The organism is Micromonospora sp. NPDC004551, assembly GCF_040609975.1.
Lineage (GTDB): Bacteria > Actinomycetota > Actinomycetes > Mycobacteriales > Micromonosporaceae > Micromonospora.
This window is the reverse complement of sequence record NZ_JBEXLM010000027.1, coordinates 1-57,293: the sequence shown is the minus strand read 5'-3', so window position 1 is coordinate 57,293 and position 57,293 is coordinate 1. Positions and strand designations below refer to the sequence as shown.

Annotated in this window: 49 protein-coding genes (1 of these 49 running past the window's edge); 18 read left to right on the top strand and 31 right to left on the bottom strand. The window is 72.5% G+C overall.

Annotated features, from left to right (window positions below; genetic code table 11):
• The 3 genes from ABZW14_RS26450 to ABZW14_RS26440 form a co-directional block, all read right to left on the bottom strand.
• Positions 1–197: the 5' portion of an NADP-dependent isocitrate dehydrogenase gene (locus ABZW14_RS26450; RefSeq protein WP_355351382.1), read on the bottom strand. The gene continues 1,021 nt to the left of window position 1, outside the view; only the first 197 of its 1,218 coding nucleotides appear in the window; it begins with the start codon at positions 195–197; its stop codon lies off the left edge, out of view.
• A gap of 254 nt (positions 198–451) precedes the next feature.
• Positions 452–1,402 carry a malate dehydrogenase gene (gene mdh, locus ABZW14_RS26445; protein WP_355351380.1) on the bottom strand — a complete coding sequence of 317 codons (951 nt, stop codon included), beginning with the start codon at positions 1,400–1,402 and terminating at the stop codon, positions 452–454.
• Positions 1,403–1,502: 100 nt separating this feature from the next.
• On the bottom strand, positions 1,503–2,366 hold the full coding sequence (locus ABZW14_RS26440; RefSeq protein WP_355351378.1) for a bifunctional methylenetetrahydrofolate dehydrogenase/methenyltetrahydrofolate cyclohydrolase: 864 nt from the start codon (positions 2,364–2,366) through the stop codon (positions 1,503–1,505).
• A gap of 412 nt (positions 2,367–2,778) precedes the next feature.
• On the opposite strand from ABZW14_RS26440, the gene ABZW14_RS26435 reads away from it, so the two are divergent.
• The 5 genes from ABZW14_RS26435 to ABZW14_RS26415 all read left to right on the top strand — a co-directional run bounded on the left by ABZW14_RS26435 (position 2,779) and on the right by ABZW14_RS26415 (position 8,475).
• Positions 2,779–4,383 (top strand): ABC transporter substrate-binding protein, encoded by a 1,605-nt coding sequence (locus tag ABZW14_RS26435; protein ID WP_355351376.1) that lies wholly within the window; start codon positions 2,779–2,781, stop codon positions 4,381–4,383.
• A gap of 147 nt (positions 4,384–4,530) precedes the next feature.
• Positions 4,531–5,469 carry an ABC transporter permease gene (locus ABZW14_RS26430; protein ID WP_148429863.1) on the top strand — a complete coding sequence of 313 codons (939 nt, stop codon included), beginning with the start codon at positions 4,531–4,533 and terminating at the stop codon, positions 5,467–5,469.
• The gene (locus ABZW14_RS26425; protein ID WP_355351374.1) at positions 5,462–6,418 is read left to right on the top strand and encodes an ABC transporter permease; all 957 of its coding nucleotides are present in this window, start codon (positions 5,462–5,464) and stop codon (positions 6,416–6,418) included. Before ABZW14_RS26430 ends, ABZW14_RS26425 begins: the two co-directional genes overlap by 8 nt.
• A 7-nt stretch (positions 6,419–6,425) precedes the next feature.
• On the top strand, positions 6,426–7,463 hold the full coding sequence (locus ABZW14_RS26420; protein WP_355351372.1) for an ABC transporter ATP-binding protein: 1,038 nt from the start codon (positions 6,426–6,428) through the stop codon (positions 7,461–7,463).
• Positions 7,447–8,475 (top strand): dipeptide ABC transporter ATP-binding protein, encoded by a 1,029-nt coding sequence (locus tag ABZW14_RS26415; protein ID WP_355351370.1) that lies wholly within the window; start codon positions 7,447–7,449, stop codon positions 8,473–8,475. Before ABZW14_RS26420 ends, ABZW14_RS26415 begins: the two co-directional genes overlap by 17 nt.
• 69 nt (positions 8,476–8,544) lie before the next feature.
• Here ABZW14_RS26415 and ABZW14_RS26410 read toward each other — a convergent pair whose 3' ends face one another.
• The 4 genes from ABZW14_RS26410 to purN all read right to left on the bottom strand — a co-directional run bounded on the left by ABZW14_RS26410 (position 8,545) and on the right by purN (position 14,184).
• Positions 8,545–11,178 (bottom strand): glycosyl hydrolase, encoded by a 2,634-nt coding sequence (locus ABZW14_RS26410; protein WP_355351368.1) that lies wholly within the window; start codon positions 11,176–11,178, stop codon positions 8,545–8,547.
• 173 nt (positions 11,179–11,351) lie between these two features.
• Entirely contained in the window at positions 11,352–11,738 is a 387-nt protein-coding gene (locus ABZW14_RS26405) for a hypothetical protein (protein ID WP_355351366.1), read from the bottom strand.
• Positions 11,739–11,995: 257 nt separating this feature from the next.
• Positions 11,996–13,567, bottom strand: coding sequence for a bifunctional phosphoribosylaminoimidazolecarboxamide formyltransferase/IMP cyclohydrolase (purH, locus tag ABZW14_RS26400; RefSeq protein WP_355351364.1), 1,572 nt, complete (start codon positions 13,565–13,567; stop codon positions 11,996–11,998).
• Positions 13,564–14,184, bottom strand: a complete 621-nt coding sequence (gene purN / locus ABZW14_RS26395) for a phosphoribosylglycinamide formyltransferase (protein WP_355351362.1) — start codon at positions 14,182–14,184, stop codon at positions 13,564–13,566. Before purN ends, purH begins: the two co-directional genes overlap by 4 nt.
• A 209-nt stretch (positions 14,185–14,393) precedes the next feature.
• Between purN and ABZW14_RS26390 the strand changes: the two genes are divergently transcribed.
• Positions 14,394–14,978: a hypothetical protein gene (locus ABZW14_RS26390; RefSeq protein WP_355351360.1), complete on the top strand. Its 585-nt coding sequence runs from the start codon at positions 14,394–14,396 to the stop codon at positions 14,976–14,978.
• A gap of 60 nt (positions 14,979–15,038) precedes the next feature.
• On the opposite strand, the gene ABZW14_RS26385 is transcribed toward ABZW14_RS26390, so the two are convergent.
• Entirely contained in the window at positions 15,039–16,364 is a 1,326-nt protein-coding gene (locus ABZW14_RS26385) for a DUF6350 family protein (protein WP_355351358.1), read from the bottom strand.
• 158 nt (positions 16,365–16,522) lie between these two features.
• On the opposite strand from ABZW14_RS26385, the gene ABZW14_RS26380 reads away from it, so the two are divergent.
• Positions 16,523–16,792, top strand: coding sequence for a DUF4190 domain-containing protein (locus ABZW14_RS26380; RefSeq protein ID WP_355351356.1), 270 nt, complete (start codon positions 16,523–16,525; stop codon positions 16,790–16,792).
• A gap of 57 nt (positions 16,793–16,849) precedes the next feature.
• Here ABZW14_RS26380 and sucD read toward each other — a convergent pair whose 3' ends face one another.
• From sucD to ABZW14_RS26360, 4 genes are all read right to left on the bottom strand, one after another.
• Positions 16,850–17,737 carry a succinate--CoA ligase subunit alpha gene (gene sucD / locus ABZW14_RS26375; RefSeq protein ID WP_355351354.1) on the bottom strand — a complete coding sequence of 296 codons (888 nt, stop codon included), beginning with the start codon at positions 17,735–17,737 and terminating at the stop codon, positions 16,850–16,852.
• 2 nt (positions 17,738–17,739) lie between these two features.
• Positions 17,740–18,918: an ADP-forming succinate--CoA ligase subunit beta gene (gene sucC / locus ABZW14_RS26370; RefSeq protein WP_355351352.1), complete on the bottom strand. Its 1,179-nt coding sequence runs from the start codon at positions 18,916–18,918 to the stop codon at positions 17,740–17,742.
• Between the two features lie 186 nt (positions 18,919–19,104).
• Positions 19,105–19,884 carry a hypothetical protein gene (locus ABZW14_RS26365; protein ID WP_355351350.1) on the bottom strand — a complete coding sequence of 260 codons (780 nt, stop codon included), beginning with the start codon at positions 19,882–19,884 and terminating at the stop codon, positions 19,105–19,107.
• A gap of 628 nt (positions 19,885–20,512) precedes the next feature.
• Entirely contained in the window at positions 20,513–20,917 is a 405-nt protein-coding gene (locus ABZW14_RS26360; RefSeq protein ID WP_091318208.1) for a cobalamin B12-binding domain-containing protein, read from the bottom strand.
• A 386-nt stretch (positions 20,918–21,303) separates the two neighbouring features.
• On the opposite strand from ABZW14_RS26360, the gene ABZW14_RS26355 reads away from it, so the two are divergent.
• Together ABZW14_RS26355 and ABZW14_RS26350 are read left to right on the top strand one after the other, a co-directional pair.
• Complete coding sequence (locus ABZW14_RS26355; RefSeq protein ID WP_355351348.1) at positions 21,304–22,014, top strand: M23 family metallopeptidase; 711 nt, start codon at positions 21,304–21,306, stop codon at positions 22,012–22,014.
• 250 nt (positions 22,015–22,264) lie between these two features.
• Positions 22,265–23,053 carry a M23 family metallopeptidase gene (locus ABZW14_RS26350; RefSeq protein WP_355351346.1) on the top strand — a complete coding sequence of 263 codons (789 nt, stop codon included), beginning with the start codon at positions 22,265–22,267 and terminating at the stop codon, positions 23,051–23,053.
• A gap of 61 nt (positions 23,054–23,114) precedes the next feature.
• Here ABZW14_RS26350 and pcrA read toward each other — a convergent pair whose 3' ends face one another.
• A complete protein-coding gene (gene pcrA / locus ABZW14_RS26345; protein WP_355351344.1) occupies positions 23,115–25,556 on the bottom strand; it encodes a DNA helicase PcrA in 2,442 nt (813 codons plus the stop codon).
• A gap of 290 nt (positions 25,557–25,846) precedes the next feature.
• On the opposite strand from pcrA, the gene ABZW14_RS26340 reads away from it, so the two are divergent.
• Positions 25,847–26,200, top strand: coding sequence for a chorismate mutase (locus ABZW14_RS26340; protein ID WP_355351342.1), 354 nt, complete (start codon positions 25,847–25,849; stop codon positions 26,198–26,200).
• Positions 26,201–26,289: 89 nt separating this feature from the next.
• Here ABZW14_RS26340 and ABZW14_RS26335 read toward each other — a convergent pair whose 3' ends face one another.
• The 5 genes from ABZW14_RS26335 to ABZW14_RS26315 all read right to left on the bottom strand — a co-directional run bounded on the left by ABZW14_RS26335 (position 26,290) and on the right by ABZW14_RS26315 (position 32,048).
• A complete protein-coding gene (locus ABZW14_RS26335) occupies positions 26,290–27,306 on the bottom strand; it encodes a dipeptide ABC transporter ATP-binding protein (RefSeq protein ID WP_355351340.1) in 1,017 nt (338 codons plus the stop codon).
• Positions 27,299–28,327 (bottom strand): ABC transporter ATP-binding protein, encoded by a 1,029-nt coding sequence (locus tag ABZW14_RS26330; RefSeq protein WP_107076493.1) that lies wholly within the window; start codon positions 28,325–28,327, stop codon positions 27,299–27,301. Before ABZW14_RS26330 ends, ABZW14_RS26335 begins: the two co-directional genes overlap by 8 nt.
• 25 nt (positions 28,328–28,352) lie before the next feature.
• Positions 28,353–29,339, bottom strand: a complete 987-nt coding sequence (locus tag ABZW14_RS26325; RefSeq protein WP_355351338.1) for an ABC transporter permease — start codon at positions 29,337–29,339, stop codon at positions 28,353–28,355.
• A complete protein-coding gene (locus ABZW14_RS26320) occupies positions 29,332–30,258 on the bottom strand; it encodes an ABC transporter permease (protein ID WP_355351336.1) in 927 nt (308 codons plus the stop codon). Before ABZW14_RS26320 ends, ABZW14_RS26325 begins: the two co-directional genes overlap by 8 nt.
• A gap of 146 nt (positions 30,259–30,404) precedes the next feature.
• Positions 30,405–32,048: an ABC transporter substrate-binding protein gene (locus ABZW14_RS26315; RefSeq protein WP_355351334.1), complete on the bottom strand. Its 1,644-nt coding sequence runs from the start codon at positions 32,046–32,048 to the stop codon at positions 30,405–30,407.
• A gap of 431 nt (positions 32,049–32,479) precedes the next feature.
• Between ABZW14_RS26315 and ABZW14_RS26310 the strand changes: the two genes are divergently transcribed.
• Positions 32,480–33,217 (top strand): PIG-L deacetylase family protein, encoded by a 738-nt coding sequence (locus ABZW14_RS26310; RefSeq protein ID WP_355351332.1) that lies wholly within the window; start codon positions 32,480–32,482, stop codon positions 33,215–33,217.
• Positions 33,218–33,238: 21 nt separating this feature from the next.
• On the opposite strand, the gene ABZW14_RS26305 is transcribed toward ABZW14_RS26310, so the two are convergent.
• Positions 33,239–33,919 carry a response regulator transcription factor gene (locus ABZW14_RS26305; protein WP_091263104.1) on the bottom strand — a complete coding sequence of 227 codons (681 nt, stop codon included), beginning with the start codon at positions 33,917–33,919 and terminating at the stop codon, positions 33,239–33,241.
• Positions 33,920–33,921: 2 nt separating this feature from the next.
• Entirely contained in the window at positions 33,922–35,220 is a 1,299-nt protein-coding gene (locus tag ABZW14_RS26300) for a PspC domain-containing protein (protein WP_355351456.1), read from the bottom strand.
• A 132-nt stretch (positions 35,221–35,352) separates the two neighbouring features.
• Here ABZW14_RS26300 and ABZW14_RS26295 point away from each other — a divergent pair, with 132 nt between their 5' ends.
• From ABZW14_RS26295 to ABZW14_RS26285, 3 genes are all read left to right on the top strand, one after another.
• Positions 35,353–37,206 carry a PspC domain-containing protein gene (locus ABZW14_RS26295; RefSeq protein WP_355351330.1) on the top strand — a complete coding sequence of 618 codons (1,854 nt, stop codon included), beginning with the start codon at positions 35,353–35,355 and terminating at the stop codon, positions 37,204–37,206.
• Positions 37,203–37,856 (top strand): hypothetical protein, encoded by a 654-nt coding sequence (locus ABZW14_RS26290; RefSeq protein ID WP_355351460.1) that lies wholly within the window; start codon positions 37,203–37,205, stop codon positions 37,854–37,856. The genes ABZW14_RS26295 and ABZW14_RS26290 overlap by 4 nt, the downstream gene beginning before the upstream one ends.
• A gap of 172 nt (positions 37,857–38,028) precedes the next feature.
• Positions 38,029–39,276 (top strand): phosphatidylserine decarboxylase, encoded by a 1,248-nt coding sequence (locus tag ABZW14_RS26285; protein WP_355351328.1) that lies wholly within the window; start codon positions 38,029–38,031, stop codon positions 39,274–39,276.
• 75 nt (positions 39,277–39,351) lie between these two features.
• Here ABZW14_RS26285 and ABZW14_RS26280 read toward each other — a convergent pair whose 3' ends face one another.
• The 3 genes from ABZW14_RS26280 to ABZW14_RS26270 all read right to left on the bottom strand — a co-directional run bounded on the left by ABZW14_RS26280 (position 39,352) and on the right by ABZW14_RS26270 (position 42,594).
• Positions 39,352–40,263 carry a CDP-alcohol phosphatidyltransferase family protein gene (locus ABZW14_RS26280; protein ID WP_355351326.1) on the bottom strand — a complete coding sequence of 304 codons (912 nt, stop codon included), beginning with the start codon at positions 40,261–40,263 and terminating at the stop codon, positions 39,352–39,354.
• Between the two features lie 345 nt (positions 40,264–40,608).
• A complete protein-coding gene (locus ABZW14_RS26275; RefSeq protein WP_355351324.1) occupies positions 40,609–41,526 on the bottom strand; it encodes an NUDIX domain-containing protein in 918 nt (305 codons plus the stop codon).
• Between the two features lie 120 nt (positions 41,527–41,646).
• On the bottom strand, positions 41,647–42,594 hold the full coding sequence (locus tag ABZW14_RS26270) for an NUDIX domain-containing protein (RefSeq protein ID WP_154228646.1): 948 nt from the start codon (positions 42,592–42,594) through the stop codon (positions 41,647–41,649).
• Between the two features lie 144 nt (positions 42,595–42,738).
• Here ABZW14_RS26270 and ABZW14_RS26265 point away from each other — a divergent pair, with 144 nt between their 5' ends.
• Positions 42,739–43,113, top strand: coding sequence for a PspC domain-containing protein (locus ABZW14_RS26265; RefSeq protein ID WP_355351322.1), 375 nt, complete (start codon positions 42,739–42,741; stop codon positions 43,111–43,113).
• Positions 43,114–43,120: 7 nt separating this feature from the next.
• Here the strand turns inward: ABZW14_RS26265 and guaA are convergent, their stop codons facing one another.
• Together guaA and ABZW14_RS26255 are read right to left on the bottom strand one after the other, a co-directional pair.
• A complete protein-coding gene (gene guaA / locus ABZW14_RS26260; RefSeq protein WP_355351320.1) occupies positions 43,121–44,674 on the bottom strand; it encodes a glutamine-hydrolyzing GMP synthase in 1,554 nt (517 codons plus the stop codon).
• A gap of 68 nt (positions 44,675–44,742) precedes the next feature.
• Positions 44,743–46,428, bottom strand: a complete 1,686-nt coding sequence (locus tag ABZW14_RS26255) for a GMC family oxidoreductase (RefSeq protein ID WP_355351318.1) — start codon at positions 46,426–46,428, stop codon at positions 44,743–44,745.
• 141 nt (positions 46,429–46,569) lie between these two features.
• Here ABZW14_RS26255 and ABZW14_RS26250 point away from each other — a divergent pair, with 141 nt between their 5' ends.
• Positions 46,570–47,682 (top strand): LCP family protein, encoded by a 1,113-nt coding sequence (locus ABZW14_RS26250; protein WP_355351316.1) that lies wholly within the window; start codon positions 46,570–46,572, stop codon positions 47,680–47,682.
• Position 47,683: 1 nt separating this feature from the next.
• Here ABZW14_RS26250 and ABZW14_RS26245 read toward each other — a convergent pair whose 3' ends face one another.
• The 4 genes from ABZW14_RS26245 to guaB form a co-directional block, all read right to left on the bottom strand.
• Complete coding sequence (locus tag ABZW14_RS26245) at positions 47,684–49,141, bottom strand: M1 family metallopeptidase (RefSeq protein WP_355351314.1); 1,458 nt, start codon at positions 49,139–49,141, stop codon at positions 47,684–47,686.
• Positions 49,142–49,229: 88 nt separating this feature from the next.
• Positions 49,230–50,624 carry a M1 family metallopeptidase gene (locus ABZW14_RS26240; RefSeq protein WP_355351312.1) on the bottom strand — a complete coding sequence of 465 codons (1,395 nt, stop codon included), beginning with the start codon at positions 50,622–50,624 and terminating at the stop codon, positions 49,230–49,232.
• 73 nt (positions 50,625–50,697) lie between these two features.
• Entirely contained in the window at positions 50,698–51,816 is a 1,119-nt protein-coding gene (locus ABZW14_RS26235; RefSeq protein ID WP_355351310.1) for a GuaB3 family IMP dehydrogenase-related protein, read from the bottom strand.
• 31 nt (positions 51,817–51,847) lie between these two features.
• Positions 51,848–53,410: an IMP dehydrogenase gene (gene guaB, locus ABZW14_RS26230; RefSeq protein WP_355351308.1), complete on the bottom strand. Its 1,563-nt coding sequence runs from the start codon at positions 53,408–53,410 to the stop codon at positions 51,848–51,850.
• A 196-nt stretch (positions 53,411–53,606) separates the two neighbouring features.
• Between guaB and ABZW14_RS26225 the strand changes: the two genes are divergently transcribed.
• Positions 53,607–54,011 carry a DUF5319 domain-containing protein gene (locus ABZW14_RS26225; protein WP_355351306.1) on the top strand — a complete coding sequence of 135 codons (405 nt, stop codon included), beginning with the start codon at positions 53,607–53,609 and terminating at the stop codon, positions 54,009–54,011.
• Between the two features lie 9 nt (positions 54,012–54,020).
• Here the strand turns inward: ABZW14_RS26225 and ABZW14_RS26220 are convergent, their stop codons facing one another.
• On the bottom strand, positions 54,021–54,836 hold the full coding sequence (locus tag ABZW14_RS26220) for a response regulator transcription factor (RefSeq protein WP_355351304.1): 816 nt from the start codon (positions 54,834–54,836) through the stop codon (positions 54,021–54,023).
• Between the two features lie 257 nt (positions 54,837–55,093).
• Between ABZW14_RS26220 and ABZW14_RS26215 the strand changes: the two genes are divergently transcribed.
• Complete coding sequence (locus tag ABZW14_RS26215) at positions 55,094–55,477, top strand: WhiB family transcriptional regulator (protein ID WP_355351302.1); 384 nt, start codon at positions 55,094–55,096, stop codon at positions 55,475–55,477.
• Positions 55,478–56,044: 567 nt separating this feature from the next.
• Here the strand turns inward: ABZW14_RS26215 and ABZW14_RS26210 are convergent.
• The coding region (locus ABZW14_RS26210; RefSeq protein WP_355351300.1) for a molybdopterin-dependent oxidoreductase at positions 56,045–57,293 on the bottom strand (1,249 nt) is incomplete at its 5' end.

Genomic DNA, 57,293 nt, shown 5'->3' with positions numbered 1-57,293 from the left:
TCCTTGATGGCGTTGGCGGCGTCGACGGTGACCTGGTCGTCGGTCTCGTCGCGGTGCTGAATCGACAGGTCGTAGTAGTGCAGGTCGACGTCGAGGTAGGGCAGGATCAGCTGCTCCCGGATCTGCTTCCAGATGATCCGGGTCATCTCGTCGCCGTCGATTTCCACGACCGGGTTGTTTACCTTGATCTTCGCCATCGGCCGGCGCTCCTCTCGGGGGACACGTGCTCAAGCAGTACGAGCGTACTGGAAACTCACCGGGGCTCCCCAGCCGGCCTCACCCCGCGAAAAACGGGGTCGCCCGGGACGGGCCGCGGGGACATCCTTCCCGGATGCCGCTGACTCACACGGTCGGGTCTATCACGGTGACGGCCGCGCGGTGCCACACCCCCCGGATGCGCGGAGAGGCGGGCCGGCGTCAGCCGGTCCGCCCCTCCGCGGTGGTCCTAGGGTCACATGTTGGCGACGTCGGCCTGCTTCGCCCGGACGGCCTCGGCGGCGTCCTTCAGGGCGGCCAGCTCGTCGGCGTCCAGGTCGGTCTCGACGACCCGCTTGACGCCCTCGGCGCCGATCTCGGCCTCGACGCCCAGGTAGACACCGGAGATGCCGTACTGCCCGTCGACCCAGGCGCAGACCGGCATCACCGCGCCGGAGTCCTCGGCGACGGCCTTCGCCATCCGGGCGGCGGCGGCCGACGGGGCGTAGTACGCCGAACCCGTCTTCAGCAGCGCGACGACCTCGGCGCCACCGTTGCGGGTCTTGACGACCAGCTCCTCGATCTGCTCGGCCGGCATGGCCTCGCGCAGCGGCTTGCCGTCCACGGTGCTCTTCGACGGGACCGGCACCATGGTGTCGCCGTGCGAGCCCAGGGTCAGGGTCTTCACCGACTTCACCGGTACGTTCAGCGCCTCGGCCACGAAGTTGGTGAACCGGGCGGTGTCCAGCATGCCGGCCTGGCCGAGCACCCGGTTCTTCGGGAACTGGGTGGCGAGCTGGGCCAGCGCGGTCATCTCGTCGAGCGGGTTGGAGACGACGATGACGACGGCGTTCGGGGCGTACTTGGCAACGTTCTCGGCGACCTGACGGACGATCTTGGCGTTGGTCTCCAGCAGGTCCATCCGGCTCATGCCCGGCTTGCGGGGCAGGCCGGCGGTGATGACGACGACGTCGGAGCCCTCGATGGCCTCGTAGCCCTCGCCGTTCGGCCCGGTGGTGACGCCGACGACCTTGGTCTCGAAGCCCTCGACGGCGCGCGACTGGTTGAGGTCCAGCGCGAGGCCCGCCGGCTTGCCCTCCACGATGTCGGTGATCACGACGGTGTCGAAGACGTCGTACTCGGCCAGGCGCTGTGCGGTGGTGGAGCCGTAGAAGCCGGCCCCGACGACAGTGACCTTCTTACCCATGGTCGTCCCACTCCCTGATACCAGTCGGTTTTCCGGACCGTATCAGCCATCCTGGCACCGATCGGGCCAGGGGCGGACGGTTATGACGTGCTTGGGCGGCTCAGTCCTGCCGCTCGGCCCGCTCGACGACGTTGGTCAGCAGCATGGCCCGCGTCATCGGACCGACCCCGCCCGGCATCGGCACCAGCTTCCCGGCCACCCCGGCCACCTCCGGGTCGACGTCGCCGGTGTAGCGGCCCTTGCCGTCCGCCCCGATGACGCGGGTGATGCCGACGTCTACCACGGTGGCGCCCGGGTTGACCATGTCGGCGGTGAGCAGCCCCGGTACGCCGGCCGCGACGATGACGATGTCGGCCTCGCGGGTCTGCGCGGCGAGGTCCAGGGTGCCGGTGTGGCAGAGGGTCACCGTGGCGTTCTCGCTGCGCCGGGTGAGCAGCAGGCCGAGCGGCCGGCCCACGGTGTTGCCCCGGCCGACCAGCGCGACCTTCGCGCCGCGCAGCGGCACGTCGTGCCGGCGGAGCAGCTCGACGATGCCGCGGGGGGTGCAGGGCAGCGGCGCGTCGTAGCCGAGCACCAGCCGGCCCAGGTTGACCGGGTGCAGGCCGTCGGCGTCCTTTTCCGGGTCGATCATCTCCAGCGCCCGCTGGGTGTCCAGGTGGGCCGGGAGCGGCAGCTGGACGATGTAGCCGTGGCAGCCCGGGTCGGCGTTCAGCTCGGTCAGCACCGCGTCGAGCTGCTCCTGGGTCGCGTCCGCCGGCAGCTCGCGGCGGATCGAGGCGATGCCCACCTCGGCGCAGTCGCGGTGCTTGCCGTTGACGTACGCCTGGGAGCCGGGGTCCTCGCCGACCAGCACCGTGCCGAGCCCGGGGGTGATGCCGCGCTCCGCCAGCGCCTTGACCCGTGCCCGCAGCTCGTCCTTGATCTCCGCCGCGGTCGCCTTGCCGTCCAGGATCGTCGCCGTCACGAATGGATCGTCTCACGCCCTGGGCCCGGCTGGCCGACGACGGCGAAGGGTGACGAATCGTGACGTGGGCATAGTCACTGAGAGTCACCGAATGTGTATCGCGCCACAGGCCGGAACGGACAGCGGACGCCGGGCGGAGACAGCTGGGACGGCTGGAACGCATCCGCTCGAACGCATCGCAACCCCCTCTCCCGACGCGGTCGGGCGGCAAGAAGTGCCTGCCTGACCCGCTTACGGGCCATCCCGTTAGCAGACCGGTCCGGAAACGACAAGCCCAGTCGGCACGTTCCGTTACCGGTTCGCAACGCTCCCGTTGTCGACGGGCCGGATCGCGACCTACCGTTACCGCTCGTTGCGCAGCGTTACCCAGCGCCGGGCCCGGCTGCGCAGCGTGAGGAGATGAGGAGAGTTCATGCGCGTTCGTAGAATCGCCGCCTGGGCCGCCCTCCCGCTCGTGGTGACGCTGGGCCTGGCGGCCTGCGGCAGCGGCGGGGACGGCGGATCGAGCGGCGGCCAGGACTCGGCGGTCAGTATCCAGATTTCCGAGCCGCAGCACCTGGTCCCGACCAACACCACCGAAACGTCCGGCTCGCAGGTTCTCGCCGGCCTGTTCAGCCCGCTCGTCGACTACGACGCGCAGAACAAGCCGTACGAGGTCGCGGCCGAGTCGGTGACGCCGTCCGACAACAACAAGGTCTGGACGATCAAGCTCAAGGACGGGTTCACCTTCCACAACGGTGAGAAGGTCACGTCCGACGACTACATCAACGCCTGGAACTACGGCGCGTACGCGCCCAACGGCCAGGGCGCCAGCTACTTCTTCGAGAAGATCGCGGGCTACCAGGACCTGCAGGGCGAGAAGCCGAAGGCCAAGACGATGTCCGGCCTGAAGAAGGTCGACGACCTGACCTTCCAGGTGACCCTCGCCGAGCCGTACATCGACTTCAAGTCCATGCTCGGCTACACCGCGTTCTACCCGCTGCCGGAGGCCGCGTTCTCCGCGCCGGGCGTGCTCAACGACTCGTACGAGCAGGCGCCGATCGGCCAGGGCCCGTTCAAGATGAAGGGCACCTGGCAGCACGACAGCAAGCTCGACGTCGAGCGGTACGACGCCTACCCGGGCGAGAAGCCCAAGGTGAAGGACGTCGAGTTCCGGGTGTACCAGCAGCTCACCGCGGCGTACTCGGACCTGCAGTCGGACAACCTCGACGTGCTGCCGACCATCCCGACCGAGAACCTGAGCACCGCGCCGAGCGACCTGGGCGACAACTACCAGACCAGCCCGATGTCGTCCTTCCAGTTCCTGGCCTTCCCCACCTTCGAGAAGGACTACAGCAACCCGGACGTGCGCAAGGCGATCTCGATGGCGATCGACCGTGACGAGATCACCAAGTCGATCTTCAAGGGTTCGCAGCAGTCGGCCCGCTCGTTCGTCTCGCCGGTCCTGCCGGGCTACCGGGACAACACCACCGGCGCCGCGGGCCAGTTCAACCCGGCCGAGGCCAAGAAGCTCTACCAGGCCGCCGGAGGCCCGTCGAAGATCACCATCTCCTACAACGGGGACGGCGGTCACAAGGACTGGGTCGACGCGACCTGCAACCAGCTCAAGGCCAACCTGGGCGTCGACTGCGTCGGCTCGGCCGAGCCGAAGTTCGCCGACCTGCTGACCAAGGTCGAGAAGAAGCAGCCGGTGGGCCTGTTCCGGATGGGCTGGGTCATGGACTACCCGTCCATGGAGGACTACCTCGGCCCGCTGTACAGCACCAACGGCTCGTCGAACTACTACGGCTACAGCAACCCCGAGTTCGACCGCCTGGTCAAGGAGGGCGCGGCCGCGCCCACCCAGGCCGAGGCGATCAAGAAGTACCAGCAGGCCGAGGACATCCTGGCCAAGGACATGCCGGTGATCCCGCTCCGCTTCGGCGAGAACGTGTACGGGCACTCCAACAAGGTCAAGAACGTCCAGATGGACCTGTTCCAGCGGGTCAACCTCGTCAAGATCGAGGCGGCCGCCTGAGCTGACCGAGGCACGGGCCACCCGGGGTAACCCGGGTGGCCCGGACCACGCGACGGTCCAGGCCGGGGGCAACCGGCCACCAATTTCCGGTACGCCAGAGATGTCATCCTGCGCCCCTTTAGCGCTTTTCCGGAGAGACTGGCAAGCATGTTCCGCTTCATCCTGCGGCGCCTCCTGCAGATGGTCCTCGCGTTCTTCGGGACCACGCTGATCGTCTACGCGCTGATGTTCGCCGGGCAGGGCGACCCGATCCAGGCCCTCGCCGGGGAGCGGCCCGTGACGGCGGCCCAGCGGGCATACCTCACGCAGAAGTACCACCTGGACCAGACCGGCGTGGGTGGCTTCTTCTACCGCTACCTCGACTACGTCAAGAACCTGCTCCAGGGCGACCTGGGCCAGTCGCTCACCGGCCGGCAGATCGGCGACATCCTCCAGCAGGCCTGGCCGGTCACCGTGCGGCTGGCGCTCATCGCGCTCGCGGTGGCCATCGTCTTCGGCGTCACCGCCGGCGTGATCGCCGGCATCCGCCGGGCGAGCATCTTCGACAACTCGACGCTGGTGCTCACCCTGCTGGTGCTGGGCATCCCCACCATCGTCCTGGCACCGATCGCGCAGTACTTCCTCGGCGTCAAGTGGCAGCTCTTCCCGCCCACCGCCGGGGCCCAGCCGAGCCTCTACGCGCTGCTGCTGCCCGGCATCGTGCTCGGCTCGCTGTCGCTGGCCACCGCCCTGCGGCTGACCCGCACCTCGGTGGCGGAGAACCTGCGCGCCGACTACGTCCGGACCGCCCGGTCGAAGGGCCTGGTCAAGCGGCGCATCGTCAGCGTCCACGTGCTGCGCAACTCGCTCATCCCGGTGGTCACCTTCCTCGGCGTCGAGCTGGGCAACCTGATGAGCGGCGCGATCATCACCGAGGGCGTGTTCAACATCCCCGGCGTCGGCTTCAACCTGTTCCGCGGCATCCGCACCGAGGACGGCCCGCTCGTGGTGGGCATCGTCAGCGTGCTCGTCGTGGTCTATCTCGTTTCCAACCTGGTGGTGGACGTGCTCTACGCCGTCCTCGACCCGAGGATCCGCTATGAGTGATTTTGAGACGGTCGCGGCGACCGAGGACCAGGCGGCGCGGCGGGGGGTCTCCGGCGAGCCGGCCACCCCGGACCGGATCGGCGCGCCCCAGCGGGCGCGCAGCCTGGCCGGCGACGCCTGGCGGGACCTGCGCCGCAACCCGATCTTCTGGATCAGCCTGGCGCTGGTCGTGATCTTCGCGGCGATGGCCGTGGTCCCGTCGCTGTTCACGGCCAACGACCCGCGCGACTGCCTGCTCTCCCGGCAGCACGCCGGGCCGTCCGGCGGGGCCGTGTTCGGGTACGACTTCCAGGGCTGCGACGTCTACGCCCGGGCGGTCTACGGCACCCGGGCCTCGCTCCTCGTCGGTGCCCTCGCCGCGCTGGCCACCGGCGTGATCGCGCTGGTCGTCGGCATGCTCGCCGGCTACTTCGGCGGCTGGGTGGACGCGGTGCTCTCCCGCGTGATCGACATCGTGCTCGGCATCCCGCTGCTGCTCGCCGCGATCGTGCTGCTCAAGCGGCTGAGCACCAGCAGCGACAGCGTCCGGCTGTTCGCGGTGATCTTCGTGCTCGCGGTGCTCGGCTGGACCACCGCCGCGCGGGTGATCCGCTCCTCGGTGATCACCGCCAAGGAGCAGGACTACGTCTCCGCGGCCCGGATGCTCGGCGCCCGCAACGGCCGGATCATGTGGCGGCACATCCTGCCGAACGCGCTCGCCCCGGCGATCGTCGTGCTCACGATCGCGCTCGGCTCGTTCATCGCGGCCGAGGCGACGCTGAGCTTCCTCGGCATCGGCCTGAAGGCCCCGACCATCTCCTGGGGCCAGGACATCGACACCGGCCGCATCCACATGCGGGAGGCGGCGACCCCGCTGATCGTCCCCTCGGCATTCCTCGCGCTGACCGTGCTCGCCTTCATCATGCTGGGCGACGCGATCCGCGACGCCTTCGACCCGAAGCTGCGGTGAGAACCCCATGACCCAGTCCGCGGTCCGGCCCACGCCGGCCTCCCCCACCCCGCCCGGTGGCCACCTGCTCGAGGTACGGGACCTGCACGTCGAGTTCCGCACCAACGAGGGCGTGGCCAAGGTGATCAACGGGGTGACCTACCACCTCGACGCGGGCGAGACCCTGGCCGTGCTCGGCGAGTCCGGCTCCGGCAAGTCGGTCACCGCCCAGGCGATCATGGGCATCCTCGACACGCCCCCGGCACACGTCCGCTCCGGCCAGATCCTCTACCAGGGCCGGGACCTGCTGACCCAGTCCGAGGAGCAGCGGCGGCAGGTGCGCGGCAAGGAGATCGCGATGATCTTCCAGGACGCGCTCTCCGCGTTGAACCCGGTCTTCCCGGTCGGCTGGCAGATCGGCGAGACGCTGCGCCAGCGGGAGGGGATGTCCCGGGCCGACGCCCGCCGGCGGGCCGTCGAGCTGATGGACCTCGTGAAGATCCCGGCCGCGGCGAAGCGCCTCGGCGACTACCCGCACCAGTTCTCCGGCGGCATGCGGCAGCGCGTCATGATCGCCATGGCGCTCGCCCTGGACCCGAAGGTCCTGATCGCCGACGAGCCGACCACGGCGCTCGACGTCACCGTGCAGGCCCAGATCATGGACCTGCTGGCCGACCTGCGCCGCGACCTGAACATGGCGATGATCCTGATCACCCACGACCTCGGCGTGGTCGCCGGCGTCGCGGACCGGATCGCCGTCATGTACGCCGGCCGGATCGTCGAGCACGCCGACGTGCGCTCGCTGTACCGGGCGCCGGCGCACCCGTACACCAAGGGGTTGCTGGAGTCGATCCCGCGCATGGACGTCCGCGGCCAGGCGCTGTCGACGATCAAGGGGCTGCCGCCGAACCTGATGCGGATCCCCTCCGGCTGCCCGTTCCACCCCCGGTGCCCGTACGTGCAGCAGGTCTGCGTGGACGTGGTGCCGCACGACCTGGTCCTCGGCGACGGCCGGACCAGCGCGTGCCACTTCGCGCAGGAGGTCCGTGATGACAGCGCCCGCTAGCCCGACCAAGGTCCGCGGCGAGACCATCCTCTCCGTCGACAACGTGGTGAAGCACTTCCCGATCAGCCGGGGCGTGCTGTTTAAGAAGCAGATCGGCGCGGTCAAGGCCGTCGACGGGGTCAGCTTCGAGCTGCGCCGCGGCGAGACGCTCGGCGTGGTCGGCGAGTCCGGTTGCGGCAAGTCCACCCTGGCGCGGCTGCTCATGCGCCTGGAGACGCCGACCGCCGGCCGGGCCACACTGGAGGGCCGGGACCTGTTCAAGGCGTCCGGCGCGGAGCTGCGCCGGCTGCGCCGCAACATGCAGATGGTGATGCAGGACCCGTACACCTCGCTGAACCCGCGGATGACGGTCGGCGACATCATCGGCGAGCCGTTCACGATCCACCCGGACGCGGCGCCGAAGGGCAGCCGGCAGCGGCGGGTGCAGGAGCTGCTGGACGTGGTCGGGCTGAACCCCGAGCACATCAACCGCTACCCGCACCAGTTCTCCGGCGGCCAGCGGCAGCGCATCGGGATCGCCCGGGCCCTGGCCCTGCGGCCCGAGGTGATCGTCTGCGACGAGCCCGTCTCCGCCCTGGACGTCTCCATCCAGGCCCAGGTGATCAACCTGCTGGAGCAGCTCCAGGACGAGTTCGGCCTGTCGTACATCTTCATCGCGCACGACCTGTCGGTGGTCCGGCACATCTCCGACCGGGTCGCGGTCATGTACCTCGGCAAGATCGTCGAGATCGGCACCGAGGAGGAGATCTACGAGCGGGCGACCCACCCGTACACCCAGGCGCTGCTCTCCGCGGTGCCGGTGCCCGACCCGGACGCGCGCGAGGAGCGGGCGATCATCCGGCTCACCGGCGACGTGCCCAGCCCGGCCGACCCACCCTCGGGCTGCCGCTTCCGCACCCGCTGCTGGAAGGCGCAGGAGGTCTGCGCCACCCAGGAGCCGCACACTGTGCTCCGCGCGGCCGACCCGCACCCCTCGGCCTGCCACTTCGCCGAGGTGCGGCCCGGCGCCTGACCTCCGAGCACGACGGAGGCCCCGTCCCCCGGAGGAAGGGGGGACGGGGCCTCCGCATGGGGTGCCCGGTCAGAGCTGGGCGAGGTTGAACGCCCAGATGCCGCGGCCGTGGGTCGCGACGTAGACCGAGTTGTCGGCCGCGTTGTACTCGACGTCCATGCCGACGGTCAGCGGCAGGCCGGCGCCGAGCCGCTGCCAGGCGGTGGCACCGGGAGCGCGGTAGAACGTGGCCAGGTCGGTGGCGAGCACCAGCCCGCCATTGGACAGCGCCTTGATCGAGCTGGCCGGCACGTCCGGCAGGTTCGCCGAGACGTCCTTCCAGGTCGCGCCCGCGTCGGCGGTCTCGAAGACGTGGCCGAAGCCGGCGCCGGGGCCCTCGGTGAACCGGCGGGAGAAGCCGTTCACCGCGACGTAGGCGTGCGACGGGTTCGCCGGGTCGATGCCGACGCCCTGCAGGAACCGGTTGGGGAAGTCACCCGGCAGGGTGACCTGGTGCCAGCTCGCCGGGTCGGTGACCTTGCCGACCGCGAGGCCCCGGGCGAAGCCCGCGTTGTTGCACGGGCCGCACCAGCCGACGTACGCCGTACCGCCGGAGACCGCCACCGAGGTGGCGGTGTGGCCGGCGCCCAGGTCGAACACGTTCGTCCAGCCCTTGCCGTTCTGGATCGAGTAGCCCTTGGTGTTGACCCAGACGTGCTGGCCACCGGCGACCCAGACGTTCGCGTCGTGGTCGTCGGGCGCGAACGGCGCGATGAACCGGGCCGGTTCGTCGCCGGGCGCGCTGGTGTACGGCTGGATGTCCCGCGAGGTGGAGTCCGCCTGCGTGCCCGAGCCGGTGTTGGCGTTGCAGTTCTCGGTCACCCGCATGGCCAGGTTGGTGTACTCCTGGACCTGCCGGCAGCCGTTCGCCGGGTCGGCCTGCGAGTCGCCACCGTCACCGCCGAAGTGCGAGCCCATCACGGTGTCGCCGGGGCGCAGGATCGAGGTGCCGTTGTCCTGGAGACCGCCGGAGACGATGGTGCCGGCCTTGGCCGGGTCCCTGCCCAGCGCCACCGAGTAGTACTGGAGCGCGTCGATGGTGCCGTCGTTGAGGCTCTGCCAGTCGGTGGCGTGCCCGTCCTTGTCGGTCTTCCCGTTGATCGGCCGCCGGTAGACGCCGCCGTCGTTGCCGACGTAGACGAAACCGTTGCCCACGGCCACCGAGTGCTGGTCGGAGTGGGTGGTCTTGCTGCAGGTGTTCTGCGCGTCGTGGATGTTCCAGCAGGAGAAGTTGAAGTTCCAGTACGGGCCGACGGTCTTCCAGCTGGCACCGGCGTCGGTCGACTCGTAGACCTCCTCCAGGCCCGCCCAGACGTGGTTCGGGTTGGCCGGGTCCACCGCCAGGAACTGGTTGTACCAGGCCTGGATGCCGGGGCCGTAGCCCTTGCCCATCACGGTCTGCTTGAGCGCCGAACCGGAGTTGCCCAGCTTCGACGAGTCGGCGATCTTGTTCCAGGGGCCGGCCGGGTTGCCGGTGTTGGAGACGTAGATGCCGTCCAGGTAGCTGTTCACGTTGCCGGCCGGCTTGTTGAGCAGCCGCGGCGACTGGTTGATCGCGTACAGCTTGCCGCCGTCGGCGGAGAAGGCGAACGTCACGTAACCGATGTCGTCCGCCGGCATGGCGCCGGTCGGGTTGACCTTCGTCCAGCCGCCCGCGGTGTAGTCGGCGGTCTCGTAGAAGCCGTTGTACGTGTCACCGGAGCGCCAGGCCGAGGCGACCACCACGTGCTTCGGGCTGCGCGGGTCCTGGGCCACGTCGTTGACGATGTTCTTGTACGCGGCGTTCGCGTCGCCGGCGTTCGCCCCGCCCGGCAGGTAGCTCGGGTTCGGCGCGAACTCCAGCTTCCAGGCGCCCGTGGTGCTGCCCATCGCGTGCGAGAACAGGCCCCGGTTGGTGGCGACCCAGACCTTGCCGTCGAAGAAGCGCAGCTTGTTGATGACCGTGCTCTCCAGCTCGGTCCCGCCGACCCGGTCGGTCGGCTTGAAGGCGCCGGACTTCGGGTCGGCCAGCCGGTAGACGCCGGCGCCGACGTACGAGGTGCCGCCGGTGTTCCCCTCGCCGCTGGCGTACCAGAGCGAACCGTCGGTGGCCAGCACGACGTCGCCGCTGGACAGGGTGGGCAGCGCGTCCGTGATCGGCGTCCAGCTCCCGCCGCCGATCGAGGAGCGCCACACGCCGCCGTCCGCGCCGGCCGCGTACACGTGGCCGCTGTTGTCCGACGCGAGGCCGGTGATGCGGCCGGTGACCAGGCCGGCGCCACCGGATGAGTTGGACGCGTAGTCGCGGTAGCGCGGGTCGTCGCCGTCGTACTTGATGTTGGTGACCTCGCGCCAGGTGCCCTTGGTGGCGGGCAGCGCGTTGAGCTGGCTCAGCGCGTTGGCGTACGCCCCGGGCGCGACGATGCCCGGGGCGTAGCGGGCCTGGGCGAACTGCTCGGCGATGGTGCGGGCCTCGAAGGCCTCCTCGCCGGCCTCCTCCGACGACTCGCCGGCGGCCATCTCCATGAACTCTCTGGGGTGCCAGGGCATGTTGGCGCCCGGCTCGTCGGCCAGGCCCAGCTTCTCCTGCACCTCGTGGTTGGTGGCGACGACGCCACCGAGCGCGGCGGTGAGCACCAGCGCGCCCGCGATTGTCGCCGGCTTGCGCCAGCGTGACTGGGACATGTGAATCCTCCCGGATTCGAGGGGGCACCGGGCCTGCGGCCCGGGATGGAAGACGAGGGACGGCGGGCGCGGTGGCACCTACCGGCAGTCGGACGGTCACCGTCCGCGATGGACCCCGGGCCGGCGGAACGCCCGGACGGACCTCGGGTCACGTCCGGCGGAGGCGGGCGGGGTCAGGCGGAAGCCGGAGGGCCGCGGGTGGCCAGGGTGCCGCGTGGCGGCAACGGGAGGGCCGGTCGGGGGCAGGCGGTCGCGACGGCCACCCGCTCGGGCGTCCCGCCGACCCGCAAGAGCGCGGCCGGGAGGACGTCGTCCGGTCCGTCGCCGGCCGTGACGCCGGCGCGGTGATCACCGCAGGGTCCCCCGGACAGCTCCGTCCGCAGCTCCGACGGAGCGTGGCCGGGCGTGCGGGGCGCCTCGGCGGCCCGGGGGTGGCCGGAGTGCGCGGCGGAGACCACCGCGCCGGGCTGGTGGTTCTCCGCGCAGGCGGGCGCGCCCAGGCCGGCCAGGACGAACGCCAACGCGACGACGACGGCGCTCAACCTGTCGACTACGCGCATGGGCAACCTGTCCGAGGGGAGGCCGCTCGAGCGGGCGGCACGAGGCCGCGGGGCGGGAGCGAATCGAGCAGATAACGGGGAGGGTCGATCGCTTGCTGCGGGACAACGCTAGCAACAACTTTCACAACCCGGCAATGGTGGACAGTCGTCCTTTCGGCTGGTCAGCCGTCCACTCATGACATCGCTCGGACGGGGGCGTGCACCACATGACACAGGGGCGCGGCCGGCCGGCCGCGCCCCTGTCGAGGTCGTGCGGATCAGTGGAAGAAGTGCCGGGTGCCGGTGAGGTACATGGTCACCCCGGCCTCCTTGCAGGCGGCGATCGTCTCCTCGTCGCGGATCGAGCCGCCGGGCTGCACGATCGCCCGGACGCCGGCCTCGATGAGGATCTTCGGGCCGTCGGCGAACGGGAAGAACGCGTCCGAGGCGCAGACCGAGCCGCGGGCCCGCTCGGCACCGGCCCGGCTCACCGCGAGCTGCGCCGAGTCGACCCGGTTGACCTGGCCCATTCCGACGCCGACCGTGGCGCCCTGCCGGGCCAGCAGGATCGCGTTGCTCTTCACCGCCCGGACCGCCCGCCAGGCGAACGCCAGGTCGGAGAGGGTGGCCTCGTCGGCCGCCTCGCCGGTGGCCAGCGTCCAGTTCGCCGGGTCGTCGCCCGCGGCGTCGATCCGGTCCCGCATCTGCACCAGCACCCCGCCGGTGACCTGCCGCCACTCGGCCGGCAGCGGGTCGAACGCGGGAGCCCGCAGCAGGCGGATGTTCTTCTTCCCCCGGAGGACCTCCAGGGCACCCTCGTCGAAGCCGGGCGCCACCAGCACCTCGGTGAAGATGTCCGCGACCTGCCGGGCCAGCTCCACCGAGACCGGCCGGTTGACCGCGATCACCCCGCCGTACGCGGACACCGGGTCGCAGGCGTGCGCCCGCCGGTGCGCCTCGGCCACGTCCACCCCGACCGCGATACCGCACGGGTTGGCGTGCTTGATGATCGCCACCGCCGGCTGCTCGGGGAAGTCGTTCGCGGCCCGCCAGGCGGCGTCGGCGTCGACGTAGTTGTTGTAGGACATCTCCTTGCCGTGCAGCTGCTCGGCCTGGGCCAGGCCGGCCGGGCTGGCCGGGTCGGCGTAGAGGGCGGCCGCCTGGTGCGGGTTCTCGCCGTAGCGCAGCACCGCCTGGCGGCGCAGCGCCAGCCCGGCGAACTCCGGCCACCCGTCGGCGGCCGGCGACAGCTCCCGGGCGAACCACTCGGCGACGGCCACGTCGTAGTCGGCGATGTCGGCGAACGCACGGGCCGCCAGCGCGCGGCGCTGAGCCAGGGTGAAGCCGCCCTCGGCGAGCGCGTCCCGCAGCACCGGGTAGGCCGCCGGGTCGGTCACCACGGCCACCGAGGCGTGGTTCTTGGCCGCGGCCCGGACCATCGCCGGACCGCCGATGTCGATCTGCTCGACGCACTCGTCCTGGCTCGCGCCGGAGGCGACGGTGGCCTGGAACGGGTAGAGGTTGGAGACCAGCAGGTCGATGCCGGCGATGCCGTGCTCGTCGAGCTGGGCGGCGTGCGCGTCCTTGCGCAGGTCGGCGAGGAGGCCGCCGTGGATCTTCGGGTGCAGCGTCTTCACGCGGCCGTCGAGGATCTCCGGGAAACCGGTCACCTGCTCGACCGGGGTCACCGGCACGCCCGCGCCGGAGATCGTCGACGCGGTGCTGCCGGTCGAGACGATCTCCACCCCCGCCTGGTGCAGGGCCTGGGCCAGCTCGACCAGCCCGGTCTTGTCGTAGACGCTGACCAGCGCCCGCTTGATCGGACGGCGAACGTCCTCAGTGGCACTCACGGGATGGTGACCTTTCTGCCGGTGATCGTCCAACCTTCACGGACCAGCCGACCGACCTGCTCGACGAGCTGGCGCCGCTCGGCGGACTTGATGCGCTCGGTGAGCGTCTCCTCGTCGTCGTCGTCCCGCACCGGCACGGCGACCTGGGCGACGATCGGGCCGGTGTCCATCCCGGCGTCGACGAAGAACAGGGTGGCCCCGGTGACCTTGACGCCGTACGCCAGCGCGTCCCGCGGGCCGTGGATGCCGGGGAACGCCGGCAGCAGGGTGTTGTGCGTGTTCAGGTAGCGGTCCCCGAACGCGGCCAGGAACTGCGGGCCGACGAGCTTGAGGAAGCCGGCGCTGATGACGAGATCCGGCCGGTGCTCGGCGACCCGGGCGGTGAGCGCCTTGTCCCAGTCCTCGCGGGTCGGGTGGTCCTTCAGCCGCTCGACGAAGGTCGGCACGCCGGCGGCGGCGGCCCGGTCCAGGCCGGCGATCCCGTCGCGGTCGGCGCCCACGGCGACCACCCGCGCCCCGTACGCGGGGTCGGTGGCGGCGTCCAGCAACGCCTGGAGGTTGCTGCCGGAGCCGGAGACGAGGACGACGAGGCGGGCGACGGACGCGGGCTCGGTCACCCGGCAACCCTATCGGGCCGGGCAGGGCGTCCGACGGCTGGGCGGCGGCACCGCGGGTGATCTCCCCCGTGGCGCCGGCACGATACGCTGCCGTCGCCCGGTGCCGTGCACACGCCCGGTCCGGCGTCGGCATCGTGACATTGGTCCCGGGCCCGTGTGCCGCGGCGTCCCATGGACCGTCGACCCCCAGTTTGAGGAGCGCTCCACAGATGCAGCCCGGTTACCCCGGTCAGGACCCCTACGGCCAGCAGCCGAACCAGGACCCGACCTCCCCGCAGTACGACCCGTACGGCCAGCAGCCGCAGGCGCCGCAGTACGGGCAGCAGCCCACGTCGGGCCAGCCGTACGGGCAGGACCCGTACGCCCAGCCGCCGCAGGCCCCGCAGTACGGGCAGCAGCCCACCTCGGGCCAGCCGTACGGGCAGCAGCCCACCTCCGGCCAGCCGTACGGCCAGGACCCGTACGCGCAGCAGCAGCCGTACGGCGCCGCGCCCCAGTACCCGCAGGCCGGCTACCCGACCGGCGGCGGCCAGAACAACACGCTCGGCCTGATCGGCATGATCGCCGGTATCGCCTCGATCGTGCTCGGCCTCTGCTGCCCGATCATCGGCATCCCGGCCGGCATCGCCGGCGTCGTGCTCGGCGTCATGGGCCAGAAGAAGGTCCAGGCCGGCGAGGCGAGCAACGCGGGCCAGGCCAAGGCCGCCCTCATCTGCGGCGGCATCGGCGTGGTCATCGGCATCATCAACGCCATCGCGGGCGCCGCGATCAACCTGAGCAACTTCGGTTCCTGAACCGGCTCCACGAGGGGCGTCCGGCACCGCCGGGCGCCCCTCCGCCGTTCCCGGCGCCGGTCAGTCGGCGCGGCGGGGCGGGGCGGTGGGCCGCGGCGGGGTGGGAGTGCGGGTGAGGGTGCGGCCGGCGGCGGCGCCGAGGAGGGCGCCACCGGCGATCACCAGGGTGGCCACGCCCGCCACCGGCCAGGGCGCGGGGCCGATCTCGGCCAGCCGGCCGCCGCCGAGCGGACCGCCGGAGGCCGCCGCGGCCAGGCCGAGCAGCAGCCCGGCGACCGGGCCGGCGAGCGCCGCCGGGACGAGCAGGGCAGCCCATCCGACCGGCGCGCGGTCGTCGGCCGCGACCCGCAGCAGCCGCCGGGCCAGCAGCCAGCCGGCCGCCATGGCGGCCAGCACCGGCACCGCGAGCAGCGCGCCGCCGAGCCCGTCCACCGGGCCGCGGGGCAGGCCGGCCAGCAACGGTACGGCCGGCAGCGCGCCGACGGACACCTCGCTGGTCCGCACGGCGGTGTCGGTTCCCACGGCGAACCCGGGCCCGAGGAGGTAACTGGCCGACCAGACGGTGGCGTTCGGCGCATAGGCGAGGCTCACCAGGGTGATGCCTGCCTGACCGGCCACCCCGGTCCGGTACGCCCCGATCATGTCGGCCGCGTCGCCGCCGCCGGTGGCCACGGCCAGCCCGGCCGCGCCGGCGCCCGCGCCGAGCAGCAGCAGGACGGCGACCAGACCGGTGCGCACCCCGTCGCGCAACGCCGCCGGGGAACGGCGGGCCAGCAGGACCCAGACGCCGGTGGTCCGCAGCGCGCCGACCAGGGCGGCGAGCCCGCCGAGGACCGCGAAGGTCAGCCCGGCCCGGACCGGGGACACCCGCAGCCCGCCCGCGCCGACCGCGAGCGCGGCGAGGGCGCCGAGCAACGCGTACGCGATGCCGACCGCGACGGCGACGGTGAGCGCCTGCCCGGGCGTGCGGTTGCCCCGCGCGCCGACGGCCCGGCTCACGTGCACCCCGGCGCGGGTGAGCCGCCAGACGGCGAGCGCGGTCAGGGCCAGCGGCGCCAGGCCCAGCGGCCCGGCGGAGGTCTCCAGCGGCACGCCGTGCCCGAGCAGCCAGCCGACCAGCCCGGCGCGGACCGCACCGGGCAGCGAGCCGGCGTCCTCGCTGAGCTGGGCCAGGCCGAGCACCACGGTGACCGGCAGCCACGACGTCACGGCGGCCCAGAGGGCCGCCACCCCGGCGGCGACGGGCAGCGGGGCCCGGCCGCGGGCCGGCTCCCCCGACCGGGGCGCGGGCACCCGCGGCGCCGGCCGGGCACGGCCGGACGGCCGGGTGTCGGCGGCGACCTCGGCGGCGGGGTGGCGGGGCTGGTCAGGGGTGACGCGTGACATCGGCTCTACTCTGGCATGCCGCGCGGGCGACGGCAGTCCGATACCGCCCCGGCGCCGCGGCGAGTTCCCTGATCCACCGGCTCGGCGGCCCCATCCGGTTTAGCCTCGGCCCAGGACGCGACCTTTCCTGTCGTGGCACCGACCACTCGGAGGAAGCCGTGAACGCTCCATATCCGCCGCCACCGCCGCCACCGGCCGCGGGCCGGGACCGGACCACCCTCTGGGGCGTCCTGGGGATCATCACCGGCCTGCTCTGCTGCGGCATCCTGGGCATCGTCTTCGGCTACCTGTCGATCCGGGACGCGAAGCGTTTCGGCAGGTCCCCGCTGCTAGGCTGGCTGGCCATCGCGTTCGGCGTCATCAACCTCATCGCCAGCGCCGTCATCCGGTCCCGGGGTCACTACTACTCCCCCTACTGGTACCGGTAGGAAACGTGAGGGGGCCGACCGGAACCGGTCGACCCCCTCGGCACGTCACGGGACCGCTCAGCGGCCGGACATGATCTCCCGCATCAGCTTGGCGGTCTCGGTCGGGGTCTTGCCGACCTTCACGCCGACCGCCTCCAGCGCCGACTTCTTGGCGTCGGCGGTGCCCGCCGAGCCGGAGATGATGGCGCCGGCGTGGCCCATGGTCTTGCCGGGCGGGGCGGTGAAGCCGGCGATGTAACCGACCACCGGCTTGGTGACGTTGGCCTTGATGAACTCGGCCGCCCGCTCCTCGGCGTCGCCGCCGATCTCACCGATCATGACGATCGCGTCGGTCTCCGGGTCCGCCTCGAAGGCGGCCAGGGCGTCGATGTGGGTGGTGCCGATGATCGGGTCACCACCGATGCCGACGCAGGTGGAGAAGCCGATGTCGCGCAGCTCGTACATCATCTGGTAGGTCAGCGTGCCGCTCTTGCTGACCAGACCGATCCGGCCGGAGCCGGTGATGTCGGCCGGGATGATGCCGGCGTTGGAGGCGCCCGGCGAGGCGATGCCCGGGCAGTTCGGGCCGATGATCCGGGTCCGCTCACCCTGGGCCACGTTGTATGCCCAGAATGCCGCGGTGTCGTGCACCGGCACGCCCTCGGTGATCACCACGGCCAGGTCGATGCCGGCGTCGATCGCCTCGACCACCGCGGCCTTGGTGAACTGCGGCGGCACGAAGATGACCGTGACGTCCGCCCCGGTCTCCTTCATGGCGTCCGCGACGGACGCGAACACCGGCAGCTCGGTGCCGTCGAAGTCGACCTTCTGGCCCGCCTTGCGCGGGTTCACGCCGCCGACGACGTTGGTGCCGGCGGCGAGCATCCGCCGGGTGTGCTTGGAACCCTCGGAACCGGTCATCCCCTGCACGATGACCTTGGAGTCCTTGGTCAGCCAGATAGCCATTGTCAGACCCCCGCAGCTGCCAGCTCGGCGGCCCGCTCGGCCGCGCCGTCCATGGTGTCGACCCGCTGGATCAGCGGATTGTTCGCGTCGTCGAGGATCGCCCGACCGGCCTCGGCGTTGTTGCCGTCGAGGCGGACGACGAGCGGCTTGGTGGCCTTCTCGCCGCGCTGCTCGAGGAGGGCCAGCGCCTGCACGATGCCGTTGGCGACCGCGTCGCACGCGGTGATGCCGCCGAAGACGTTGACGAAGACGCTCTTCACCGACGGGTCGGAGAGGACGATCTCCAGGCCGTTCGCCATCACCTCGGCGCTCGCGCCGCCGCCGATGTCGAGGAAGTTGGCCGGCTTGACGCCGCCGTGCCGCTCACCGGCGTACGCGACCACGTCGAGCGTGGACATGACCAGGCCCGCGCCGTTGCCGATGATGCCGACCTCGCCGTCGAGCTTGACGTAGTTGAGGTCCTTCTCCTTGGCGGCCTGCTCCAGCGGGTCCACCGACGCCTGGTCGACCAGGGCCTCGTGGTCCGGGTGCCGGAACGCGGCGTTCTCGTCGAGGGTGACCTTGGCGTCCAGCAGCAGCAGCTTGCCGTCCTTGGTCGTGGCCAGCGGGTTGACCTCCACCAGCGTGGCGTCCTCGGCGACGAACGCCTGCCACAGCTTGACCGCCACCTCGACCACCTGGTCGGCGACCTCGGCCGGGAAGCCGGCCGCGCTCACGATCTCGCGCGCCTTCGCCTCGTCCACGCCGGTGTTGGCGTCGATGGGGGCCTTGACGACCTTCTCGGGGGTGTCGGCGGCGACCTGCTCGATGTCCATGCCGCCGGCCACGCTGGCGATGCAGAGGAAGGTGCGGTTCGCCCGGTCGAGCAGGTACGAGAAGTAGTACTCCTCGGCCACGTCCGCGGTCACGGTGATCATGACCTTGTGGACCGTGTGACCCTTGATGTCCATGCCGAGGATGTCGGTGGCGCGGGCCACCGTCTCCTCCGCGCCCTCGGCCAGCTTCACGCCGCCGGCCTTGCCGCGGCCGCCGACCTTCACCTGCGCCTTGACGACCACCCGGCCGCCGAGGCGCTCGGCGATCGCGCGGGCCTCCTCCGGGGTAGTGGCGACGCCGCCGGCGAGCACGGGCAACCCGTGCCGCTCGAACAGGTCCCGCCCCTGGTACTCGTACAGGTCCACGATTGCGCGTCCCGTCCCGTCTCCGCGGCGCGCCGTCGCGCCGCCACCAGCGTTGGAAAATCAGTTTGACGCCTGTCATCAGAAGAGACAGGCCATTTGCCGCAGCCTAACGAGATGGGAACCGGCGGCAACCGAGCGGGTGCACGGTGTGCGGTAATGCACAGCCACCTCTGCGTCGCGCCGGGCTCAGCCCACCTGGCAGCGACCGGCCGCGTACCCGGCCACGGCTCGCATGATCTCGTCCTCGCTCCGGTCGGCGTGATTGACGGTGGCGGTGAAGCCGGTGCCGAAGAAGGCCTGCTGCATCCCGGAGTCGAACGCGGTGAACGCGCCCAGCCCGCTGCCGACCCGCGGGTCCCGCGGCTTCACGCAGAGCATCTTCTCCAGCCCCCAGCGCCGCAGGTAGATCCGCTCGACCGCCACCCACGGCAGCCAGATCGCCTGCCCCCGGGTCGGCCGCGTCTTGATCCACAGGCCGGCCGGCCCGAGCGCGAGCACCGGGCCGCCGGAGGAGACCAGCCAGAGCTGGAGGCCGACCGGCACCGCGAAGACGAGCATCACCACGGGGATGATGAAGAGCAGCCCGGCACCGCCGCCCTCCGACGACGCGGCGAGGCCGATCGGGCAGGCCAGCACCAGGCCCACCACGAGGGTCACCAGGCCCAGGGTCAGCGCCCGCTTGCCCAGGCTCGGCCGGACCACGAACGGCTGGTCCTCCGGAATCCGCTTCGCGGTCGGCGCGACCGGCGGCTGCCCCGGCCCGACGGGCTGGTACGCCTGCGGCCCGCCCGGCCCGGGCTGCTGATACGGCGCGTGCTGTGGATAAGGACCCGGCTGCTGATAGGGAGCGGCGGGCTGCTGGTACGGGCCCGGCCAACCGGGGCCGGGCTGTTGGGCGGGCCATCCGGCGGGCGGTGCGGGCCGGCCACCGGCGGAGTCGGGCTGCGGGTACGGCGGCTGGGTCACGGCGGACTCCCGGCGGGGTCGTCGACCGCGGGACGCGGTCCGGGCAGGCACACCTTACGGCCCGCGCCCGGGCCGCGAGGCCTCCGGGAAACGGGCCGGTCCGAGGTGCCCGGGATGCGGGCTGTCAGCCGTCCGGGGGATGTTGGGGAACAGGCGTAACCCCCTGTTGGGGGCGTCGTTGAGTCTGATGTCGGAGCGCTGGTCAGGCGCGACGACGGGAGCGGCCGATGCCCTGTCGGTCGAGGGGTGGCGGCGGGGCATCGTGCATAGAGGGGCCGGACGTGTGAGGGGTGCGTCCGGCCCCTCCCCCTGTCCGCACACGGGCGCCGAGCGGCACCTCATGAGCCGCTACGAACGTGATGTCGTGAACGACTCACACCGGATCGCCCACCAGCCGCGCGGCGCCGCCGCCGACGTCAGCTCGAAAGGCGACGTCAGTTCCAAAGGCTCTGAGGAAAGACCGGAGAACGTCCCGAGTCCGATCCGTCCACGTCATCAAGTTCGCAGCGAACGCACCGACCCCATCCGCCCGCCCCCGACAGCCAGCGCGGTTGATCAAGAAGTTTGCGTCGGGAACGCGCGCATTACTGACGCGAACTTCTTGATCGACGCGGACGGGGGCCGGAGGTCAGGCGACCGGCTGGGCGACGTTCTCCCGGACCCACTCCACGATCGACTGGGTGGTGGCGCCGGGCGTGAAGATCTTGGCGACGCCGAGCCGCTGGAGTTCCGGGATGTCGGCGTCCGGGATGATGCCCCCGCCGAAGACCACGATGTCGGCCGCGTCGCGCTCGGCGAGCAGCTCCAGGACCCGCTTGAAGAGGGTCATGTGCGCGCCGGAGAGCACCGAGAGGCCGACGGCGTCGGCGTCCTCCTGGATCGCGGTCTCCACGATCTGCTCCGGGGTCTGGTGCAGGCCGGTGTAGATGACCTCCATGCCCGCGTCCCGCAGGGCACGGGCGACCACCTTCGCGCCCCGGTCGTGGCCGTCCAGGCCGGGCTTCGCGACGACGACCCGGATACGAGAGCTCATCAGCGCACACCTTTCACCGGCTCCGGCACTCCTGACCTGAACGAACGGTAACCCGGCCCGCCGGGGGCCGGAAACCGGGGCTGCGCCTTATCGCCCAGCCTCGCACACCGGAAGCCGGACACCTCCGCCGAACGGTCACTGTCCGCGACGAACGGGCGGTTGCCGGGCCACCCGACCGGCGGCACGAGCTATGACAAGAGCGGACGGAAACGGACAGAAAGAAACGCCAATTCGGCGCTTCGGCTTGTGACAGGAGTGGCGGTTGGCTAACGTGTCCACGGTTGTCATCAGGTCCACGGACGGGTGACGACGCGACACCGGAGGTTCGGCCGAGCTTCACCGAACGGTCCGGAGTCGCATCGGATCCCCGACAACGGAGGGTGTGCGTGCGCCAGCGCCTGTCGTCTGAGCCCGATCGATATCGCGGCCGCCGCCGCGTACCCACCCCCCCGCGGAGCCGCTACGCCGCGGTGGTGACCACCGCCTTCGTGGGAGCCGGCATCGTCGCCCTCGGCGCGAACGCCCTCCCCGACGCCAAGAGCGTCAGCCCGTCGGTCCTCGACGAGCTCAAGCAGGCCTCGATCACCAGCCAGGACGCCGCCGCCCGGGCCAAGAGCGACGACCGCGCCACCCGCGACGAGCGCGGCGGCAAGACCGCCGCGGAGCAGGACACCTGGCTGCTCCCCCTGCACGGTTACGACTTCCAGTCGCCCTACGGCATGCGCTGGGGCAAGCTGCACACCGGTATCGACCTGGTCGCCCCGGAGGGCACGCCCTACCAGGCGATCCACGACGGCCAGGTCACCAAGGCCGGCTGGTTCGGCGGCTACGGCTACGCGGTGATCGTCCGGCACGCGGACGGCAGCGAGGCCATCTACGGTCACTCCTCGGCGGTCACCGTCAAGGAGGGTCAGCAGGTGAAGGCCGGCCAGCAGCTCGGCCTGGTCGGTAACACCGGCCACTCCTACGGTTCGCACCTGCACCTGGAGATCCATGTCAACGGCCAGCCGCTCGACCCCGTGCCGTGGCTCCAGGACCGCGGAGTGGACATCCAGCTCGAAGTCGAGGCAATCTACAGCGAGGTAGCCGCGTCCTGACGCTGCGTATCGCCCGTTGACCGCCCGGATCAGTCGATCCGGGCGGTTTCGTCTGTGGCGAAGTCTGCTGGGTCACAGCGACGAATGTGGCCGGCACCACAGCCGCGCATGATCCTTTTCGGCACCGAACCGACCAGAGCGGCGGAAACCCGGGCAGGTGGCGTCCCGTGCCCCGCCCGTCCTCCGGAACCCCGTACCCGGCAAGAGCACGGCCGACACCAGTATTTCGAGGTCACGTGCCCCTCGACTGATGAAGGTTTCCGTGCAGGAAGACAGCTCCATCCAGAACGAGAACACCCCGGACATCGCTCCCGCCCGGCACCGGCGCCAGCGCCCGGTCCGGCGTACCGCATATCTCGTCGTCGGCGCGGTGGCCCTGCTGGGCCTCGGTGTCGGCGGCGTCTCCGTCGCCACGGCCGACCACGGTGCCCCGACCCCCACCGCGGTGGACTTCGAGGCCCAGGCGCGCGCTGAGGCGGCCGCGCGCGCCGATCGGTCGACCCGCGAGTCGACCGCCCCGGTCACCCCTTCGGTCACCGCGTCGCCGAGCCCGAGCGCGGCCGGCCCGACGCCGACGAAGACCGCCTCGGCCAAGCCCAAGCCCAAGCCGACGCCGAAGAAGACCACCAAGCCGAAGCCGGCCTGGGTCATCCCCATGAAGGGCGCCGAGATCACCTCCTGCTACGGGCAGCGGTGGGGCACCCTGCACGCCGGTATCGACTTCGCCATGCCGGCGGGCACGCCGATCCACGCCGCCGCGGCGGGCACCGTGGTCAAGGCCGGCGACGCCGGTGACGGCTACGGCAACTCGGTCTTCATCGACCACGCCAACGGCTACCTGACCCACTACGCCCACCAGAGCCGGCTGATCGTCAGCGTCGGCGACAAGGTGAAGGCCGGCCAGGTCATCGGCTACGAGGGCGCCACCGGTGACGCCACGGGCCCGCACCTGCACTTCGAGGTGCACAAGGGCGCCATGTGGAACCAGATCGACCCGGCGCCGTTCCTGCGCGCCCGGGGCATCGACGTGGCCTGCTGACGGGCCACGGCACGAGGGAGGGGCCCGGTCCGGCGCGTCGCCGGGCCGGGCCTCACTCGACTCAGAGCTTGTCGATCGGGGCGTGCCGGAGGACCAGCCACATGGTCTGGTCGCCGAAGTCGATCTGCGCCCGGGCGCCCGGGCCCTGCCCCTCCACCGCGAGCACCCGGCCGAGGCCGTAGCGCTGGTGGTTGACCCGGTCGCCCACCGACACCTTGGGCGCCTGCTTCAGCTCGCTGGCCGTGGCCAGCCGGCTGGCGTCCACCCCGAGCCGCTTGGCGAGCTGGGTCGCCTTGGGCGTGCCCCCGGTGAAGCCGCCGCGCCCGCCGGGCACACGGTCCGCCCGGCCGCCGACGCCGCCGCCCCCACCGGCCCACGAGGTGTACGCCCCCTCGGTGCGCTCCCAGCGCACCAGCTCGGTGGGCAGTTCCTCCAGGAAGCGCGACGGCGGGTTGTAGGCCGGCGCACCCCACGCCGAGCGGGTGACCGCCCGGGACAGGTAGAGGCGCTGCCGGGCGCGGGTGATGCCCACGTAGGCCAGCCGCCGCTCCTCCTCCAGCTCCCGGGTGTCGCCCAGCGAGCGCAGGTGCGGGAAGACGCCGTCCTCCAGGCCGCTCAGGAACACCACCGGGAACTCCAGGCCCTTGGCGGTGTGCAGGGTCATCAGGGTCACCACGCCCTGGTGGTCCGGGTCGTCGGCGGGGATCTGGTCGGCGTCGGCGACGAGCGCCACCTGCTCCAGGAAGCCGGCCAGGGTGGCCCGCTCGTCCTCCGCCCCCAGCGCCTCGATCCGCTCGGTGTACTCCCGGGCGACGCTGACCAGTTCCTGGAGGTTGTCCACCCGGCCGGCGTCCTGCGGGTCGAGGCTCTCCTCCAGCTCGGCCAGGTAGCCCGAGCGGGTCAGCAGGGCCTCCAGCACCTCCTCCGGGGTGCCGGTGGCGGCCAGCTCGCGGGCGTCGTCGAGCAGCGCGACGAACTCGGCGATGCCGTTGGCCGCCCGGGTGGAGATCCCGGGGGCGTCCTTGGCCCGGCGCAGCGCCGCGCCGAAGGAGATCCGGTCGCGGCCGGCCAGCGCCTCCACGCACGCCTCGGCCCGCTCCCCGATGCCCCGGCGCGGCGTGTTGAGGATCCGGCGCAGGCTGACCGTGTCGTCGTCGTTGACCACCGCGCGCAGGTAGGCCAGCGCGTCGCGGACCTCCTTGCGCTCGTAGAAGCGCACCCCGCCGACCACCTTGTAGGGCAGGCCGACCCGGATGAACACCTCCTCGAAGACCCGGGACATGGCGTTGGTGCGGTAGAAGACGGCCACGTCGCCCGGGCGGGTGTCGCCGGCGTCGACCAGCCGGTCGATCTCCCGGGCCACCCAGTCCGCCTCGGCGTGCTCGGTGTCGGCCACGTAGCCGACGATCTGCTCGCCCGCGCCGGCGTCGCTCCACAGCCGCTTGGGCTTGCGGGAGGTGTTCCGGTCGATCACCGCGTTGGCGGCGTTGAGGATGGTCTGGGTGGAGCGGTAGTTCTGCTCCAGCAGGATCGTGCGGGCGTCGGTGAAGTCGCGCTCGAACTCCAGGATGTTGCGGATGGTGGCGCCGCGGAACGCATAGATCGACTGGTCGGCGTCACCGACCACGCACAGCTCGGCCGGCGGGACGCCCTCGGTGCCGGAGACCAGCTCCTTGATCAGCACGTACTGGGCGTGGTTGGTGTCCTGGTACTCGTCGACCAGCACGTGCCGGAACCGCCGCCGGTAGCTCTCCGCGACGTGGGGGTGCGACTGGAGCAGGTGCACCGTGGTCATGATCAGATCGTCGAAGTCCAGCGCGTGCGCCTCGCGCAGCCGCCGCTGGTAGAGCGTGTAGGCCTCGGCCAGCGCCCGCTCGTTGGGGCCCTTGGCCCGGCCGGCGAACTCCTCCGGGTCGACCAGCTCGTTCTTCAGGTTGGAGACCTGGGCGGCCAGGCCGCGCGCCGGGTGGCGCTTCGGGTCCAGGTCCAGCTCGCGGGCGACCAGCTGCATGAGCCGGCGGGAGTCGTCGGCGTCGTAGATCGAGAAGGTGGACTTCAGGCCGGCGTGCTCGTGCTCGGCGCGCAGGATCCGGACGCAGGCCGAGTGGAAGGTCGACACCCACATCAACCGGGCACGTGGGCCGACCAGCGCGGCGACCCGCTCCTTCATCTCACCGGCGGCCTTGTTGGTGAAGGTGATCGCGATGATCTCGCCGGGGTGCACGTCGCGCGCGGCGAGCAGGTAGGCGATCCGGTTGGTCAGCACCCGAGTCTTGCCGGAGCCGGCGCCGGCCACGATGAGCAGCGGCGAACCGGAGTGGGTGACCGCGTCCCGCTGGGGGCCGTTCAGGCCGGCGAGGAGGGCCTGCGGGTCCGGCCGGGCCGACGGCCTCGGGTCGCGGCGCGGCGCGGGGCCGGAGTCGTGGGTCCCGGGCCGGTGCGGCGGGGTCGCCCCGGGCTCCGGCGCGGGCGGGGACGCGGGGATGTCGAAGAGAGGATGCATCGCACCGGAAGTCTATGCCGACGGCCGGACACTTCCCGCCCGCGCGGCCCCGACGCGACGGCGACGTCACGTCCCACCTGTTGGCGGGTTTCCTTGCGCGTGCCGCCCCCGGGTCGGCATACTCGACGGCGTGTTCGGTCAGCGCTTCTACTTTTACTACGGCACCGGGAGTCCGGCAGCCGTGGGTCGCGCCTGATCACAGACCTACGAAAAGCCCCGGGCTCCTGGAGCCCGGGGCTTTTCCGTCCCGGGATCCGGGTACCGGGCCCGAGACCCCGAGGGGTACGACGATGATGACTGACGTGGTGGAGTCCAGCGGCAGCCTGGCGCCGCACGACCGGACCGCCGACGGTGACCCGACCGGGGCCGCGGCGGCCCGGACCGGCACCGACGACTCGGCGGCGGCCGAGCGGATCAGCGAGATCCGGGAGCGGATCGACGAGATCGACCGCACCATCATCGCCCTCTGGCAGGAGCGGGCCGCGCTCTCCCAGGAGGTCGGGGCCACGCGGATGGCCTCCGGCGGCACCCGGCTGGTGCTCTCCCGCGAGCGGGAGATCCTGGAGCGGTTCCGCCAGGCGCTCGGCGCGGACGGCACCCAGCTCGCGCTCCTGCTGCTGCGTGCCGGCCGCGGACCGCTGTGAGGGGCCCCGGCGGGCGGCCCGGCAGCCCGCCGGATACGACGAACCGCCTGCCGGCGTCGGGCTGACGCCGGCAGGCGGTCCGGGGTGGATCAGGCCGCCTCGTGGGTGGCGACGATCTCCCGCTTCTCCGCGAAGTGGCAGGCGCTCGGGTGGTCCGAGCCCGGCCGGATCTGAAGCAGCGGCACCTCCTGGGCGCAGATGTCCTGCGCCTTCCAGCACCGGGTGCGGAACCGGCAGCCCGAGGGCGGGCTGACCGGCGAGGGGACGTCACCCTGGAGCCGGATGATCGCCTTGCTCTCCCGCACGGTCGGGTCCGGCACCGGCACGGCCGACAGCAGCGCCTGGGTGTACGGGTGGGTCGGCCGCTCGTAGATCTCGTCCTCGGTGCCGACCTCCACCATCTTGCCCAGGTACATCACGGCGACCCGGTCGGAGAGGTGGCGCACGACCGACAGGTCGTGGGCGATGAAGACGTACGAGAGGCCGAACTCGGCCTGGAGCTTCTCCAGCAGGTTCATCACCTGCGCCTGGATCGACACGTCCAGGGCCGACACCGGCTCGTCGCAGACGATGACCTCGGGCCGCAGGGCCAGCGCCCGGGCGATGCCGATGCGCTGCCGCTGGCCGCCGGAGAACTGGTGCGGGTACCGGTTGATGTGCTCCGGGTTGAGGCCGACCAGGTCGAGCAGTTCCTTGACCTTGTCCCGGCGGGACCGCCGCGGAGCCACCTCGGGGTGGATCTCGAACGGCTCGCCGATCAGGTCACCGACCGTCATGCGCGGGTTCAGCGAGGTGTACGGGTCCTGCATCACCAGCTGGATCTGCCGGCGGAGGCGCCGCAGCGCGCCGCCGGAGAGCTTGGAGATGTCCTGGCCCTTGTAGAGCACCTGGCCGGCGGTCGGCTTCTCCAGGTTCATCAGCACCCGGGCGAGCGTCGACTTGCCGCAGCCGGACTCACCGACCACGCCCAGCGTCTCGCCGGCCTTCAGGTCGAAGGAGACGCCGTCGACCGCCTTGACGTGACCGATGGTCTTCTTGAACACCACACCCCGGGTCACGGGGTAGTGCTTGACCAGGTCACGGACCTCGATGATGTTCTCAGTCACGGTTCACGAGCTCCTCGGCGAAGTGGCAGGCGCTGGCCCGGCCGCGGCCCAACTGCAGAAGCGGGGGCACCTTCTCCCGGCACACCGGCTGCGCCATGGGGCAGCGCGGGTTGAAGGCGCAGCCCGGCGGGATGTTCATCAGGTTCGGCGGGAGGCCCTTGATGGTACGGAGCTCCTGCCCCTTCTCGTCCATCCGCGGGATCGAGTTGAGCAGGCCGAGGGTGTACGGGTGCGCCGGCTTGGCGTACAGGTCGTACACGTCGGCTTCCTCGACGATCCGGCCGGCGTACATGACCGCGATCCGGTCCGCGACGTCGGCGACCACGCCGAGGTCATGGGTGATCAGGATCATGCCCATCTGCCGCTCCCGCTGGAGCTCACCGAGCAGGTCCATGATCTGGGCCTGCACGGTCACGTCCAGCGCGGTGGTGGGCTCGTCGGCGATCAGCACCTCGGGGTCGAGCGCCAGCGACATGGCGATCATGGCGCGCTGCCGCATACCGCCGGAGAACTGGTGCGGGTAGTTGCTGTACCGGCCCTTGGCGTTCGGGATCTTCACCTGGTCGAGCATCTCGATCGCGCGCTTCTTGGCGTCCGAGCGGCTCATGCCGCGCCGGATGCGGAACTGCTCGGCGATCTGGAAGCCGACGGTGAAAACCGGGTTGAGGGCGGAGAGCGAGTCCTGGAAGATCATCGCAATGCCTTCACCACGGATCCGGCGCCGCTGCTCGGGGGACATCTTGAGCATGTCCTTGCCGTGGAAGCGGACCTGGCCCCCGGTGACGAAGCCGGGCGGGGTGTCGAGGATGCCCATGATGGTCTGCGCGGTGACGCTCTTGCCGGAGCCGGACTCGCCGAGCACGGCGAGGGTCTCCCCCGCGTCGACGTGGTACGTGACCCCGTTGATGACCTTGGCGACACCGTCCCGGGTGCGGAACTCCACCCGCAGGCCGTCGACCTCGAGCAGGCGGCCCGAGGGGCGGCCGGATCCGTCGGCGCCCGGCGCGGACTGCTCGGACACGAGAATGTCGGACAACTCAGTTCCCCTATCGGAGCTTCGGGTCGAGGGCCTCGCGGACCGCCTCGCCGAGCATCACGAAGCTCAGCACGGCGATGACGAGGAACGCGGAGGGGAAGAACAGCAGGAACGGCGAGACCCGGATGTAGTTCTGCGCCTCGCTGATCATGATGCCCCAGGAGACCACCGGGCTCTTCAGGCCGATGCCCAGGAAGGACAGCGTGGCCTCCGCGCCGATGAACGAGCCGACCATGATCGTGCCGTAGACCAGCAGCGGGGCCAGGCAGTTCGGCAGCAGGTGCTTGAGGATGATCCGGCCGGTGCCGGCGCCCAGCGCGCGGGCCGCCACGATGTAGTCGGCCTCCTTGGTGGCGAGCACCGAGGAGCGCATGAGGCGCATGACGACCGGCCAGCTCAGCACGGTCAGGGACAGGATGACCAGCCCCATGATCGTCCACTCACCGTTGTCGGTGCCCGAGCCGTTGAACGTGGTCAGGATGACGATCGAGCCGAGCACGAACGGCAGGCCGAAGAAGATGTCCGCGATCCGGGAGAGCACGGCGTCCACCCAGCCGCCGCGGTAGCCGGCGATGATGCCCATCGCGCCACCGAACAGCAGGGTGCCGATGGTCGACAGCAGCGCCACCACGATCGAGGCGCGGGCGCCGTAGATCACCCGGGCGTACACGTCGCGGCCCTGCACGTCGTAGCCGAACCAGGCGTCGGCCGACGGCTCGACCCGGCTGCGGGACAGCGCGCCGTTGACGGCGTCGCCGGAGGTGAACAGCGACGGGAAGGCCGCCATCACCACGAAGAGCACGATGAAGGTGGCGGAGATCCAGAACAGCGGCTTGCGGCGCAGGTCGCGCCAGGCGTCGCCGAGCAGGCCGCGGGGCTTCTGCGACTTCTGCGCGTTCTCCGGCAGGCCGGCGTTGGTGGGCGCGCCGGAACCGGCCTCGGTCGGCATGGTCGCGGGCGGCGTCGAGACGATCGACGCGGTACTCGGGTCACTCATAGCGGATCCTCGGGTCCAGGGCGGCGTAGAGCAGGTCCACCAGCAGGTTCATCACGAGATAGACGACCACCAGCACCACCACGATGCCGACAACGGTAGCGCTTTCCTTGGTGACGATCGCCCGGAGCACCTGGCGGCCGATGCCGTTGATGCCGAAGATGCCCTCGGTGATGATCGCGCCGCCCATCAGGGCGCCGAGGTCGGTGCCGAGCAGGGTGACGACCGGGATGAGCGAGTTGCGCAGCAGGTGCACGCCGACGACCCGGCGCATGGGCAGGCCTTTGGCGATGGCGGTGCGGACGTAGTCGGCCCGCCGGTTCTCGGCGATGCTGGTGCGCGCCACCCGGGCGATGTACGCCATCGAGGCGCTACCGAGCACGAAGCCCGGCACGATCAGCTCGCTGAACCGCATCTCGTTGGAAACGGTGGGGTTGATGATCCCCCACTTGACGCCGAGGAGCCACTGGAGCACGAAGCCGATGACGAAGACCGGCAGCGCGATCAGGAAGAGGGTGGAGATCAGGACCAGGTTGTCCAGGAAGCCGTTGCGCCGAAGGCCGGTGAGGACGCCCGCGCCGAGACCGATGATGGCCTCGATGGCGAGCGCGACCACCGCCAGCTTCAGGGTGTTCGGGTACGACGTGGAGATGATGTCGCTGATCTCGCGACCGCCGAACGTGATACCGAAGTCGCCCTGGAAAAGGTTCTTCATGTAGCTGGCGTACTGCACCCAGATCGAATCGTCGAGATGGTATTTCTCGGTCATCATGGCCCGGTAGTTCGGGGGGCAACCGCGGTCGCCGCACTTGCCGGCGAAGGGGTCGCCCGGCACCGACCAGACGAGCCAGTAGATCAGGAACGTCGTACCGATGAAGACCGGCACGAGTTGCAGCAGCCGTCTCAACAGATAACGGCCCATGGGGTGGTCCTCCAGACAGGGGGCGCGTCGGACGGCCGACACGGATGGTGACAACGTGCGAGGGGTTTGTTGTACACCCCCTCGCGGAACGGCCCCGGGTCGGGCTCACCGGTAGGCGAGCCCGACCCGGGGTCAGACCGTTCGGATCAGAGCTCGACCGAGGTGATGTCGAGCTCGCCGACGTTGGTCAGCTCCATCTTCTTGATCTTCTCCGAGTGGCCGGACTGCTGGCCACCGAAGTAGATCGGCATCGACGGGACGTCCTGGTCGATGAGCTCGACGGCCTTGGCGAACTTCTCGTGGGCCTGGTCGAGGCTGGGGGCCGACGAGGCCTCCTTGGCGAGGGCGTCCACCTGCGGGTTGCTGTACTTGCCGTCGTTCGAGGAACCGCCGGTCACGTAGAGCGGGTTGATCCAGTTCTCCACGTCCGGGTAGTCCTGCTGCCAGCCGGCCCGGTAGGCACCGGTCATCTTGTAGGCGTTGATGTTCGCCCGGAAGACCGCGAAGGTCGGCACACCCACGGCGACGGCGTCGATGCCCAGGTTGGTCTTGATCTGCTGGGCGACGGCCTCCATCCACTCCTTGTGGCTGGCGTCCGCGTTGTACGACAGGGTCAGCTTGCCCTGGAAGCCACCGGCCTGCTGGAGCAGCTGCTTGGCCTGGGTCGGGTCGAACTTGCAGGCGGTGCAGTTGCCCGGCTTGGCACCCGGGGTCAGCGGGTTGGCCCAGCTGTCGGCCGGCTTCCGGTTACCGAAGAAGATCTTGTCGGTGATCTCCTGGCGGTTGATCGACAGCGAGATGGCGCGACGCAGGTTCTTGTCCTGGAAGCGCTTGTCGTAGATCGGGAAGGCGATGATGCCGGTCGACGGGGTGGTCGACGAAATCGCCCGCTCGCCCAGGTCGGTCTTCCACTTGTCACCGGCCAGCGAGGAGACCGGGACCTGCTGCTGGAAGTCCAGGTTGCCGGCGAGCAGGTCGTTGTAGGCCGCCGTGTCGTCCTGGTAGATCTTGACGGTGACGTCCTTGACCTTCATCTTGTCGCGCAGGCTGTAGTCGTCGAAGCGGGTGAGCTTGATCTCGACGTCGTCCTGCCAGGAGACGAGCTTGACCGGGCCGTTACCGATCGGCTTCTTGCCGAACTCCGCCGGGGTGGTGGAGAAGAAGGCGTCCGGCAGCGGCATGAAGGCGCTGTAGCCGAGCTTGGTCGGGAACACGGCGGTCGGCGCGGAGAGCGTGACCTCGAAGTTCCAGTCGTCGACGACCTTCAGGCCGGAGAGCTCCTTGGCCTTCGGCTCCGGTGCCTTCTTCGGGCCGTCCGGGCCGTCCGGGTCCTCGGTGTAGGTGTCGGCGAAGCCCTGGATGTCGGCGAAGAACGAGGCGTTCTGCGCGCCGTTCGGGCCGTAGGCCGCCCAGTTCCAGGCCTTCACGAAGTTCTCGGCCTTGACGGTGGTGCCGTCGTGGAACTTGGTGTTCTGCTTGATCTTGATCTTGAAGACCTTGGAGTCGCTCGTCTCGATCGACTCGGCCAGCAGGTTCTGCGGCGCCCCACCGTTGTTGGGGTACTCGACCAGACCGCTCCACATCCAGTCAATGATCTTGCCACCACCGGTCTCGGTGGTGTTCGCCGGAACCAGGGGGTTCTCCGGCTGGGTGCCGTCGATGACGATCGCGCCGTCCTTGCTGGCGCCGGCGTCGCCACCGTCGTCGTTGCCGCTGGAGCAGCCGGACGCGATGAGCGCGAACGCCGCGCCCACCGCGAGCGCGCCGCTCGCCCGCTTCGAGACTCTCATTCCGAGGGGCCTCCTCTTTCTAACCTGGTTCCGTCGTGGGTTTCACGCACGTTTTGGGGGGTGACACCGCCGACGACCCGAACCACAGGACGCCGGTTTACCGCAGAGGAAATCGGGACACCCCAGGGGGACCGATCCGCCGGGCGCCACACCCTTCGACGCAGACACCGCGCAGGGTCGACGGCCACGCGCGGCGCGCGGAGGCGGCGTCACGTGGTCGGCGGGCCCGACGGGGTGCCTCACACCGGGGGGTGAGGTGCTGCCACTGTGACACTCACCAGCCCTTTGCGTGAAGGTGCCGTTATCAAGCCGTTAGTTGCCCGCCACGTTGCCGATACTTGAGAAAAGATCATGAAACGCCCGTGTCGCACCCTGCTGAACAGGTAAGACACGACCAGACGGGACGAGACCACCCGCGTAGGCTCGGCACCGTGAGCTTCCCCGCGTCCGCTCCGGTGCTGCCCGACGTCCGCAGAGCCCTCGCGGTTTTTGCCCATCCGGACGATGTCGACTTCGGCTGTGCGGGCACCATCGCCGGCTGGGTGGATGAGGGTATCGACGTGGCGTACCTCATCGCCACCCGGGGCGACTCCGGCGGCTTCGACGACACGCCGCGCGAGGAGATGCCGGCCCGGCGCGAGGCGGAGCAGCGCACGGCGGCCGCCGCGGTCGGCGTCCACCGGGTCGACTTCCTCGACGGCCACACCGACGGCCTGCTCAGCCCCAGCCTGACGCTGCGCCGGCAGATCAGCGCCGCGATCCGCCGGTTCCGGCCGGACCGGGTGCTGACCAGCTCGCCGCTGCGACGCTGGGAACACCTGACCGGCCCGAGCCACCCCGACCACCTGGCCGTCGGCGAGGCCGCCACCTGCGCCGTCTACCCCGACGCGCGCAACCGCTTCGCCTTCCCCGAACTGCTCGACGAGGGGCTGGAGCCGTGGGTGGTCCGGGAGATCTGGTACGCGGGCGGGCCCGCCCCGGACCACGCCGTCGACGTGACCGACCGGATCGACCGCAAGATCGCCGCGATGGAGGCGCACCGGTCGCAGACCGCGCACCTGGACGTGCCGACCTGGGTCCGCGACCGGCTCACCACCGTGGCCGACAACGCCGGCCTGCCACCGGGCCGGCTGGCCGAGGCGTTCACCGTGCTGCGCACCACGGAGTGACGCCCCGGGCCGGCGGAGCGGTCAGACCAGCCGGCGGTCGGCGGCCCAGCGGGACAGCTCGTAGCGGTTGGACATCTGGAGCTTGCGCAACACGTTGGAGACGTGAGTCTCGACCGTCTTGATCGAGATGTAGAGCTCCCGGGCGATCTCCTTGTACGCGTACCCGCGGGCGAGCAGCCGGAGCACCTCGCGCTCCCGGTTGGTGAGCTGGTCCAGCTCGGGGTCGGCCACCGGCGCGTCCGGCCGGGACGCGAAGGCGTCCAGCACGAAACCGGCCAGCCGCGGGCTGAACACCGCGTCCCCGTCGGCCACCCGCCGGATCGCGTCGGTCAGCTCCTCCGGCGAGATGGTCTTCGTGACGTAGCCCCGGGCACCCGCCCGGATCAGCCCGATCACGTCCTCGGCGGCGTCGGACACGCTCAGCGCGAGGAACCGCACCTGCGGGTGCGTACGCCGCATGGCCTCCAGCACCGCCCGGCCGCCGCCGTCGGGCATGTGCACGTCGAGCAGCACCACGTCCGGCTGCATCGCCGCGATGCGGCTGACGGCCTCCGCCACCGTGCTGGCCTCGCCGACCACCTCGACGCGCGCGCCGAGTTCGGCGCGGACGCCGGCCCGGAACATCGCGTGGTCGTCGACGAGGAACACGCGCAGCCGCCCGTCCCGGGGCGCCGCGCCCTCGACCGGTTCCTGCTCGACCATGGTCATCTGTCCCTTTCCGCCGTGGAGCCGGAGCCGCTGATCGGCAGGATCAGCCGGACCTCGGTCCCTTCCCCCGGCTCGGACCGGATCTCCGCCCGGCCACCGTGCCGCTTCATCCGTCCGATGATCGAACCCCGGACCCCGTGCCGGTGATCCTCCACCGTATCCGGGTCGAAGCCCTTGCCCCGGTCCCGGATGAAGGCGCTCACCTGCTCCGGCTCCACCTCGGCATAGAGCGAGACGGTGCGCACCTCGGCGTGCCGGGCCGCGTTGACCAGCGCCTCCCGGGCCGCGGCGACCAGCGCGCCGACCCGCTCGTCGGTCTCCCGGTCGCCGACCACCACCGTCTCCACGGTGATGGCGAAGGTGTCCTCCACCTCGGCGGCGGCCTGCTCCAGGGCGGCCGCGAAGCGCTCGGTCGGGGAGGCGGTCGGCTTGTAGAGCCAGTTCCGCAGCGAACGCTCCTGGCCCCGGGCGAGCCGCTGCACCGTCTTGACGTCGGCGGCGTTGCGCTGGATCAGGGCGAGGGTGTGCAGCACCTGGTCGTGCACCATGGCGGCCAGCTCGGCCCGCTCCTGCTCCCGGATCCGCCCCTCGCGCTCCGAGCGGAGCTGGTTCCAGGTGCGCCAGAGCACCGGGCCCGTCACCACGCCCACGCCGGCCAGCCCGACCAGCGCGAAGATGATGCCGTTGAGCACCGCGTCGAAGTTCTGCGCCGGCGAGTAGACCGCCGCCACGCCGATGATGCCGACCGCGACGAGCACGCCGCCGCCGATGAAGCGGAGCACGAACGCGCGCCGGTCGCTCTCCTCCACCACCGCGCCCAGCCAGGGCACCGCCATCGAGCCGCCCCACTGCCGGCGGCGCTCCGGCGCCGACTGGTGCCAGATGACACCGGCCCCGACCGCGATGATGGCGACCAGCCAGCCGGCGGTGCCGGCCGCGCCCACCGAGTCGAACGCGACGACCTGGAGCAGCAGCACGCCCAGCCCGATGGCCACGAACGGCAGCAGCTGGGCGAGGTCGCGGCGGGGCGGGACGGCGGTGTCACCGGGCCGCGGCGGGACGACCGCCCAGAAGGCGGCGTAGAGCAGCAGCCCCAGACCGCTCAGCCCGAGCAGCACCATGAAGGCGACCCGGACCCGGAGCACCGAGATGCCCAGGTGCTCGGCGATGCCGGCGGCCACCCCGGCGGCCAGCCGGTGCTCGGTGGCCCGGTAGAGGCGCGGGGGGTGCGGGGTCACGGTGCTGCTGATCGGAGGCTCCCGGGTCGGGGACGGCGTGCCGGCGGCGGCCGACATCCCGATCGTCACACGGCCGTACCGCCCCGGACCACGGGGACGCCCCGGACATTCGCGGCCCCGGGATCTCAGGGTGGGGTCAGGGTCGGGTCCGGAGGACGCTCGGGCGGCCCGGGCAGCAGGATCGGAGGCATGACCGAGGACGCTGCCCGTCCGCCCCGCCCCGGGGCGGCAGCACAGGACGGGCCACCGCCACCCCCGCCGGGGACGGCGCCCACCGCCGCCGACGCCACGGCACCCCCGCCGCCCGGCTTCACCCCGCCGCCCACCGGTGGCGCGCCGTTCGGCGACCCGCCACCCACCGGGTACGCGCCACCGCCCGGCGGCGCCGGCTTCACCTCCCGGTACGGGCTGGTCCGCCCGCGGGAGGGCCGCTACCTGGCCGGCGTCTGCGCGGCGATCGGCCGGGCCACCAACACCGACCCGGTGCTGTGGCGGGTGCTCCTGGCCGTCCTGGGCTTCTTCGGCGGCATCGGCATCCTGGTCTACGTCACCGCGTGGCTGATCATCCCCGGCGAGGGGGACACCGCCTCGCCAGTCGAGTCGATGCTCGGCCGCGGCCGGTCCAGCATGTCCCCGATCACCGTGATCGTGCTCAGCATCGTGGTCGCGGTCGGCTTCGGTTACGTCGTCACCAACGGGTTCCGGGCGATCCTGCTCGGCGCGGTGATCCTCATCGGCGGCGCGCTGCTGCTCAACCGCGACCAGCGCGGCCCGGCGACCCGGACGGCGGGGCCCGGGGCGCCCTCCGGCGCGCCTCCCGGCCCGGTTCCCCCGGTGGCCTGGCCGGCGCCGGCCGCTACGCCCGCTCCCGGCACGCCGGCCGCCGCCGGACCGGTCCCGTCGGCCGCCACCCCGTCCGCGCCCTGGTCCGGCGCGCCGGCCGAGGCCGCCCCGGCGCCGTGGTCCGGCGAGCCGCCGGTCACCGCACCGCCGGCCGCCCGGCCCGAGCCGGGCTACCCTCCCGCGCCGGTCTCCGCCGCGTCCGAGCCGGGCTACCCGCCCGCGCCCATCTCCGCCGCGTCCGAGCCGGGATACCCGGCCACGCCGCTCTCCACCGGCTGGCCCGCGACCACCGCCGCCCGGCCCGCCTGGTCGGAGCCGGAGCCCACCCTGGCGCGGCCGCCGGCCGTCCCGGGCAGCCGGTCCGGCGAGGCATGGCCCGGCACCGAGGCGACCCCGGCCTGGTCGGCCGCCCCGACCACGGGACTCCCGCTCGGCGAGCCCGCCGCCGTGCCGCCGCCCGCCCCGGTGGGCGCGCCGCTGCCGCCCGGGGGCTACCGGCCGCCGTTCGCCCCGCACGGCCCGTATGCCGGGTCGGCCCCGCCCGCCCCGCCGGCGCCGGCCCGCCCGGCCCGGCCGCCCAAGCGGCCGAAGGAGCGGTCCGCGCTCGGCGCGGTCACCTTCTCGCTGATCTTCCTGGCGCTGGGCGTGGTGGCGATGCTCGACCTGCTCGACGCCTTCCCGATCGGTGCGGCCGGCTACTTCGCCGCGGTGCTGGCCACCATCGGGCTCGGGCTGCTCGTGGGCACCTGGTTCGGCCGGGCCCGCTGGCTGATCGCACTCGGTCTGGTGACCGCGGCGGCGCTGGGCATCGCCACCGTCGCCGACTCCTACGACCGCGTCCGCGGAATCGACGGCAACGTCACCTGGGCCCCGGCGGACTACCGCGACCTGGCCGACCGGTACGAGAACAACTTCGGCGACGCCGTGCTCGACCTGCGCAACATCGACTTCAACAAGAAGGACACCCAGGTCACCGTCGCGATCAACTTCGGCAAGGCGACGGTGGTCGTGCCGCCGAACGTCGACGTCACCACGGTCGCCGACGTCAACGCCGGTGACGCCAACGTCTTCGGCAAGCGGACCGGCGGGTTGAACGGCCGCCAGTGGGAGGACACCGACCTCGGGCCGGACGGCCGCGGCGGCGGCACGCTGCGCCTGCTGGTCCACGTCAATGCCGGAAACCTGGAGGTGACCCGGTGAAGGCTCACCGCACCGACATCGTGTCGTTCGCCTTCGGGCTGGCCTTCCTCGGCCTGTCCACCTGGTGGCTGCTGGCCCGGATCCTCGGGCTGGCGCTGCCCCCGGTGGGCTGGTTCCTGGCCGGCGCGCTGATCCTGATCGGACTCCTCGGGCTGGTCGGTGCGCTGCGCTCGGGCCGGCACACGGAGCCCGAACCGGCGGAGACCACCGTCTCCGCCCCCTACGAGGCCGGCACCCCGGCCGCCTCCACACCGGCCGGCGCCGAGGCGGACGAGTGGGCCACCGACGCGGTGACCGACACGCCCCGCGATGCGCGGGAGGACCGCCCGTTCGACGAGGAACCACGCTGGTCGCCGGGGCCGCCGGAGGTGCGGGACGAGCCGGTGACCCGCGAGCTGCCCCCCGTCGAGCCGGCGCTTCAGGACCGGGCCGAACCGGCGACCCGCGAGCTGCCCGCCGCCGACGAGCGCGGCGCCACGGCCGGGTCCGCGACCCGCGAGCTACCGACCGAACCCGCGACCCGCGAGCTGCCCGCCGCCGAGGGCCCGGGCGGCACGGCCGGGCCGGACACCCGGGAGCTGCCGGAGGTCGACGAGACGGCGGACCGGCCGGGGGGCGGCACGCGTACCGGTGGGGACGGGCCGGGCTGACCGCGGCGGTGCGGCTGGCCGACAGCGCCGCCTATGCTGGCTGGTGGAGATCCCGCCTCCGCCGGCCGACCCACCCGTGGCGCCCCGGTCGCGGCCGGGGCTCCCGGTCGGCCGGGTCGCCCGGGTCGGTCCCGCCTCCTTCCGTCTCTACCTCGTCAGGAGCCCGTCCGAGATGACCCAGTCCCCCGCCGTACGCGTCACCGGCCCCGCCGGTGCGGTCCGCGTCGGCGAGCGCGCCGCCCGCACCCTCGTCAGCGAGTTCGCCCGGCGCAACGACGCGAAGGCCGGCCTGCTGGTCGGCGCGACTCCGGAGTCCGCGGTGCTGGCCGCGGCGATCGAGGCGCTGCTCCCCGGCGACCGGCTCACCGTCGTCCCGGCGGAGGGCGCCTCCGCGGCCGCGCTCCGCGCGCACGTCACGGCCCAGGGCCGCTGGGTGGCCGACCGGGTACGCGTGGTCGACACCCTCGCCGAGGCGGACGCCGCCGCGGTGGTGATCGCGGCCGAGCCGTTCACCGGCACCGCCGAGGAGGCCCGCAACGCCGTCGACGGGCTGGCGAAGTACCTCGCCGAGGGGGCCGTGCTGAGCGTGGCCGCGCCGCTGTTCCGCACCGAGGGCGCCGGGGCCGAGCTGGATCGGCAGGGAGTGCTGCACGGCGTCCGCACCGACCTGGTGCTGCGCAACTCCCCGCCGGTACGCGTGCACCACCTGCGCTCCACCCCGGCGCCGGTCGCGCTGGCCGCGTCGCTCTCCCCGGCGTACCGGCCGTCGAGCGTGCCGCTGACCCGGGGCATGCACATCGACTCCAACGGCGTGGCCGCGGCCGGCATCACCCTCGGCCTGGCCGCGCTGGCCCGGGCCGCCCGGCCGAAGTCCAAGCTGTGGCTGCTGCCGGCGCTGGCCGCCGCCCCGGTGGCCGCGTTCTTCCGGGACCCGGAGCGGGACGTGCCGGAGGACCCGTCGGCCGTGGTCGCCTCGGCGGACGGTCAGGTGCTCTCGGTGCAGCGGCTGCACGACGAGCGGTTCGGCGAGGGCGAGTGGCTGCGGATCGCGGTCTTCCTGTCCGTGCTGGACGTGCACGTCAACCGCTCGCCGGTGGCCGGCAAGGTGGTCGACTACTTCGTCGCCGACGGCGGCTTCGTCAACGCCATGAAGCCGGACGCCGAGCACAACGTGGCCGCATACACGGTGCTGGACACCGACCACGGCACGGTGGTGGTGGCGCAGCGGACCGGGTTGATCGCCCGCCGGATCGTGCAGCGGGCGCCGGTCGGCGCGCTGCTGGCCCGTGGCGAGCGCTTCGGTCTGATCCGGTTCGGCTCGCGCACCGACGTCTACCTGCCCGCCGACGCCGCCGAGCCGCTGGTCGGCCCGGGCGACAAGGTGGTCGGCGGGTCGACGGTCATCGCCCGCTGGAGCTGATCCCGGGAACGCGACCGATCCCACGAACGAAGAAAGGGGCGCCGCTCTCGCGGCGCCCCTTTCCGGTGCTTCGGGTCAGGCGGTGTGGCGCTGGCGCAGCCAGAGCACCGGGCCGCTGACCAGGTAGCCCACGACCACGAGGGCGAAGGTGAGCCGGATGTCGACCAGCGCGCCGACCACCGGGACCAGCCAGAGCCACGGCGGCAGCTTCACCAGCCGGGCGAGCTTCGCGTAGGGGAAGCTGGAGACCATGGCGAAGGCGAGCAGCGCCACGCCGGCGACCAGGACCAGGCCGGAGACCGGCAGCCCGATCGCCACGGTGAGGGCCAGCACGGCCGCCGCCATGGTGGTCGGCACGCCGCAGAAGAACCGGCCGTCCTTGGGCGAGACGTTGAACCGGGCGAGCCGGATGGCGGCGCAGGCCGCGACCAGGGCGCAGGCGACCGCGGCGGCGGCCGGCGGTACGGAGCCGGCCAGCGAGGCGTAGACCACGACCGGGGCGGCGAGGCCGAACGAGCACATGTCGGCCAGCGAGTCCATCTGCGCGCCGAACGGGCTGGCCACGTTGAGCTTGCGGGCCAGCGCCCCGTCCAGGCCGTCGAACGCGACGCAGGCGATCAGGCAGAGCGCCGCGACCCGGACCTCGCTCTGCATGGCCAGGAAGATCGCCAGCATGCCGAGCATGAGGCTGCTCAGGGTGCAGGCGTTGACCAGCGCGAACTTCGCCCGGCGGGCGGCGGTGCGCTCGCCCGGCAGCAGCGGGATCGACATCGCGGGCGACTCGTCGACCGGTGTGGCCGGGGCGAGCGCCGGGCTGACCGGCATCACGGCCTCGACCTCGGCCTCGTACCGCCCGTAGCGGAGGCGCTGCCGGTCGGACCAGCGGTGGTCGGGGGTGACCAGGTCGGTCCCGGTGACGGCGGCGCCGTCCCGGCGGCCCACCCGGACCAGCAGCACCTGGCGGGCGAACGTGCTGCTGCGGCGCAACCGGCCCGCCCAGCGACGCCCTGCGGGGCGCGGACTGTCAGTCGTACGACGCCGGCGCCATGGGGCTCTCGGCACGTTTCCTCCATCACCGGATCGGGTTACCGCCACGCGGGCGGGTGTCCGGCTGTCTCGTGCCGGACCTTTCGGGCCCGGCAGCCCATTTGCGGAGTACACCATTGCACAGGGGATAGGGGGTTGGCGATAGCTGCCGGCGGTACTTATAACTCGCTTAACCGCGCGAACCGCTCACTTATTCCCATCTCGGGCCTCATCGCCCGTTTTCGTCGGCCAATCCCAACTACCGACTGTACCGGAGGCGGCCCGTGCCGGCTCGGCGAGCGGGCGTCACCTACCCCGATGTCCGGTTGCCCGGGCCGCCACGTCGGTCATCCGCAGGCCACTGACCTGGTCCGGCGCGAACCAGGCGGCCCGCGCGGTGGAGCCGCCCGCAAGCTCCGTCACCACCGCCTCGGTCGGGGCGTCCACCCGGACGCGGTAGATCACCCGGACGCCGTGCCAGTCCAGCGGGCGCCCCTCCGGGCCGAGCGCGGCCGGGTTGTGCAGGTTGTCCACGGCCAGCAGGTCGACCACCCGGCCGAGCTGGCCCGCCTCCTCGACCAGTTCGCGGAGCAGGCCGGCGGCGGGCTGCTCGCCGTGGTCGGTGCCGCCGCCGGGCAGGTGCCACCTGCCGGCGCCCGGGTAGCCCTCGGCGATCATGGTGAGCAGGACGCGTCCGTCCGGGTCGGTGACCAGCCCGTACGCGGCGAAACGCTGCCGCCGGTCGGTGTCCGGAGCGGCCGGACCGGGCGGCAGCGCCCGGGGCAGGTCCGCGGGCAGGGGCGACACCGGCAGCCCGAGCAGCTCGGCCGTGAACGGCATCAGCGGCACGGCCCCCGCCTCGTCCGGGGTGAACCAGCCCACCTCGTCGCTGCCGCCGGCCGGTTCCGGGCGCAGCTCCCCGCCGCGCGCCTCGACGTCGAAGATCAGCCGGTCGGTGTGCATCACGACGCCGTCGGCCGGGAAGGTCGCCACGTCGGCGACGGCGGCCCGGATCGCGCCCGCCGCGACGGTCAGCCCGGTCTCCTCGGCGAACTCACGCTCGACGGCCCGCGCCGGATGCTCGGCGTGCTCGATCCCACCCCCCGGCAGCTGCCACACCCCCGGGTACGGGCACTTCTCCGACCCGCGCGCCAGCAGAACCCGTCCGCGGTCGTCCCGCAGCACCCCGTAAGCCCCGACCCGCCGCCGCTCCACGACCCGCACCCACTCCCCGCCCGCCCGTCGACTCCGTCGATCATGAGGTTAGCGGCACCGGGACGGACATTTCGCGCCGTCAACCTCATGATCACGCAGCGATGGGCGGAGGGCGGGGAGGGCGAGCGGTCAGATCAGGTGGGCGGCGTGGACGGCTTCGGCTGTCACCTCCGTGAGGCGGTCGGTGGGGAGGGCGCCCAGCTCTTCGCGGCGGAACCAGCGGGCCTCGCAGGTGGAACCGCCGACGTCGGCCACCGTGGGCGGGGCGGGCTGGTCGACGACCACCCGGTAGAAGGCGCGGACGCCGTGCCAGTCGATCGGGTAGCCCTCGGGGCCGAGCGAGGCGGCGTCGCGGTGGCTGGCCACCCCGAGCAGCTCGACGAGGCGGCCGGTCTGTCCGGTCTCCTCGACCAGCTCCCGGATCAGCGCGGCGCCCGGCTGCTCGCCGTAGTCGGTGCCGCCGCCCGGCAGGTGCCAGCATCCCGCGCCGGGGTAGCCGTCGGAGACCCGGGTGAGCAGCACCCGCTCCTCCGGGTCGGTCACCACGGCGTACGCGGCGAAGCGCTGCGCCCGGTGCAGGCCGTCGGGGCCGGGGACGGCGTAGAACGAGGGGAACTCGGGGACCTCCTCCGGCACGATGTCGTCGGTGGAGGTGGGCAGGCCCAGGGCGCGCGCGGCGAACGAGCGCAGCGGCAGCTCCCGGGCCTCGTCGAGGGTGAACCAGCGGGCCAGGTCGGTGGGGCGGTCGACCCGGTCGGCGAGCGTGCCGCCGCGTACCGAGACCGTGTAGAGCAGCCGGTCCGTGTGGATCGTGATGCCGCGCTCGGGCAGCGCCCGCATGTCGGCGAGGACGTCCTGGAGGGCTGCGACGGAGACGGAGAGCCCGGTCTCCGCGGCGGTCTCCCGGACGACGGTGTGCTTGGGGTCCTCACCGTGGTCGACCGCCCCGCCGGGCAGCGACCACGTGCCGGGTGTGCCGGAGCGCTCCGATGCGCGGACCAGCAACACTCGGCCGTCTGAATCAGCACAAACTGCGTATGCCGCGATCCTGCGGAGCGGCTCCAGCAAGGTGGTCACGGGAGGAAATTCTCCCTGGATGCCGTTACCGGCATCGAAAAGAGTCAGATTCCTGACTCTTGGCTGGCGCCTCAGGGACGCGTCAGGGTAAGTGTCCGGGCGGTCACCGAGGTCGCCCGCCGACCCGCGCGGGACCGTGGAGACATGACCTCGACGAACCCCTCCCAGGCCCCGTACAAGCAGCTCCGCAGGCCGGTCACGGACCGCATGGTCGCCGGTGTGGCCAGCGGCCTCGGCCGCTACTTCGCCGTCGATCCCACCCTCGTGCGGGTGGCCTTCGCGGTGGCCACCCTGATCACCGGCGGGATCGCCGCGCTGGCGTACCCGATCATGTGGTTCCTGATGCCCGAGGAGCCGGCGGGCGCGCCCGCCTGGCCGCACGCGCCGGGCACCGCGCCCGGCTGGCCGCCGGTCCCGCCGACGGCCCCGGGTCCGCACGCGGCGCCGGCCACGCCGGAGCCGTCGCCCCGGCCGGCGCCTCAGCCGCCGGTGCCGCCCACGCCGCCGGAGGCGGCCTGACCCGGCATCACTCCCACTCGATGGTGCCCGGCGGCTTGCTGGTCACGTCCAGGACCACCCGGTTGACCTCGGCGACCTCGTTGGTGATCCGGGTCGAGATCCGGGCCACCACCTCGTAGGGCAGCCGGGACCAGTCGGCGGTCATCGCGTCCTCGCTGGAGACCGGGCGCAGCACCACGGGATGCCCGTAGCTGCGCCCGTCGCCCTGCACGCCGACGCTGCGCACGTCGGCCAGGAGCACCACCGGGAACTGCCAGACACCTCGGTCGAGACCGGCGGCGGTGAGCTCCTGCCGGGCGATCAGGTCGGCCTTGCGGAGCACGGCCAGCCGCTCCTCGTCGACCGCGCCGATGATCCGGATGGCCAGGCCCGGACCCGGGAACGGGTGCCGCCAGACCATCGCCTCGGGCAGCCCCAGCTCCAGGCCGAGCGCGCGGACCTCGTCCTTGAACAGCGTGCGCAGCGGCTCGACCAGGGCGAACTTCAGGTCCTCCGGCAGCCCGCCGACGTTGTGGTGGCTCTTGATGTTGGCGGTGCCGGTGCCGCCGCCCGACTCGACGACGTCCGGGTAGAGGGTGCCCTGCACCAGGAACTCGACGTCGCCGTGCGAGGCGATCTCCCGGGCGGCGGCCTCGAAGACCCGGATGAACTCCCGGCCGATGATCTTGCGCTTCTGCTCCGGGTCGGTCACCCCGGCCAGCGCGCCGAGGAACCGCTCGCGGGCGTCGACCACCTTGAGCTTGATGCCGGTGGCGGCCACGTAGTCCTTCTCGACCTGCTCGGCCTCGCCCGCGCGGAGCAGGCCGTGATCGACGAAGACGCAGGTGAGCTGGTCACCGACGGCCTTGTGCACCAGCGCCGCGGCGACCGCCGAGTCGACGCCGCCGGACAGGCCGCAGATGACCTCCTTGTCGCCGACCTGCGCCCGGATCCGGGCCACCTGCTCGTCGATGATGTTCTCGGGCGTCCAGGTCGGCTCGATGCCGGCGATGTCGTGGAGGAAGCGGGTGAGCATCTCCTGGCCGTGCGCGGTGTGCCCGACCTCGGGGTGGAACTGCACACCGGCCCGGCGGCCGGCCAGGTCCTCGAACGCGGCGACCGGCGCGCCCGCCGACTCGGCGGTGACCGCGAAGCCGGCCGGTGCCTCGGTGACGCAGTCACCGTGGCTCATCCAGACCGGCAGGTCGTCGGGGAGGTCACGGAGCAGCACGCCGGCCTCGGGGCGGGCGTGCAGCGGGGTGCCGCCGTACTCGCGGTTGCCGGTGCGCGCCACGGTGCCGCCGAGCGCCTGCGCCATGGCCTGGAAGCCGTAGCAGATGCCGAAGACCGGCACCCCGGCGTCGAACATGCCGGCGTCGATCTGCGGGGCGTCGGGCGCGTAGACGCTGGACGGGCCGCCGGACAGGATGATCGCGGCCGGGTTCTTCGCCAGCATCTCGGACACCGGCATCGAATGCGGGACGATCTCCGAATAGACCCTCGCCTCGCGGACGCGGCGCGCGATGAGCTGGGCGTACTGGGCTCCGAAGTCCACCACGAGGACGGGGCGAGGCGTGCTCATGTGCAGCAACCCTACCGACAGTCACCCCCGGCGCGGGCCACGCCCCGGTGTGTCGTGCGCCGCCCTGCTCAGGAACGCAGCGCGGCGGGGGCGTGGGCGGGCACGGCGGGCTGCTTCGGGGCCACCGGGGCGAGCCGCTGGTAGGGCCGGCCCAGCGGCGGACGGGGGTCCGCCTCCCCCTTGTTCGGCCAGAACGACATGGCCCGCTCGGCCTGCGCGGTGATCGTCAGCGACGGGTTCACGCCCAGGTTCGCCGAGACCGCCGCGCCGTCCACCACGTGCAGCCCGGGGTGACCGTGCACCCGGTGGTACGGGTCGATCACCCCGCGCTCCGGGCTGTCGCCGATCACCGCCCCGCCCAGGATGTGCGCGGTCATCGGGATGTTGAACGGCTCGGTGACCGCCCCGCCGGGCGTGCCGTCGATCTCCTCGGCGAGCAGCCGGGCCGCCTCGTTGCCGGCCGGGATCCAGGTCGGGTTGGGCGCGCCGTGGCCCGGGCCGGAGACCAGCCGGCCGCGCCGGTAGCGGGTGGTCAGTGAGTTGTCGACCGACTGCATTACCAGGGCGATGACGGTGCGCTCGGACCAGCCGCGCACCGAGAGCATCCGCGCGGCCAGCCCGGGCTGCCGGACGATGCTGCCCAGCCAGCGCCGGACCCGGTGCGGGCCCCCGTCGACCAGCAGCGACTGGAGCAGTCCCATGGCGTTGGAGCCCCGGCCGTAGCGGACCGGCTCGATGTGGGTCTGCGGGTCGGGGTGGAACGAGCTGGTGATCGCCACCCCCTCGGTGAAGTCGAGGCCCCGCCGCCGGGCCTGGCCCGGCCCGACCGAGGCGCCGAGGATGGCCTCCGAGTTGGTGCGGGTCAGCTCGCCGAGCCGGGGCGACAGGTGGGGCAGCGCGCCGGTCGCCTTCATCTCGTGCAGCAGCCGCTGGGTGCCCAGCGCGCCGGCCGCGAGGACCACCTGGTCGGCGTGGATCACCTGCCGGCGCTTGCGCACCCAGGCGCCGGTGCGCTCGGTGTGCACCTCGTAGCCGCCGTCGGCGGCGGGGCGCACCGCCGTCACCGTGGTCAGCGGGTGGACCTGCGCGCCGATCCGCTCGGCCAGCCACAGGTAGTTCTTGACCAGGGTGTTCTTCGCACCGTGCCGGCAGCCGGTCATGCACGAGCCGCAGTGGCTGCACCCCGTCCGGTCCGGCCCCACCCCGCCGAAGTACGGGTCGGGCACCCGCTCGCCGGGGCGGCCGATGTGCACGCCCACCGGCGTCGAGTGGAAGGTGTGCCCCACCCCCATCCGCTCGGCCACCGCCCGCATGGCCCGGTCCGCGCCGGTGTGCACCGGGTACGTGGTGACGCCCAGCATCCGCTTCGCCTGGTCGTAGTGGCGGGCCAGTTCGTCACGCCAGTCGGTGATGTCCCGCCACTGCGGGTCGGCGTAGAACGCGTCGAGCGGTTCGTAGAGGGTGTTCGCGTAGACCAGCGAGCCGCCGCCCACCCCGGCGCCGGCGAGCACCAGCACCCCGCCGCCGGCCTTCCGGTCGGCCGAGCGGAGCAGGGTGATGCGCTGGAGGCCGTAGCAGCCGAGCTTCGGGGCCCAGAGGAAGCGCCGCGCCCGCCAGGAGGTGCGGGGGAACTCGTCGTCCGCGAAGCGCCGGCCGGCCTCCAGGACCCCGACGGTGTAACCCTTCTCGGCCAGCCGGAGCGCAGTGACGCTGCCGCCGAAACCGGACCCGATGACGACCACGTCGTACCGCATGCACGCATCATTACCGACCGGTAGCTATAGCGCCAGCAAGAGTTTTTCGCAGATCATGCAGAGCGCTCGATGACACGGGAATCCCGCGCAACCGACGGGCCTCCGTCGCGCGTCGAGTGGTGGACGGGGAAGGAGACCACGATGACGCGACGACGGTGGCTGCTGGGACTGGCCGCACTGGTGGCCGTGGTGCTGGTCGCGGCCGGCGCGGTGGTGACCACCCGGCTCGTCTCCCACCCGTCCCCCGGCCCGGTCGCCGGCCCGGCCACGCCGAGCCCGTCCACCCCGGCCCCGACCACGCCGGCCCCGGTCACCGCCAGCCCCACCCCGCCACCCGGCGCCGACCTGAAGGGGCCGCTCAACCTGCTGCTGGTCGGGGTGGACACCCGGGTCAGCGTTCCGGGCTGGGAGCCGCACGCCGACGCCGTGCTGGTGCTGCACGTGCCGGCCGGGCTGGGCCGCGCGTACCTGTTCTCGCTCCCCCGCGACCTGGTGGTCGACATCCCGGCCTACCCGAAGGCCGGCTACGCGGGCGGCCGGACCAAGCTCACCCACGCGATGAGCTACGGCAGCCGGGTCCCCGGCGACAAGAAACACCCCAGCACCGCCCAGGGGTACGAGCTGCTGCGCACCACCGTCAGCCGGTACACCGGCCTGCGCATCGACGCCGGCGCGGTGATCACCTTCGGCGGTTTCGACAAGCTGGTCGACACCCTCGGCGGCGTGGACCTCTACGTCGACCAGCGGGTCGCCTCCATCCACCGCCGGCCGGACGGGCGCTACCGGGACCGGTCCGGCAGCACCTACACCGGGCCGCAGATGATCTACCTGCCGGGCAACCGGCACCTGACCGGCTGGCAGGCGCTGGACTACGCCCGCCAGCGCTACACGGCCGGCGGCGACTACACCCGCCAGCGGCACCAGCAGCAGCTCATCCGGGCGCTGGCCCGGAAGATCCTCGACCAGCAGCTGGCCCGTGACCCGGACCGCGTCGAGCAGGTGGTCGCCGCGCTCGGCGAGACCCTGGTGTACGTGGGCGGCGGCCGCCGGCTGGTCGACTTCGCGTACGCCCTGGGTGGCCTGTCGCCGGAGAAGTTCGTCCTGGTCGGCCTCCCCGGCGACGGGGTGGGCAGCGGCAGCTCCTACCGGGGCGAGCAGCTGCGCCCGGTGGGTCGTGAGTTCCTCACCGCGCTGCGGGGCGGCGACGCCGACGCGTACCTGGCCGCGCACCCCGCGCTGCGGGTGAAGAACTGACTCAGAGCGGCTTCGGGGCCGGCGGGCGCTCGGTGCCGTAGAGCCAGGCGTCGAACAGCTTGCCGAGCTTCCTGCCGGAGACCCGCTCGGCGAGCGCCACGAACTCCTCGGTGGTGGCGTTGCCGTTCCTCTTCTCCGCCGCCCAGGTGCGCAGGACGGTGAAGAAGGCGCTGTCGCCGACCGCCACGCGCAACGCGTGCACCGTCATCCCGCCCCGCTCGTAGACCGACCGGCCGAACAGGTTCTCCACCCCCGGCTTGCCCGTCGGCGTACGCCAGACCTGGCCCGACGTGGTGGCGTACTTCTGCTCGAAGGTGCGCTGGACCGTGGACTCCCCCTCGTGCTCCGCCCACAGCCACTCGGCGTACGTGGCCAACCCCTCGTTGAGCCAGATGTCCTGCCAGCGCTGGAGGGAGACGCTGTCGCCGTACCACTGGTGGGCCAGCTCGTGCGCGACCACGCCGGTGTTGTCGCCCTGCCGGAAGAACCCGGCCGAGTAGACCGGGCGGCTCTGCGTCTCCAGGGCGTACCGGATCCGGTCGTCGGCGACCACCACCCCGCCGTACGCCTCGAACGGGTACGGCCCGAAGATGCTCTCCAGGTAGTCGGCCACCTCGACGGTCCGCGCGATCGACCGGTCCGGCGCGCCCTCGGCCACCTGGGTCGTGACCGCGCTGTACACCGGCCGTCCCTTGTGCTTGTCGGTGGTGACCCGGAACTTCCCGATCGCCACCATGCTCAGGTAGCTGGCCATGGGAGCGCCCTCGGACCAGCGCCAGGTGGTCCAGCCACCCGTGGTGCTCCGTCCCTTCGGGACGCCGTTGCTGACCGCCGTGAGCCCCTTCGGCACGGTGATCTCGAAGTCGTAGGTGGCCTTGTCCGAGGGGTGGTCGTTGACCGGGAACCAGGTGCTGGCCGACTCCGGCTGGCCGAGCGCGATCGCCCCGTCGGTGGTGTGCAGCCAGCCACCCTCGCCGAGCACGTCGTTGTCCAGCGCGGCCGGCTGGCCGTCGTACCGGATCTCGGCGACGAAGCCGTTGCCGGAGGTGAGGCCGGTGGCCGGGGTGACGACCAGCTCGTCGTCGGCACGGCTGTGGGCGGCCTTCGCCCCGTCCACCGTGACCGACCGCACCGTCAGCCCGGCCAGGTCCAGGTTGAACGCCGACAGGTTGGCCGTCGCCGTGGCCCGCAGGGTGGTGGTCCCGGTGAGCCGGTCGGTCGCGGGGTCGTAGCGCACCTTGACCGTGTAGTGGGCCACGTCGTAGCCGCCGTTGCCGTAACGGGGGAAGTAGGGGTCACCGGCGCCCGCCGCGCCGGGCGCGAAACTGCGCTCGGCCGTCGGGCTGGGCGCGGGTCGCGCCGGCGCGGCCCGGTCCGGCTCGGTCGTGCCGCAGCCGGCCAGCAGCAACGCTCCGCAGGTCAGCAGCCCGAGCCGTCGTCGTCCGCCGCGCCGCGCCATGGCCTCGATCCCTCCCGGACAGCACCGTGGCGGCCCTGCCCGGGCCGCTCCGCCCGCGGCAGCCTACCCACGATCGATCACGCCCGCGTCACGGCAGGGCCGGCGCGCTCGCCCCGACCAGCCAGGCGTCGAACAGCGGGCGCAGTGGCTTACCGGCCGTGCGCTCGGCGTACCCGATGAAGTCGGCGGTCGTGGCGGTGCCGTTGCGCCGCTCGGCCAGCCAGCCGCGCAGGATGCGGAAGAAGGCGTCGTCGCCGACCGCGCGCCGCAGCGCGTGCACGGTCAGCGCGCCACGCTGGTAGACCGCGTCGCCGAACATCGCGGCGCGGCCCGGGTCCACCGAGGGCTTGCTCCAGTCGGTGACCGCGTACCGGTCGGCGAAGGCCCGCTCGACGGTGCGCCGGCCGTCGTGCTCCGCCCAGAGCCATTCCGCGTACGTGGCGAAGCCCTCGTTGAGCCACAGGTCGCTCCACCGGGCCACCGAGACGCTGTCGCCGAACCACTGGTGGGCCAGTTCGTGCGCGACCACCTCGGTGTTCGGGCCGGCGCCCCGGAAGAAGCCCGGCCCGTAGACCGGCCGGGACTGGGTCTCCAGCGCGTACCGGATCCGGTCGTCGGCGACCACGATCCCGCCGTACGCGTCGAAGGGGTACGGCCCGAAGCGGCCGGACAGGAAGTCGGCGATCTCGCCGGTGCGGGCCACCGAGGCGGCGGCCGGACCGTCGGCGGGCAGTCCGGCGGCCACGGCGGTGACGATCGGCTTCCCCGCGTGGGTGCCGGTCGCGACCCGGTAGTGGCCGATCACCAGGGTGGACAGGTAGCTCGCCATCGGGCTGTCCTCGGACCAGCGCCAGGTGGTCCAGCCGTCCCTGCTCTCGGTCCCCTTCGGCACCCCGTTGCTGAGCGCGGCGAGCCGGTCCGGGACGGTCACCTCCAGGTCGTAGGTGGCCTTGTCGGAGGGGTGGTCGTTGACCGGGTACCAGGTGCTCGCCGACTCCGGCTGGCCCAGCGCGATCGCGCCGTCCCCGGTGGCCCGGAAACCGCCGTCGCCCAGTTCCGCGCTGGGCAGCGGCTCGGGCACCCCGCCGTAGGTCACCTCGACCGCGAACCGTTGCCCGGCAGGCAGCCCGTGCGGCGGGGTGACGATCAGCTCGGCGCCGTCGCGCCGGTGCTTCGCCGGGGCGCCGTCGACGCGTACCCGGTCGACGGTCAGGCCGGCCAGGTCGAGCTGGAACCGGGACAGGGCCTTGGTGGCGGTGGCCGTCAGGAGCGCCTCGCCGGTGAGCCGGTCGTTCGCCGGGTCGTAGCGGACCTTCAGCGCGTAGTGCCCGACGTCGTAGCCGCCGTTGCCGGCCCCCGGCACGTACGGGTCACCCACGTCCGCGGCGCCCGGGTGGAACCGCCCGTCGTCGTCCCGGGTGCAACCGCCGGCCAGCAGCGCGACGGCGAGCGCCGCCGCGCCCCACCGCCGGCCGCGCGTCATCCGCCGAGCCTAGACGCGCGACGGCGCGGGAGGGACCGGAATCCCCACCCGCGCCGTCGCGCCGGTCACGCGGTCAGCGGTCGAGGACCAGGCCGACCTTCTGGAACTCCTTGAGGTCGCGGTAGCCGCACTTGGCCATCGCCCGGCGCAGGCCGCCGAAGAGGTTGAGCTGGCCGTCCGGCTCGTCGGCCGGGCCGAAGAGCAGCTTCTCCATCGAGCCGAGCGGCTCGCCGGCCACCTCGAACGCGCCGCGCGGCAGCGACGGGTGGCTGGCGGCCGAGTGCCACCAGGCGCCGCCGGCCGGGGCCTCCTCGCAGAGCGACAGCGGCTCGCCGAGCATCACGGCGTCGGCACCGCAGCCGAGCGCCTTGGCGATGTCGCCCGAGGTCTGCAGGTCGCCGTCGGCGATGAGGTGCACGTACCGGCCGCCGGTCTCGTCGAGGTAGTCGCGGCGGGCCGCGGCGGCGTCGGCGATGGCGGTGGCCATCGGCACCCGGATGCCGAGCACCGACTCGGTGGTGGACCAGTCGTCGCCGCCGATGCCGACGATCACGCCGGCCGCGCCGGTACGCATCAGGTGCAGCGCCGTCTTGTAGTCGGTGCAGCCGCCGACGATGACCGGCAGGTCGAGGTCGGCGATGAACTCCTTGAGGTTCAGCGGCTCGTCGGTGGTGGAGACGTGCTCGGCGGAGACGATGGTGCCCTGGATGACCAGGATGTCCACGCCGGCGTCGAGGATCACCGGGGCGAGCGCCAGGGTGTGCTGCGGGGAGACCCGGACGGCCACCGTGCCGCCGCCGTCACGCAGCTCGCGGACCCGCTCGGCGATCAGGTCGGGGCGGATCGGCTCCGCGTAGACCTCCTGGAGCCGCTTGGTGGCCCGGGCGTCCTCGTCCAGGCCGGCCAGCTCCTCCAGCACCTTGGTCGGGTTCTCGTAGCGGGTCCAGAGACCCTCGACGTTGAGCACGCCGAGGCCGCCGAGCTGGCCCAGCCGCACCGCCGCGGCGGGGCTCATGGTCGCGTCGGAGGGGTGCCCGACGCAGGGGATGCCGAACTGGTAGGCGTCGAGCTGCCAGGCCGTGGAGACGTCGTCGACGTCCCGCGTGCGGCGGCTCGGCACGATGGCGATGTCGTCCAGGTGGTAGCCGCGCTGCGCGGTCTTGCCCAGCCCGATCTCGACCACGTCACGCATGGGGGACTCCAGGTGGTTTGGGGGTGGTGGGTCAGCGGGAGTGGTAGTTCGGCGCCTCGACGGTCATCTGGATGTCGTGCGGGTGGCTCTCCTTGAGGCCGGCCGCGGTGATCCGGATGAGCTGGCCGCGCCGGTGCAGCTCGGGGATGCTCTCGGCGCCGGCGTACCCCATCGCCAGCCGCAACCCGCCGACGAGCTGGTGGGCGACCTGGGCGAGCGGCCCCCGGTACGGCACCTGGCCCTCGACGCCCTCCGGCACCAGCTTCTCGTCGCTGGTCACATCCTGCTGGAAGTAGCGGTCCTTGGAGTACGACTTGGCCTGGCCGCGGGACTGCATGGCGCCGAGCGAACCCATTCCCCGGTAGGCCTTGTACTGCTTGCCGTTGATGAACAGCAGCTCGCCCGGGCTCTCCTCGCAGCCGGCGAGCAGACCGCCGAGCATCACCGTGTCGGCGCCGGCCACCATGGCCTTGGCGATGTCGCCCGAGTACTGGATGCCGCCGTCGCCGATCACGGGCACGCCGGCCGGCCGGGCCGCCCGGGCAGCCTCCATGATCGCCGTGATCTGCGGCACGCCGACCCCGGCGACGATGCGCGTGGTGCAGATGGCGCCCGGGCCGACGCCCACCTTCACGCCGTCCGCACCTGCGTCGACCAGCGCCTTCGCACCGGCGTACGTGGCGACGTTGCCGCCCACGATGTCGACGGCCACGTCCTTCTTGAGCCGGGCGACCATCTCCAGCACGGCCCGCTGGTGGCCGTGCGCGGTGTCCACGATCACGACGTCGACCCCGGCGTCGACCAGGGTGCGGGCCCGCTTGTACGCGTCCTCGCCCACCCCGATCGCGGCGGCCACCCGCAGCCGACCGGCCTCGTCCTTGGTGGCGTCCGGGTACTGCTCGCTCTTGGTGAAGTCCTTGACCGTGATCAGACCGCGCAGTTTCCCGGTCTCGTCGACGATCGGCAGCTTCTCCACCTTGTGCTGGCGGAGCAGGCCCAGCGCCTCGTCCTTGCGCACCCCGACCGGGGCGGTGATCAGCGGGGTCCGGGTCATGATGTCGCGCACCGGGGTGGCCGGGTCGGAGACGAAGCGCATGTCCCGGTTGGTCACGATGCCCACGAGCTGGCCCTGCCCGTCGACGACCGGTACGCCGGAGATGCGGTACCGGCCGCAGAGGGCGTCGACCTCGCGCAGGGTGTCGTCCGGGCTGGCGGTCACCGGGTTGGTGATCATGCCGGACTCGGAGCGCTTGACCAGGTCGACCTGCAGCGCCTGGTCCTCGACGGAGAGGTTGCGGTGCAGCACGCCGATGCCGCCCTGGCGGGCCATGGCGATCGCCATCCGCGCCTCGGTGACCGTGTCCATCGCGCTGGAGAGCAGCGGGATGGTCAACTCGACGTTGCGGGTGAGCCGGGTGCGGGTGTTGACCCGGCTGGGCACCACGTCCGACTCGCCGGGCTGGAGGAGCACGTCGTCGAAGGTCAGCCCGAGCGGCACCACCCGGGCCGAGCCGGCGGGCAGCTCGGGCAGATGGCCGCCCAGCTCACCGCCGTCGCGGCCGGTCGGGATCTCGGTGCTGGGCGAATTCTCCACGATTGCTCCCCTGAGCTGGTCGGACGGGCTGCAGCGAGGCGGCGCGCGCGGGCACCGGCGCACGCCGGCAAGACGGCGCGTCGCTTCATCGTACCCATTGAGCTGCTCCGGCCCCGGCAGCGGCGGGCGGGGGTAGGCAGCGCCACAGGAGTCCCGGGGGCGGGCTTTCCGGCGGGCCGGGGACTACGGTGAGGGGGTGCACGACGAGCCCATCGACCCGTTCAACGGCGACCCGGCCGATCCGGCTGCCGGCCTGCACGACCCGCGCGAGGACGATTCGCTCGACCCGCTGACCGAGGTCGAGCGGCAGGACGTCCTGGAAGACCTGGCCGACCTGGAGATCTACCAGGCCCTGTTGCAGCCGATCGGGGTGCGCGGCCTGGTCATCGAGTGCGAGGACTGCCGCGAGCCGCACTACTTCGACTGGGACCTGCTCCGGGGCAACCTGCGGCACCTGCTCAACTCGGGGCGGCCCCGCGTGCACGAACCGGCCTACGATCCCGACCCGGACCACTACGTCAGCTGGGACTACGCCCGCGGCTACGCCGACGGCGTGCACGACACCCTCACCGAGGGCACGGACGACTCCGCCGAGGAGTGAGCGGCCGGTTCAGGCGACCAGGCCGGCACGGAAGCCGGCGGCCACCGCGTGCGCCCGGTCGCGCGCGCCCAGCTTGCGGAACAGCCGTCGGGCGTGCGTCTTGACGGTGTCCTCCGAGACGAACAGCTCCCGCCCGATCTCCGCGTTGCTCTTCCCCTCGGCCATGCCGAGCAGCACCTGAAGCTCACGCTCCGTGAGGCCGATCGCGCTGCGCGGGCTGCGCGCCGGCCGCTGCGGGCCGCCCGCGGCCGCCGGCTCGCCCTCGGCCGCCGCCGGGTCGGCCGGGTCCTCGCCGCGCTGCACCGGCACGACCGTCGGCCCGCCGCCGGGACCCTCCGCCGGGCCCGCCGGCCACGCCGCCCCCGCAGGGGTACGCCCCGGCGCGGCCGACCGGGCCGGCCCACCGACCGCCGCGGCGTCCCGGGCCGGGTCGGTGACCCGGTGCCGGTTCGTGCGCCCGGGGGCGGAGAGCAGCAGCAGCGCCTTGGCGACCGCGCTGGTCAGGTCGTGGTCGGCGTTCTGGATGAGGCCCCGCGCACCGGCGCTGATGGTGGCCGCGGCGGCCTCCGACTCCTCGGCCCCGAGCAGCAGCACGGCGGCCTGCGGGGCACGGGCGAGCACCCGGCGGACGAAGCCCGCGCTGTCCGGCCGGGTGAGGGCGGTGTCGGCGAGCACCACGTCGACCTGGCGCTCCGCGAGCCGCAACATCACCTCGGGATCGGAGACGGCCGTCCGGAGCACGCCCGACAGCCCGAGCCGCGCCGCCGCGGAGGTCAAATGCTGGGCCGCGAGTGGTGTCCGAACGCACACGAGAACGCTACGCACAGTGGTCTCCTCTCCGACTCAGAGCAGACCACGACGGGGTGTGCTCGGGAGGAGGTTCCGGGCAATCATCCGAACTTTTCCGACAGATGGGGCATATGCCGCCAACTGTCCGAGGTTTTCGATCACAGATGTGTGAGCGCGGGAAAGCCCGGGTACCGAGGGGTCACTCCGGAAACGGTGTCCCGCGCGGACCACCCGCACCGGTAGGAGCTGGCCACGAAGATTCTCCGCGGTGCCGCGCGGGAGGAGGGGTGCTGATGTCGAACGTACGCAGACTGCCCGGACCCATTGTCGACCTCTGGGACTGGCAGCGGCTCGGTGCCTGCCGCGGGCGGGACAGCGCGCAGTTCTTCCACCCGGACGGCGAGCGCGGCTCGTCCCGGCTGCGCCGCGAGTCCGGCGCCAAGTCCGTCTGCCGCGCCTGCCCGGTACGCGCCGAGTGCGCCGCGCACGCCCTCTCGGTCCGCGAGCCCTACGGCGTGTGGGGCGGCTTCAGCGAGTCCGAGCGGCTGCGGCTGCTCGCCCTCGGCTGGGAGGACCTGGCCGACCGCCGGCAGACCCGGGTGGACGTCGCGCGGCTGGAGGCCCGCCTCGGCCGGCCGCACAAGTCCGCCGTCCCGGACCAGCGCAAGATCGCCTGACCGCGACATCGACCACCGCGACGCCGCGCTCCTCTCCGGGGGCGCGGCGTCGCCGCGTCATCGCCGGAGCAGTCCCGCCGGCGTCGTCCGCCCGGCCACCCGCCGGCCCGGAAGGGACCTGACGGTGACTACAAACTTGATGACCTAGGCGACTCACCGGCCGCGCCGAATACCGCCCGCGCCCGGCAAACCTGATGACGTAGGCGGTCATCTGACCCGCCGGCTGCCGCGCACGCCCTACAAACGTGATGACGTAGATGACTCGCCCGGCGTGCCGTGGCCGCCCACCCTCAGTGCCGCGCGCGCCCGAGTCGTTCACGACATCAAGTTCGTAGTCTCCAGCGAGCACCCAGCCGACCCCACGGCCAAGGCCACCCGCGCCCGAGCCGTCCACGACATCAAGTTCGTAGTCTCCAGCGAGCACCCAGCCGACCCCACGGCCAAGGCCACCCGCGCCCGAGCCGTCCACGACATCAGGTCCGTACTCTCCGGCGAGCACCTGCCGGGCCGACGTGCGGACGGCCCGGCCGGCTTCGGCCCCGGCAGCGGCCCCTCTGACGCCGCCGATCAGGCAACCTTGACCGGAACGGTGTGCCAGCCGGTGGCGCCGTCCGGGGCGACCGGGCGCCGCTGCTCCGGCTGCGTATCCCCGGCGGCGTCCGTGGCCCGCACCTGGAGGGTGTGGTCGCCCGGGGTGGCCTCCCAGCGCCACGACCACTGCACCCAGGTGTCCACCGAGACCGTCGGGGCCAGGGTCGCCTCGTGCCAGGGGCCGTCGTTGACGCGTACCTCGACGCGGCGGATGCCCCGGTGCTGGGCCCAGGCCACCCCGGCGACCGTCACCGGTCCGGCGGTGAGCCGATCGCGCCGGCGGGGCGTGTCGATACGGGACTCCGTCTTGATCGGCCCCTGCGCCGACCACCCGCGCGGCACCCAGTACGCGTCGAAGTCCGCGAAGCTGGTCAGCTCCAGCTCGGTCACCCACTTGCACGCCGAGACGTACCCGTAGAGGCCGGGCACGACCATCCGCACCGGGAAGCCGTGCTCCACCGGCAGCGGCTCACCGTTCATCCCGACCGCCAGCAGGGCGTCCCGCCCGTCCCGCAGCACCGCCGTGGGGGTGCCGCAGGTCCAGCCGTCGACCGAGCGGCCGACCACCTGGTCCGCACCCTCCTCCGGCTCGACCTCGTCCAGCAGCTCCCGGATCGGCACGCCCAGCCAGCGGGCGTTGCCGATCAGGTCGCCGCCCACCTCGTTCGAGACGCAGGCCAGGGTGATGTGGCGCTCGACCATAGGCCGGGCGAGCAGATCGTCGAAGCTCAGCTCGAGCGGCTGGCGAACCCGGCCGTGGATGCGCAGCCGCCAGGTCACCGGGTCCACCTGCGGCACCACGAGGGCCGTGTCGATCCGGTAGAACTCCCGGTTCGGGGTGACGAAGGGGGCCAACCGGTTCACCGCCAGGTCCGCGCCGGCCGGCACCGGTGGCGCGGGGGCCACCGGCTTCGGCAGCCGCACCGCCTCGCGGGCCGCCGAAACCCCCCGCCGCCCGGCCAGCCAGTGCCCGCCGAGCCCGACCACCGCCGCCGTGCCGGCCAGCAGGCCGACACCGCGCAGGAACCGGCGCCGCGACTCGTCCCCGGCGGGCTCCTGCGGCTCCCACCCGCCCGATGCCTCGTCCCGCGCCAGCGCAGCGACGGCCGGAGGTGGCGGAGGCGCAGACGCCGAGGGCCGCGTGGGCCCGGACGGCCCGGGCTGCGTGGGCCCGGACGGCCCGGGCTGCGTGGGCCCGGACGGCCCGGGCTGCGTGGGCCCGCGG

Coding starts and splice junctions, on each gene's coding strand:
- ABZW14_RS26215 (WP_355351302.1), top strand. CDS start 55,094: ATGTCGAACGTACGCAGACTGCCCGGACCCATTGTCGACCTCTGGGAC.
- ABZW14_RS26420 (WP_355351372.1), top strand. CDS start 6,426: ATGACCCAGTCCGCGGTCCGGCCCACGCCGGCCTCCCCCACCCCGCCC.
- ABZW14_RS26415 (WP_355351370.1), top strand. CDS start 7,447: ATGACAGCGCCCGCTAGCCCGACCAAGGTCCGCGGCGAGACCATCCTC.
- ABZW14_RS26385 (WP_355351358.1), bottom strand. CDS start 16,364: ATGTCACGCGTCACCCCTGACCAGCCCCGCCACCCCGCCGCCGAGGTC.
- ABZW14_RS26245 (WP_355351314.1), bottom strand. CDS start 49,141: ATGGCGCGGCGCGGCGGACGACGACGGCTCGGGCTGCTGACCTGCGGA.
- ABZW14_RS26405 (WP_355351366.1), bottom strand. CDS start 11,738: ATGCGCGTAGTCGACAGGTTGAGCGCCGTCGTCGTCGCGTTGGCGTTC.
- ABZW14_RS26285 (WP_355351328.1), top strand. CDS start 38,029: ATGACCCAGTCCCCCGCCGTACGCGTCACCGGCCCCGCCGGTGCGGTC.
- ABZW14_RS26390 (WP_355351360.1), top strand. CDS start 14,394: ATGCAGCCCGGTTACCCCGGTCAGGACCCCTACGGCCAGCAGCCGAAC.
- ABZW14_RS26255 (WP_355351318.1), bottom strand. CDS start 46,428: ATGCGGTACGACGTGGTCGTCATCGGGTCCGGTTTCGGCGGCAGCGTC.
- ABZW14_RS26305 (WP_091263104.1), bottom strand. CDS start 33,919: ATGGTCGAGCAGGAACCGGTCGAGGGCGCGGCGCCCCGGGACGGGCGG.
- ABZW14_RS26350 (WP_355351346.1), top strand. CDS start 22,265: ATGAAGGTTTCCGTGCAGGAAGACAGCTCCATCCAGAACGAGAACACC.
- pcrA (WP_355351344.1), bottom strand. CDS start 25,556: ATGCATCCTCTCTTCGACATCCCCGCGTCCCCGCCCGCGCCGGAGCCC.
- ABZW14_RS26250 (WP_355351316.1), top strand. CDS start 46,570: ATGACGCGACGACGGTGGCTGCTGGGACTGGCCGCACTGGTGGCCGTG.
- ABZW14_RS26325 (WP_355351338.1), bottom strand. CDS start 29,339: ATGAGTGACCCGAGTACCGCGTCGATCGTCTCGACGCCGCCCGCGACC.
- ABZW14_RS26300 (WP_355351456.1), bottom strand. CDS start 35,220: ATGTCGGCCGCCGCCGGCACGCCGTCCCCGACCCGGGAGCCTCCGATC.
- ABZW14_RS26430 (WP_148429863.1), top strand. CDS start 4,531: ATGTTCCGCTTCATCCTGCGGCGCCTCCTGCAGATGGTCCTCGCGTTC.
- ABZW14_RS26265 (WP_355351322.1), top strand. CDS start 42,739: ATGACCTCGACGAACCCCTCCCAGGCCCCGTACAAGCAGCTCCGCAGG.
- mdh (WP_355351380.1), bottom strand. CDS start 1,402: ATGGGTAAGAAGGTCACTGTCGTCGGGGCCGGCTTCTACGGCTCCACC.
- guaA (WP_355351320.1), bottom strand. CDS start 44,674: ATGAGCACGCCTCGCCCCGTCCTCGTGGTGGACTTCGGAGCCCAGTAC.
- ABZW14_RS26410 (WP_355351368.1), bottom strand. CDS start 11,178: ATGTCCCAGTCACGCTGGCGCAAGCCGGCGACAATCGCGGGCGCGCTG.
- ABZW14_RS26340 (WP_355351342.1), top strand. CDS start 25,847: ATGATGACTGACGTGGTGGAGTCCAGCGGCAGCCTGGCGCCGCACGAC.
- ABZW14_RS26320 (WP_355351336.1), bottom strand. CDS start 30,258: ATGGGCCGTTATCTGTTGAGACGGCTGCTGCAACTCGTGCCGGTCTTC.
- ABZW14_RS26435 (WP_355351376.1), top strand. CDS start 2,779: ATGCGCGTTCGTAGAATCGCCGCCTGGGCCGCCCTCCCGCTCGTGGTG.
- ABZW14_RS26295 (WP_355351330.1), top strand. CDS start 35,353: ATGACCGAGGACGCTGCCCGTCCGCCCCGCCCCGGGGCGGCAGCACAG.
- ABZW14_RS26235 (WP_355351310.1), bottom strand. CDS start 51,816: ATGCGTGACGTGGTCGAGATCGGGCTGGGCAAGACCGCGCAGCGCGGC.
- ABZW14_RS26315 (WP_355351334.1), bottom strand. CDS start 32,048: ATGAGAGTCTCGAAGCGGGCGAGCGGCGCGCTCGCGGTGGGCGCGGCG.
- sucD (WP_355351354.1), bottom strand. CDS start 17,737: ATGGCTATCTGGCTGACCAAGGACTCCAAGGTCATCGTGCAGGGGATG.
- ABZW14_RS26360 (WP_091318208.1), bottom strand. CDS start 20,917: ATGAGCTCTCGTATCCGGGTCGTCGTCGCGAAGCCCGGCCTGGACGGC.
- ABZW14_RS26425 (WP_355351374.1), top strand. CDS start 5,462: ATGAGTGATTTTGAGACGGTCGCGGCGACCGAGGACCAGGCGGCGCGG.
- ABZW14_RS26240 (WP_355351312.1), bottom strand. CDS start 50,624: ATGACGCGCGGCCGGCGGTGGGGCGCGGCGGCGCTCGCCGTCGCGCTG.